Below are 57,671 nucleotides of genomic sequence, written 5' to 3' on the forward strand. Positions count from 1 at the left end.
TTATTCTACCTGCTCCTTAGCCTTATTGTTTGTGTAAAATGCTGATTTTTACCCGTTTAATTTCCGAGTTCACGTTACTTTAGCTAAAGCGATCGGTAAACTCAAATGCTATTCCTTTTATTTGTTATATCAGATGGCTGGTAGGAGTAGTTTTTATTAGTTGATAGTTGTGCAAATTATATAAGAATTGGCCACAGAACAGGTAAGAGAATTTTATAGACGATATGCCCCAAGTGTTGCTTATGTAGAAGTAAGAAACAAGCGAGGAGATATTGAAATCGGTTCTGCATTTCATATAGGAGAAGGTGTGTTTATTACTGCAAGACATGTGATTGATGTACCACAAGTTTTGAAAGTTGCGACTACTGTTAACCAATATTCGAAGTTTGACAATGGCATGCAAAGTCTATTAGATATAGCTTATGATTTGTCTATTGAAAAAGGCCCTTTCTATCACCCAAATGAAGACGTTGATGTAGCTTGTTTCATAGTTGATAAAAAAGATTTGCCAATCGTTCCACTAGGCTCACATCTTGATGACTGGATTGGTGATGAAATGGTTTTACATTCAACTTTGGTTCTAGGCTATCCCCCTATTCCATTTTCAGATAGGCCAGTACTATTCGCAACGAAAGCTGAGATCAATGCTGTTATTGAAAAATATACAGGAGGTCATCCACAATTCATTTTGTCTTGTATGGCTAGAGGAGGGTTTAGTGGCGGTTTATCTATTCATGAAAATGGGTTCTCGATGGGTATTATAGTTGAATCTTTGATAAAAGATAACGCTCCAGCAGAATTGGGATACTTATCTGTAATATCTGTAGAACCAATCTTTGTTATGCTTAGGCATCATGAGATTATGCCTGAATGTGTTAGAGCAGATTGGTACTATGATGATGGATCAAATGTGTGGGACAAGGATCAACCAAGTAATAATGCTGCTGAAGATAATGATGAACCTTTTTGATAAAGTATTTATAGGAATAATAATTAATTGCTATTAAAAAACAGTTATAACAGTGTTAGCTGCATAAGAAAAAAAGAAAATAAACTGTTTGGAAACCACGCTTTGAAAAGTTATCTTAAAAGATAACTTTGTCGGATGAGTAGACAAATCATCTTTCATGGGGAATACTTCCTGGACTTCTACAAAAACCTTGATGCTAAGGTAAAATCTAAGATTCAGTACGTGCTGGAATTAATTAAGCAGGTTGAGAGTACCAGTAAAATTCCTTGCTCCCATGAGCGGATACGAAGGGCTCTACGAGCTACGAATAGAGTACCAGTCGAACATCTATAGGATTTTCTGCTGCTTTGACGAAGGAAAGCTGGTCGTGCTGTTCAATGGCTTTCAGAAGAAGACACAGAAAACACCCAAAGAAGAAATAGAAAGGGCATTACGAATAAAGAACGAGTATTTTAAATTAAAAGGGAATAGCCATGACAGACTATAAAGGAATCAAAACATTCGACGAGCTAGTTGAAAGAGAGCACGGAAAGATTGGAACAGACAGCCGCAACAAATATGAAGAGAGTGCCCAGATGTTTATCGTGAGTGAGATGCTGAAGGAAGCCCGAAAAGAAGCTAAGATGACACAAGAGCAGTTAGCGGAAAAGGCAGGAACAAAAAAGAGCTATATCTCAAGAATCGAAAACGCGCGAGGCGATATTCAGCTCTCTACTTTAATAAGAATATTTGAAAAAGGACTCAATAAGAAAGTTGGCCTAACCTTTCTCTAAAATTATGCTCCCTAGTACAGTTCAGGCGTAGTCCTTGCTCCGGTGTGGACTTCGGCTGCGCTAACCCATCAACAATCATACATAGCGGCAACTCCATTATACTTACTCTCCTCTGTCCTGCCACTTTTAGCCCCAAAACTGTCGCAGGTGCACCCTGCATGACGGCGTATTCCTGGGTAAATTTGTATTAAATCAAACCCATTTTAAAGCGTTAATAAGAGGAGGTAAAGTAAGATGAGAAAGATTATAGTCATATCCATGATTACGTTAGATGGCGTGATGCAAGCACCGGGTGGACCGGAGGAGGATACTTCCGATGGTTTCAAGTATGGCGGTTGGGTGGCGCCTTATGCTGACGAAGAGTATGGGAAGGTAGCAGCAGAACAGATGAAACCAGCAGATCTGCTTTTGGGTAGAAAAACGTTTGAAATTTTTGCCTCTTACTGGCCTGAACATGCGGATCAGTGGCCAGGTATCAATGATGTCACGAAGTATGTGCTGTCCGGGACGGTGGAAAAGTCAGATTGGGGAAATACGGTTTTCCTGAATAGCTTGGCAGCTATCAAAGAACTCCAAAATTCAGCAGGTTCTGACATTAAAGTATGGGGCAGTAGCAAACTCGTCCAGCTTCTGCTGAAGCATGACTTAGTGGACGAACTCTGGCTTAAAATTCACCCGTTGACGCTTGGTGAAGGAAAGAAGCTGTTTGACAACGGCCCGTTTCCGGCAGCATTCACCTTAGTAGAAAGTACCGTTACACCAAGTGGCGTTATTACCGCTAATTACGAGCGGGCCGGCGAAGTCAGGACAGGTACTATCGGGGGTTAAGGAGAAGTACGAGCTTAAACAGGTAGTATAAGGACAGCGGCTTGTCTGCAATAGCTTAACTGAGTATCTTTTTAGTTCTTATGCAGGCGAAATTGAAGTGGCACGCATACCGCCGCTTCAGTTTCACCTTAACAGTTAGTCAGCAACTCAACCACTCAACCACAGAAATGAAAAAGATTATACTAGGTTTATTGGTTACCTTCTTCGCTGTAGTTGCCTGTACGCGAAGCAGCACATACCAGCCGCAAGGATTTCGGAAGCTAAGTGAGGCTGAGCTCGTAGAGCGGGCACGAGCCAGGAATCTGGTAACAGAGAAGACGGTCATCAAAGACAGCCTTGGAAATACAATACCAAGGGAGCAGCTTGAGAAAATGGATCCCGAAGCATTCTTTGGAGACCAGTATGTGAACGCTAACAATGAAGTTGCTGAAGTTGTGTTGAGAAGAGCAACTGCGCAGGACAGCGTACTGGTAAAGAAAATTGAACAGGCCTATGAAGAAGGCTATCCGATGGCGATTGTAAATGTGGACTGTTCCCAAGTTCGTGACATGCTGGAGCGTGTGTATGAGTCTGACCAGGCTAGCCGAAAGAATGGAGGGGTTGATGCAGCGGTAGATAAAGCAAATCAACAGATCGTAGCAAGTATCATCGAGCATTGCGGCTTTCCAAGTATGGAAGAGCATGGTCACAAAAGTGTAGAAGCAGCGTTCCTGGTTATCCAGCACGCAGACAAAAGACTCCGGGAGAAGTATTACCCCTTCATTAAAGCAAGTGCAGACCGGGGCGACATTCCATGGAGTGAAGTAGCTTTGATGGAGGACAGAGTGTTGACGGATAGGGGCGAGAAGCAAAAGTATGGCTCGCAGGTACACAAAGAAGATGGAAGTGATGCATGGATCTTGTATCCTATCCAGGACCCTGCGAATGTAGATAAAAGGCGGGCAGAAGTTAGTTTAGGTCCTTTAGCGGACTATCTGAAGCAGTTCGGCATTAAGTATAAAACACAAGAATAGCCGTAGGCCAACACCGCACATGAGCGAAGCTACGGCTGGTTTACCACACACCTGCGGCCGTTAAAGATTAGCCAGCACACCAAACGCCTACAAGACAAAGCCCAGCGCGAGGCCGGTAAGTATAATGGCCGGCGCAGGTATGCGGGTAAAGAGGAGCAAACAGAACGTAATAATTACAAGGCTAAAGTTCAGGGGCGTATTAGGTACAGGATGGTAGAGTTGGATAGCTGCTGCAGCCACCATGCCGGAGCTTACAGCGCTGATCCCCTCCAGTGAGGCCCGCACCACTCTATACTTCTTCAGCTCGTCCCAAAACCGGATAACAAAGAAGATGAGGAACGTGCCTGGCAGAAAGATGCCCAGTGTAGCGACCAAGGCGCCCAGCCACTGCCCGGCAACCCCAAACTGGCGCATCGACAAGCTTCCTACAAACGAGCAGAAGGAGAACGTTGGCCCCGGTAGCGCCTGCGAGATAGCATAACCCGAGAGGAATTCCTCGCCGGTAAGGTAATGCTTGAAGTTCACGAACTCGGTATACATGAGCGGCACCAGTACCTGTCCGCCGCCAAATACCAGGCTGCCGTTGCGGTAAAAGTTTTCGAATAGCCGCACGGGCAGCGACGAAGTATAGGCACCCACCACCGCCGCCGTTACCAACACCGCTACATAAAGTATAAAGTTGGCCCACTGCACGTGCAGCTTTTTGTCTTTTTCCTGGGGATGCTGCCGGAAGCGCAGGGCAGTAATAGCGCCACCAGACAGCAGCAACACCGGGTAGACCCAGGGCGAGTTAAAGAAGTATGCCAGGATGGACGAAACGACCAGCAGCAGGACGGCGGTTTTGGTGTGTACCACCTTCGAGCTGATCATGTAGGCCGCGTATGCTACAAAGCCCACCGCCATAGGATGTATAATGCGCAGGAATTGCAGGGAGACGCCCGCGTCCTCCAGGTACGAGATGCCCAGGGCCGCCACCGCCATCAGTGTGGTGGCGGGCAGTATCCAGACCAGCAGCGTAAGGTAGGCCAGGTTGGGGCCGCCAATTTTAAAGCCAATAGCAGTAATGGTTTGCGTGGAGGTAGGCCCTGGTAATATCTGGCAAAGGGCGTTCAGCTCTATCAGTTCCTGCTCTGTTACGTAGCGGCGCTTTTCTACCAGCAGCTTAAACATTAGGGCAATATGCGCCTGCGGGCCCCCAAAAGCAGTAAGGGCCAAAACAAGTATGTCTTTTAGAAAGAGATAGTAGCGCGGGCGCATGGCGGCATAAAAATAAAAAAAGAGAGGCAGCTTTGGGCTAACTCTCTTTTTTAGGTGCTGTTTTAATTTTACGCTTTTTTCAGGCCAAGTTCTACCAGGCGCTCGTTCAGGTACTCGCCTGCCGTGGCATCCGGGTATGCTTTGGGGTGTTGCGCATCAATGCAGCTCTCCAGGCAGGTAAGGTCCATTTCGGAGCGCGGATGCATGAAGAATGGTATCGAGTAGCGGGATGTGTGCATCAGCTCACGCGGCGGGTTTACCACACGGTGGATGGTAGACTTAAGTTTGTTGTTGGTAAGCCGGGCCAGCATGTCGCCTACGTTTACCACCACCTGCTCTGGCAGGGCCGTAATCGGGATCCATTTGCCATCGCGGCGCAATACCTGCAGGCCGTCGGCGCTGGCGCCCATCAGCAGCGTAATCAGGTTAATGTCGCCGTGCTCGGCAGCACGCACTGCATCAGCAGGTACGCTATCGGGGTTCTCGATTGGGAAGTAGTGGATGGGGCGCAGAATGCTGTTGCCGTTGTGCACCTTCTCATCAAAATAGTTCTCCTCCAGGCCCAGGTTTAGCGCAATGGCGCGTAGTACCTGCTTGCCGGCAGCTTCCAGTTTGCGGTAGGCCTCCAGCGTCACTTCCCGAAACTCAGGCACTTCTTCCGGAAAAATATTGTCGGGATACTCCTCTTTGATCGGGTCGTTATCTGTCACCTCCTGGCCCACATGGTAAAATTCCTTCAGATCGCCGGTATTGCGGCCCTTGGCGTGCTCCTTGCCTTTGCCTACATAGCCGCGCTGCCCCGCCAGTTCCGGCACTTCATAGCGCTGCTTCTCTTCGTCTGGTAAGGCAAAGAACTTCCGTGTGGCGGCGTATAACCTTTCTGTCAGGTCGTTGCTCAGGCCATGATTGCGCAGGGCAATAAAGCCGATGTTCTCGTAAGCATCTGCCAGCTGATGTACAAAGCGAGCCCTTCTTTCCGCGTCTCCTGAGGTGAAATCCGCCAGATCCAGCGAAGGAACCTCGTCAAACAAAATTTCGCTCATATAGTAATTGTTGTATACTTTTTTCTCTTCTATACGTAGTTCGCAATATACAAAAAAATAAAATCGCTAAATTAGCCTCATTGCTAACCTAATCCCAAATACATGAAAAAAATGTACTTGTTGCTGGCCGCTGCCGTTACGGTAGGCTTTACCGCCTGCGATACTGCCCGCCAGACACAGGAAGCCGACACAAAGACGCCTGCCGGAACTGTAAGCACTGGCGGTCCGGTGCCTGCAGGGGCTGTTATGACAAAGGGAGGCCTGCGGGTTTTTGCCTTTAATAACTCACAAAATTACCCCGAGTCGCAGTTGCGCCTCAACACACCGCCTGCAGGTGGGGTGGTAGCGCCAGGGCCTGTGCAGTTCGATTATACGCTATCAAACTACCAGCTGACCCGTATGACGCCGCACGCCAATGCCGACCATATGGCCAACTCGCAGAAGGGGCAGCACATTCACCTGATCGTGGATGATCAGCCGTACACAGCCCACTACGAAACGTCTTTTACCGAGGACATGGAGGAAGGCGACCACGTACTGCTTTCGTTCCTGTCGCGTTCCTACCACGAGAGCCTGAAGCACGAAGGGGCTTATGACCTGCGCATGATCACCGTCGGTAAACCGGCACAGCACCTGGACTTCGACCTGAAAGCACCGCATTTGTTCTACAGCCGCCCCAAAGGAGAGTATGTAGGCAAAGACACCGAGCAGGTGATGCTGGACTTTTACCTGGTTAACACCGACCTTTCGCCGAAGGGCAACAAGGTGCGTGCTACCATCAACGGCACCGAGTTTATGCTGGACCGCTGGCTGCCTTACGTCATGGAAGGCCTGCCAATGGGCGAGAACACTATTAAACTGGAGCTAGTAGATAACCAAGGCAACGTGCTACCTGGCCCTTACAACAGCGTAACCCGTACCTTTACACTGAAGCCTGCCGCGTAGTATAAAAGTATGACCTCAAGTATAAAGCGCCTGCTCTGGTTATCCGGGGCAGGCGCTTATACTTTATAGTATGGCGATTCCTGGGTGATGCAGATGGCACGGAAGCTCCGATGGATGTGAGGGAGAAAGTAAAGTAGTTGGAGGTGTAAGAGCTTCCGTATTGGTTTAAGTTAGATTATACTTAGAATCTATTCTGTTTGACATAACATTAGTTATAAGCCACACTATTTCAGCGATTGAGATATAGTTGATCTTATACTTTACTGCGGCTTATTTGGGTGGGCACGGTTAAAGGAAAGCCATAGTGCCTGATGCAACCGTTTTCGCCTTTTGCTGCTTAGTTACAACCTACATGAAGTATAAAGTACTTCATTTTGAGTTTGCTACTTGCTTCAAGTCTGTGATAGTAGTTTTATAAGTGAAAGAACCTTTTTCCACCTTGCCATCGAGCATTTTTCGGGTAAACTCGGTGGGGTAGCCATACTTGTTGTAGGTGTAGGAGCAGGTATAAGACAGATCTTTTCTAATAGCGCCTTGTGCTCCCCTTACGGTATAGCTGGTGAGGTTGTGCGCTCTGTAGGGCAGCTCCAACGGCAGGAACCTGGCTTCTAGCGGAATGTTGCTCAGGTAGCCCGGCATGTCATCGTACTTTAGCTCCAACTGCAGGTATGGCTTACCGGAACCGGGAGCAAAGTAGGCTGCCTTTGCCAGCTTGCCTTGGGCGTACGTATACGTCACGCGTTTGGAAATATACTGCGGGTCGTTTAACTGCCTTTCACTCCAGTACGAGGTGTCGTAGATGTAATGCGTACACTCCGTAAGCTGGCCCTCGGCATTATACTTGTTCCGGGCAAAATCATGTAAATTTCCGTTCTCAAAGTATTCGCCATGCTCCTCTCTCTCGATAAGGCCTGTATCTGAGCGTGTCAGCATGGTAGACTTATGCCTAATTGAATCACTCTTATCCCATCCGGTGGGTCCATTGTCGGGCGCGGAACGTATTTCGAATATCTTGTCCTTAAACGGGTGCTCCGGCTCATCAAAGTAATCATCATAGTAGAGATATTCTGCTGCTTCATAAAAGCTAGGGGCAGTAGTTGTTTCGCTATAAACCCTGCCGTTATTGTAGAAAAATTCATAGGTAGTATTCCCTGTCAGCATTTTGGAGGGATAAAGCGTTTTCTGCTCATAGTCTTTAGAACAGGCCACGAGGAGCGCGATACATACAAGCAGGAACAGATTGCCATTTTTCATAACCGCTTCTTTTAGTTAAAATATTTAACAATTCACTGAATTTATTGATTTTATCTTATAATTCAAAGTATAAGAGTTTCTCAACCAATTGCTTGTAAAGCATACGAACTTTCCCTAAATACAAACAGCGGCCATACTTCCTCAAGTATGGCCGCTGTTTAACTATAAACTTACCCTTGAATTATACTTTACTGCGGCTTGCTTGGGCCGCTCTGGCCAGGGTTGGCAATGGAGTTGCGCATATCGGTGTCCGACTGGATGTTCTGCATGCGGTAATAATCCATAATGCCGAGGTTGCCGCTGCGGAAAGAGGCTGCAATTGCCTGCGGAATGTCTACTTCTGCCTGAATTACGTTGGCCCGGGCCTCCTGTGCTTTTGCTTTCATCTCCTGTTCCACGGCTACAGCCATGGCGCGGCGCTCTTCTGCTTTCGCCTCTGCCACTTTCAGGTCGGCGTTGGCCTGGTCTATCTGCAGCTTGGCGCCAATGTTTTCGCCAATGTCCACGTCCGCAATATCGATCGACAGGATTTCGAACGCCGTACCCGCATCCAGGCCTTTTTGCAGCACCAGCTTCGAGATAATATCCGGGTTTTCCAGCACCACCTTATGCGAAACAGAGGAGCCGATAGAAGTTACAATGCCTTCGCCTACGCGGGCAAGTATGGTTTCTTCGCCGGCGCCACCTACCAGTTGCATAATGTTGGCACGCACCGTTACCCGCGCCTTTGCAATCAACTGAATGCCATCCTGCGCCACCGCGGCTACGTTGGGGGTATTGATCACTTTAGGATTTACAGATGTGGTAACCGCCTCAAACACATCGCGACCGGCCAGGTCAATGGCGGTGGCTTGCTTAAAGGAGAGCGGAATGTTGGCTTTGTCTGCCGAGATAAGGGCCTTGATCACCCGGGGGACGTTGCCGCCTGCCAGGTAGTGCGTTTCCAGCTCGGTGGTGGTGAGGTCGATGCCTGCCTTAGTGGCCGTAATCATGGAGTTGATGATCAGGCTGGGCGGTACCTTCCGGATGCGCATAAACACCAGTTCGGCTAGGCCTACCCGCACACCCGAAAACAGGGCGGTGATCCAGAGGCTGATCGGCACAAAGTATAAAAAGATCATGAGCAGGATAATTCCGCCTGCGATAATCAATAAAACAGAAATGTTTTCCATGGAGGTTGGGTTAGCTGATCGCTTCTACTATTATTTTATTGTGGTGTAATTTGATGATGCGGAGAGTAGCATTAGCGGCCACAAACTCGCCCTGTGTCTGTACTTCGTGGTGCCGGTCTGCAAACAAGGCCGTGCCCTGCGGGCGGAGGGCGGAAACAGCTTTCCCTTCTTCGCCTACCGCCAGGGTATGCGTGTATTCCTCGTTCACATGGCTCCGGTTCTGCTCCTTCAGCGCAAAGCGCGACCAGCTATCCGACCGGAAACTATAGAAGAAAGCGAGGCCGCCGGTTACGATGGAAGCTGCAAGTATGATGTGGCCAGTAGTGGTGCCTAGCGTGCTGTAGCCGATCCAGACGCCAACAGCGACCAGCACAAAGCCCAGTACGCCAACCACCGTGGTGCCCGGCACAAACATCAGCTCCACAACCAGGAGCAGCAGCCCGATGCCAATTAAAACGATAACTGTGATCCAATCTAACAGCATAGTATAGGTGGCTTATGAGTAAATATAGCGACTTTCGGATTGAAATGCGAATATTAAGCAAACATTGCCTGAGGTATAAAAAGCAGCGCAGGAACCATCTTGACTGCTGACGCTAGCGCAGGTGCAAGTATACAATAACCGCTCAAAGAGAAGCGCCACTCCGTTGCGGGAGTGGCGCTTCTGCTTATGTTACCGTTATTGTATACTTCCGTCCTGTAGCTTCTCTTTAGCCGTCTACCACAACAGGCCCATCAAGCAAACAGGCTAAGTGTAAGTGTAAGAGCAACTAACGGGAACGCTTAATAAGCTTTTGCGAAGTATACGCGCTGCTGACTGGGCTTGCCGGTCAGCATGTCCACGCCTGCTTCTGCCGGGGTATTCAAGGCAATACAGCGGATGGTCGCTTTAGTTTCTTCTTTAATGCGCTCCTCCGTTTCGGCAGTACCATCCCACGGGGCCAGTACAAAACCGCCTTTGGTTTCCAGCACCTCTTTGAACTCCTCGTAGGTATCTACCTTGGTGGTATGCTCCTCGCGGTAGGCCAGCGCTTTGTTGTAGATGTTCTCCTGTATCTCATCGAGCAGGGCCGGGATGTATGTGGCCAGGCTGGCGAATTGCTGCGTCGCTTTCTCTTTGGTATCGCGGCGTGCTACTTCAGCGGTGCCATTCTCCAGGTCGCGACCTCCGATAGCGATGCGCACCGGCACACCTTTCAGCTCCCACTCAGCAAACTTAAAGCCCGGACGCTCGGTATCCCTGTCGTCGAATTTCACGCTGATGCCTTTGGCCTCCAGTTCACGTTTCAGCTGATTGACCTTTTCTGCGATCTGGGCCAGTTGCTCTTCGCCTTTGTAGATCGGTACAATCACCACCTGAATCGGCGCCAGCTTTGGCGGTAACACAAGACCTTCGTCGTCGGAGTGGGCCATTACAAGGGCACCCATCAGGCGGGTGCTGACACCCCACGAGGTGCCCCATACATGCTCCAGGCCGCCGTCTTTGGTCGCAAACTTCACATCAAACGCTTTGGCAAAGTTCTGGCCCAGAAAGTGCGAGGTGCCTGCCTGCAGCGCTTTGCCATCCTGCATCAGCCCTTCGATGCAATACGTATCCAGGGCGCCGGCAAAGCGCTCGCTTGGGGTTTTTACGCCCCTGATAACGGGCAGCGCAATGTACTGCTCCGCGAACGTGGCGTATACTTCCATCATCTGCTTTGTTTCGGCAACGGCCTCGTCGGCGGTGGCGTGGGCTGTGTGACCTTCCTGCCACAGGAACTCGGCCGTACGCAGAAACAGGCGCGTCCGCATCTCCCAGCGCACCACGTTAGCCCATTGGTTAATCAGCAAGGGCAGGTCGCGGTAGCTTTGGATCCAGTTCTTGTAGGTGCTCCAGATAATAGCTTCGGATGTTGGACGAACAATCAGTTCTTCTTCCAGTTTGGCAGCCGGGTCTACGCGCAGTTTGCCTGGGTTCTCAGGGTCAGTTTGTAAGCGGTAGTGGGTTACTACGGCGCACTCCTTGGCAAATCCTTCGGCATTTTGCTCCTCGGCCTCAAACAAGCTTTTAGGCACGAACAAAGGGAAGTAGGCATTGGAGTGTCCCGTTGCTTTGAACATGTCGTCCAGCACCCGCTGCATTTTCTCCCAGATAGCGAAGCCATAAGGTTTGATCACCATGCAACCGCGCACAGCAGAGTTCTCCGCTAGCCCTGCTTTCTTCACCAGCTCGTTATACCATAAGGAGTAATCTTCGCTTCTTTTAGGTAGCCCTTTGCTCATTTTTACTGAAATTTATATATATAAGTACGTATTGGTAGTTCTGGAACGGATTTTGCTTAATTATACCTGAAAAGGAACATATCTATCCGGCCCAAAATTACGTTAATATATTATACTATTGATAAGGTTTTGCGCTATTGTGTGTTTATCTTTGATATAGAAGTATACTTTATCTCCAGAAAGTCATGAAAAAATATAAGATTCTCACCATAGCACCCGTGCTCGCATTGCTGGCGGCAGGCTGTAGCAGTCCTGTATCCATGCAATCTACGGAGTATGACGATATGTACTATAGCTCCTCTGATAAGACGGAGTATATACTACCAGAAGGTCAGCCGGAAGCGCAAAGCTACCAGGAGGGGGGCCAGTATGCAGAAGAGAGTTATGCTTCTGGTGATGCCGCTAACCCGGAATATTCGGGCAATGCAGCGGGTACGAGCAACTATGACGGCGACGAGTATTACGACGGGCGCACCTATGACCCGCGTGACAGCTGGTATCGCCCGAACTACTCTTTTGTAGACCCGGCCTGGGGCAGCGCCTATGTGCCACGCTACAACCCGTACAGCCTGTATGCTTATGATCCATACTATGCATCTGCTTATGCCTACGATCCATACTATAGCGATCCGTTCTGGGGAAGCCCTTATGGCAGTGGCCTGAGCATCAGCATTGGGTATAACATGGGCTTTGGCAACTACTGGCGCCGTCCGTTTTACAGCGCCATGTATCCTTACAACAGCATCTATAACTACTATGGCGGCGGTTATTACAACAGCTATGCCTATAACCCCTATTACGCTTACTACGAACGGCCTATCGTAATCGGTCAGAGCCGACGCCTACAGAATGCCCCCCGCAATTCACGTAGCGGTGTTGTTACACAGAGCGGCCGCCAGGGCCTAAGCAATGGCAACGGCAGACCAGAACGTGGCAGCGCGATTGATAAAGAAGGACAACGCGTAGGAAATCAGCAGCAGACGTACAGACAAACCCGCGGTGGCGCAACCAATGGTTCTGTGAGCCCGGCCAGCAACGAGCAGAAGCAAGTGCTGCCAACACGCCCAACCCGCGCGTCGCGTAGAGAAGCAGACTATAGTGGAAGCCAGCAGCAACAACAGCCTGCACGACAGCAGCAGCAGCAGCCGGCCCAGCAGCAACAACAGCAAAGGCCATCACGCAGCCGTGAGTATACCCCGGCTCCTGTTCGTACACAGCCGCAGCGCGAAATACGTTCTTCTGAGAGCAGCCGCCCAAGCCGTAGCTATGAGCAGCAGAGCCGCCCGGCTCCAACTCCTTCGTATCAACAATCCAGCCCCAGCTACCAACAGAGCAGCGGTAGCAACAGCAGTAGCGGCGGAGGCCGTCCAACACGGGGCAGAGGTAACTAAACCAACCTGATAAAAATGAAGATGTACAAAATACTTTCCGCCAGCCTGGCACTTTTGCTGGGCTGGAGCGGAACCGCTTTTGCCCAAAACGAGGTAGACGCCCTGCGCTACACCCGTCTCGGTTTATCCGGCACAGCCCGCATTCAGGGTATAGGAGGGGCACAGACTGCCCTTGGCGCCGATATATCGTCCATGACTGCTAACCCTGCCGGCCTGGGCATGTTCCGCCGGTCTGAGTTCAGTATCACGCCGGGGCTGCAGTTCAGTACCACTGAGGCCGGCATTAACGGAGCCACCACCTCCGACGCCCGCAACATCCTGGCTATTCCGCAGGCAGGCCTGGTGCTTAGCCGCCACAAAGGTGATGAGGAAGAAGGTGACTGGCGCGGCTCCAGCCTGGGCATCAGCTTTACCCGCCTGAATAACTTTAACCAGCAACTCAACTACCGCAATACCACACAACCGCCTAACACCATTGTCGATTATTTTTCTGATCGGGCTTTCGGGCGGACACAGTCTGACCTGGATGCGGAATATGGCAATTTTACAACTCTGGAAGGATTGGCTTATGGTAATTACCTGATCAACTTTCAGGATGAGAACGGAACGGTCACCCCAGATGCCCGGCCGCTTTATAGTTTAGGAGATATTGATCAGCAGGAGCAGATTCAGCGGATCGGGTCTCAGAGCCAGTTTGATATTGGCATAGGTACCAGCTATAAAGATAAAATTTACCTGGGAGCCTCTCTGGGTGTTATTACAACCAACTTCACACAAAAGAGCACATTCCTGGAGTCAGGCCACTACATCGATACTTTTAATGAGGATGGTAGCATCGCTTTAGAGGGTGATTACAACCTGGACTTGTATGATGAGTTCACTTCGGAGGCAGCCGGCGTTAACCTGAGAGTGGGCGTTATTGCCCGGCCGGTCGATGCGCTACGCATAGGCCTCAGCATCCAGACACCGACAGCTTATACGTTTACAGACCGGTACCAGACCACCCTCAACTCCACATCCGTTGATCCGGATACAAAATCGCCCGCTAACTATAGTTCTTCTATTGTGCCCGGCGAGTTTACGTACCAACTTACAACGCCTTTCCGGGCCAATGGTGGTGTAGCAGTGTTTCTGAACAAATATGGTTTTATCTCGGCTGATGTAGAGTTTGTGGATTACAGCAAAACTCGTTTTCATGAGCAGCAGGACGAATATGGAAACAGCGGCAACTACTTCAACGACGTGAACGATGTTATTGCTGTTACTTATAAGTCAGCAGTAAACTACAAGATTGGTGCAGAAGGCCGCTATGATGTGTTCCGTTTCCGGGCAGGTTATTCCGTAAGCGGAGATCCGTACCGCAACGCCAACTTTGATGGAAAAGTGAACACCTATAGCTTGGGTGCCGGCATTCGGTTAAAGAACTACTACCTGGATGCTGCCTACGTGAACAGCACCGGCGATAGCCGCTACTCGCCTTATACCTTCAGCTCAGGAGGAGGAGAGCCTGTAGTAGACTTGAATCAGAAACAAAGTTCAGTACTCGTTACCTTCGGTTATAATTTTTAATTGCCGGTTAACCTGCAGCTAAAATATAACGGCAGCTCCGCAAAGGGCTGCCGTTTTTTATGGTTGCGTAAAACAGGCACCAGTGCTGTAGCAGGCATGGTTTTAGCAGGCGGTCTATGGCTAAACAATATTATTCCGCTAACTTAGTGGAGCTAAACAAATCTAAAAAACGCATGCATAATAAATTAAAAACAAACCTTTTGGCAGCTATGCTGCTGTGCCTCACATTTGTAGCGCAGGCGCAGCAAAAGAAAGCCGTAACGCTGGAGGAAATTTATAAAGATGGGACCTTCCGGGCGCAGTCGGTGTACGGGGTAAACTGGATGAAAGACGGCCAGTACTACAGCTCTATGGTACCCGACGAGCAAAACCGCGTGTACGACATTGTGAAGTATGACGTGACCACCGGTAAGCCTGTCAGCACCATCATCGAAGGGGAGAGCCTGGTGCCTGAAGGCAGCAACCAGCCCATCCAGTATGACGATTATACGTTCAGCTCGGATGAGAAAAAGGTGCTGTTTGCTACTGAAAGCGAGCAGATCTACCGCCGCTCCTCCAAAGCCGATTATTATGTGTACGACATCACCTCCAAAAAACTGACCAAGCTGAGCAACGGCGGCAAGCAGTTCTATGCCACCTTCTCGCCCGATGCCAGCCGCGTTGCCTTTGCCCGCAACAACAACATGTTCTTCGTGGACCTAAGCAATATGAAGGAGACGCAGATCACCACCGACGGCAAGATGAACTCCATTATCAATGGGTATGCGGATTGGGTATACGAGGAGGAATTCTCGTTTGCGCAGGCATTTCACTGGGCACCCGACGGTTCTAAAATAGCTTTCTATACCTTTGATGAAAGCCAGGTGCCGGAGTATAACATGCAGCTGTGGGGCGAGCTTTATCCGCAGGACTACAAGTATAAGTACCCGAAAGCGGGTGAGCCAAACTCGGCTATCAAGATCTCGGTGTATAACGTGAAGAGCGGCAAAACCGTGAAGATGGACACTGGCGCCGAGACAGACATCTACATCCCGCGCATTAAGTGGACGCAGGACCCGAACTTGCTCTCGATACAACGTATGAACCGCCTGCAGAACACGCTGGAGATCCTGCACGCCAACGCCACCACCGGCCAGACCAACGTGGTGCTGAAAGAGACAGATAAAGCCTACATCGATATCACCGACGATCTGACTTACCTGCAGGATGGCAAGTACTTTATCCATTCGTCGGAGAAAGACGGCTACAATCATTTATACTTGTATAACATGAACGGCAAGCTGGTGCGCCAGATCACCAACGGCAACTGGGAAGTAAGCGAGTTCCTGGGCTACGACGAGAAGAACGACCGTTTATACTACATGTCCACGGAAGTATCGCCGCTGGAGCGCCACCTGTACAGCATCAGCAGTAAGGGCAAAAACAAGAAGCGCCTTACCGAAAAGCCCGGTACGCACAACATCAACATGAGCACCGACTATAAGTACTACCTCGATTACTATACCTCGACCACCACGCCAACCATCGTAAGCCTGCATACCGCTAAAGATGGTAAGCTGATTAAGGTGCTGGAAGATAACCAGGCATTGCAAAATAAGCTGGCGCAGTATAACCTGGCTCCTAAGGAGTTCTTCACCATGAAAACCGAAGACGGCACCCTGTTGAATGGCTGGATGATCAAACCAACCAATTTTGACCCGAACAAAAAATACCCGGTGCTCATGTTTGTGTATGGCGGTCCGGGCTCACAAACGGTTACCAACAGCTGGGGCGGCAACGACTACCTGTGGTACCAGGTGCTGGCCGACAAGGGGCTGATGATTGTAAGTATAGACAACCGTGGCACTGGCGCCCGCGGTGCGGAGTTTAAGAAAGTGACCTACGCTAACCTGGGCAAGTATGAGGTGGCCGATCAGGTGGAAGGCGCCAAGTGGCTGGCCAAACAGCCGTACGTGGACGCCAGCCGCATCGGCATCTGGGGCCACAGCTTTGGCGGCTACATGACGCTGCTGGCGCTCACCAAAGGGGATGGCATTTTCCGGGCCGGCATTTCTGTTGCTCCCGTTACTAACTGGCGCTTCTACGACAGCATCTACACTGAGCGCTACCTCAAAACGCCGCAGGAGAACCCCGAAGGCTATGACCAGAATTCGCCGCTCACTTTTGCCGATCAGCTGAAAGGCGACCTGCTCGAAATCCATGGCACCGGCGACGATAATGTGCACTTCGAGAACTCCGTGGAGATGGTGGATGCGCTCGTAGCAGCCAACAAACAGTTCGACAGCTTCTACTATCCGAACCGCAACCACGGCATTTACGGCGGCAACACGCTGCTGCACCGCTTCACCATGATGACCAACTTCCTGCAGGACCACCTGATCAGTCCGGAGAAGCCGGCGTTGAACCAGTAAGTATAAAGTATACCCTATACAAAAAGGCCCGGCATTTAGTCGGGCCTTTTTGTTTTATAGCAGTGTTAATTCTCGATCGGACAGGTCGCGACCTGTCCAATCGTGCACCGGCAATCGTTCCAGAAATCGTCTGAATCAGGATTTACAGGATGCAAGGATTAGTAGGATGGGGCGTGGCGGCTTCATCGGCTACGGCTTTGTTGTGCAGCCAATGCGCGGACAGGTCGCGACCTGTCCCTCGAGAGGCCGGTAGCTCCTGAAAAATAGGCGCTTAGCGGCATCAGCAATTGCAATGCCTGCTATATTTATACTTTAATTCCGCTACTTATCCACCCCTTAACCTATAAAACTATGAAGAAAGTAATTTTGCTGTTCCTGCCGCTGCTGCTGGGCGCGTTTCAGGCAAAAGACACCGCCCGCGATAAAGCCCTGGATAGCCTTGCCACAGCCGAACGCGGCTTCTCGGCGGCTGCCGTGCAATACGGTATCAAAGCCGCCTTTCTGGAGAACCTGTCGGATGATGCGATTGTGTTTCTGCCCCAGCCCGTGAACGGCAAAGAGGGTTATGGGAAGATGCCGGAGAGCCCCGCTAAGTTAGAGTGGTACCCGGCCTATGCCGACATCTCCAGCGGACTGGACTGGGGCTATACCACCGGGCCATATGAGCTGCGCCTGAAGCCGGAGGATGCTGAGCCTGCAGCCGCAGGCTTTTACCTGACTGTATGGAAGAAGCAGCCCAACGGGCAGTGGAAAGCGGCCATCGACATGGGCAATTCATTCCCTGTAGCGCAGCTAAAGCAAGAGCCGTACAAGCCGGCCAGGAAGAGCGCACAGCAAAAGACAAAGGGCACCAAAACCGACCTGCTGGCAAAGGATGTACAGGCGGTGCAGCCCTATGCTAACGAAACCCTCATCTATCGCCAGAACATGTACCCGTACCGCTACAGTGAGGCCGCCATTGAGCCGGCAGCCAACATCGCATACACCACCCTCGGCCACGACATAGCCCCGGCCGCCGACATGGCCTTTACCTACGGCAGCTATACTCGTGGTACTGACGAAACAGGCTATTACCTGAAAGTGTGGAAAGTGCTGGACGGCCAGTGGAAGCTGGCCGCCCATAACCTGGTGCCGGACCGGAAGCCTTAATGCTTCAGTTCCCTTATCCCCAGCTGCGCGTTGATCAGCGGCGTTTTAGGAGCCAGGAAAAAGCCGGTGAGGCTGGCAAACATAATCGGGATAAACTGATGAAAGCCCGTCATAGTGGCCAGCAGAATTGCCGTGCTGATAGGAGTGCGGGTCACACAAGCGTTAATGGCGGCCATGCAGCTCACCATAATTAGCGGCAGGTTCTGCCCCGGGAAAATGTTGTTGAGAACCAGCCCTATAGCGGCACCCAGGAAGAACAGCGGGATGATAAAGCCGCCGCGCCAGCCGGATGTAACCGTAAAAGCCGTAGACAGAATTTTAGCCACCACCAGCGTAAGGAGAAACTGAAGCGAGAAAGGCTCCTCCAGTAAAATGCTGAGCTGCTCATGCCCGAAATAGCGGGAGAGCGGCACAAAATAGGCAATAATGCCGATGGCCAATCCACCCACAGCCATCTTTATATAGATAGGCACCCTGGCATGTTCAAAAGCACCCCGGAGTTTACGTACCGTGAAGATGAAGATCCAGCCTGCCGCCGTGCCTGCCAGTGCATACAGCATGGCATAAAAAAAGTCGTTGAGATCGGGTGCAGAATATATCGGGAAGTCCCAGGTAGGGCCAATGCCGATGTGCGTGATCAGGATAAAGATAACATAGCCGGCGCAGCTCGCCACCAGCGCAGGCATCAGTGCCTGGTAATACTCGCTGATGTGCTTGTGGTGCTGAATCTCCAGCGCAAACAGGCTTCCGCCCAGCGGGGCACCAAAGAGCGCTGTAAAAGCTGCCGCCATGCCCGCTATACTTAAAGAGCGCAGGTCTTCGCCTTTCAGGCCAAGCTGGCGGGCAATAAAAGTCCCTGTGGAGCCAACCACCTGCACCAGCGGTGCCTCAGGGCCAGCACTGCCGCCACTGGCAATACACAGCAGCGACGACAAGACCATAGATGGGTTGTACTTGGGCTCCAGTCGCCCGCCTTTAAAGCGGATATTGTTTACAACAAGGTCCATTTCGCCGGGGTCGCCGAGGAAGTGGATAACCAGCCCGGCTACCAACCCGCCCAATGTCATCACCGGTATCACATACAACCCCTGGAAGTGCGCCAGAAAATGCACCAGGCCCTCCAGCGCCGTCCAGTAAAGTCCGGCAATGATGCCACCTACAATGCCAACAGCCACCCACAGCAGAAACATCTTACTAAATACAAAAGGATTAAACTGCAACGGATAGTTAAGTTGGTTGCGGAGCGTAACGGCTAGTCGTCTTCTTTTAAAGTCCATGCGGGCAAAGGTAAGTTTTTTAGCTGAAATACGGTTAGTCAGCTTTCTGTGGCTCATAAGGAAGGAACATGAAGATAATAACATAAAAACTTGATGCAGAGAGGTGATATTTACGCGTTCTGCCGGATTAACGTAAAAAGACTTATGCAAACATTCCCAACCCCTGTGATGGCGTCGGACCTGCGCGAGGCGCTGGTAAATGACCGGGAGCGGACCTTAGAGAAGCTTTACGGCAAAGCTTACCCGATGGTACTCCATTACGTGTATCAGCACCACGGCACTGCCGACGATGCTCAGGACCTGCTGCAGGAAGCCATCATCCTCTTCTATGAAAAGGTGGTGCACGGGCAGCTTACCTTAACAGCAGCGGCTACAACTTACCTGATGGCCGTATGCAAAAACCTGTGGCGACGGGAACTGGAGAAGCGCAGCCGGCAGCAGGAGTTATCACCTGAGATAGGGGAACAGCTAAAGGAGGAAGTCCAGGCCGAGCAGCCGGATTATGCGCTTGCACCCTTTGTGGCGCAGCTCGGCGAAAAGTGCCAGGCAATGCTGGTGGCGGTATACTACCTGGGGCAGCGCATGGAACAGGTGGCCCGGGAGCATCAGTACCGTACCGTGCGCTCGGCCACTGTGCAGAAGTACAAATGCCTGGAGCGCCTGCGCAAATCACTGGCTCACTATACCATCAACCATTTCAGATAAGCACATGCGCCCGGAACTGGAGGAAATACAACGAGTAGAGGCTTTTCTGCACGGCCAATTGCCCGAGCAGGAGGAACTGGATATCGAGATCCGGATGCTTTGGGACCAGCCCTGGAAGCAGCAGATAGCGCAGCAGCAACTGGCGTATACGGCAGTACGCGAAGCCGGGCGGCTGCAACTGCGGCAGGAGCTTCAGGCTATCCATCAGCGGCTGTTCGGATAGCTGCAGGCGCCTGCTCTTGTACTTTGATTTAGCGGTTATACTACTTTCTAAAGCTTCGCCATCCGGTTTTCCGGAAGGAGGAAATGCTATTGCCTATACTTTTCAACCATACTCATAAAACCTACGCAAACCCATGTATACTTCTGCCTACACAAATGAATTCCGCAAGTTTGCTGTGCACAGCCAGGGCCTGAACGGCCTGCTGGTTGACCAGTACATGAACCACCTGCAAAGCATGCCGCACCTGCACCGCATCGATAACATGACGCGTTCGGTGATAGAAGAGCGCCCGACGAACTTCCGGGAAATTGACGTGTTCTCGCGCCTGATGATGGACCGCATTATCTTTTTAGGGATGCCGGTGGACGATGCCGTGGCCAATGTGATCACTGCGCAGCTGCTTTTCCTGGAATCGGCGGACGCGAAAAAAGACATCCTGCTCTACATCAATAGTCCCGGCGGCTCGGTGTATGCCGGCCTCGGTATTTACGACACGATGCAATATGTAAGCCCCGATGTGGCCACGATATGTACCGGCCTGGCAGCCTCCTTTGGCGCGGTACTGCTGGCGGGGGGCGCAAAAGAGAAACGTTCTGCCCTGCCACATGCCCGTATCATGATTCACCAGCCGTTGGGAGGTGCCCAGGGGCAGGCATCCGACATTGAGATCACCGCCCGCGAGATCCTGAAGCTGAAGAAAGAGCTCTATGAGATTCTCGCCTTGCACAGTGGCAAAACATACCAGGAGATCCACGACAGCTCCGACCGCGATTATTGGCTCCGAGCTGATGAAGCCAAGGAATTCGGGCTGATAGATGAGGTGTTGGAGCGGGGAGAACTGGAGCGGCTGAGTAGGCCGTAAGGCGGCAGGAGCCGTTAAAGCAAACAGTTTACTAGCTTGTGGAAGAATAAATGCAAATATTCATTCAAGTAAATCCCCTTTCTTTATAACTATTCCTCATAGTATGACTGTATAAAGTTCAAAAGTTCTTTTCCAACAGATGTTACCCTTAAAGAAGCATCTTTATGTGACTCTAAAACCCTAAAAGCTCTCTGGTCGTCAGAGTTTGTTAAGCCACCTCCAGTGCTAATTAAAGCTTTGTTCTCCATATCACTACAAAAGAGCTTAAATTCATCGCTTGTCACTATTAAATGCGGATTATCTTTAGTGTAAAGATTGTATAAGCTAGAGTAGCTGCCAATTTCTTTAAATGCATCTTCTTTGCTGTTAAAGTACAGCAGCATTTTTATTTGAAAGGGCTTTAAGCTATCAACATAGTTGATGAAAACATCCAGTAGACTTTCATCTATATCTATAGTATAGTTAATAGAGTCAACAAGTATTTGAGCCAGCATTTGATGCTTCAACTTTGACTTAGTCTTTAGTGCTTTGTCAAGTACCTCCTTAGTGATATCGTAGAAGTTTTCACTTTGAAGATAGCCACTGTTGAGTTTCGTTTGATCAAGTGTATGAATTTGTAATGAAAGATGCTCTATAAATCTTTCAAGGCGAGCAGACTTTATTCGGTTACCGTATTCAAAGAAAATTTCATTGAGTGCTGTACCTACTACTGGTACCATTCCAAAAGTAGACTTTATAGTGCTAATCAAAGCCTCCTTTGATGCTATTCTGACTTGGGTGGATAATCTTTCTTTTTGCATAGCTACTATTATAACTTCACACAAACATTTTGCGGTTCAGTAAAGAAGCGCAGTGCCTCAAAGCCGCCTTCTCTGCCAACGCCGGAGTTCTTCATACCACCGAAAGGCGTGCGCAGGTCGCGGAGGAGCCAGGTATTGATCCAGATGATGCCGGAATGCAGCTGGTGTGCTACTCGGTGGGCGCGGGGCAGGTTTTGCGTCCAGATAGTGGCGGAGAGGCCGTAGTCGGTGCAGTTGGCGTAGCGGAGCACTTCTTCTTCGGTATCAAACGGCATGAGCGTCACCACTGGGCCAAAAATCTCCTCGGTGTTGGTGCGGCAGTCGGAGGGGAGCCCTTCAATCACGGTGGGCGCAATGAACCAGCCTTTGGCGCAGCACCCTTCTACCTGAACCTGATGGCCGCCGGTCAGGATGGTGCCGCCTTCCTGCCTGGCCAGTTCGATGTACGAAAGTACCTTCTGCATGTGCTGCTCCGACACTACAGCTCCTTGTTTCGTTCTTTCCTCCAGTGGGTCACCGATCGTCAGGGCCTTTACCTTTTCCACAAAAGCATCCCGGAACTGCGCATACAATGGGCGTTCAATAAAAATGCGGGAGCCGCAGAGGCAGATCTGCCCCTGGTTGGCAAAAGAGGACTGGATAGAAGTATGGAGGGCGTTGTTGAATTCGCAGTCGGCAAAAATGATGTTCGGGTTCTTGCCACCCAGCTCCAGCGACAGCTTTTTAAACATAGGCGCTGCGGTGGCGGCAATAGAGCGGCCGGTTATGGTGCCGCCGGTAAAAGAGATCACCGGCACCCTCGGGTGCGCCACCAGCGCTGCGCCTACTTTGTGCCCATAGCCATGCACGATGTTGAGCACACCGGCTGGCAGCCCTGCCTGTATGCAGAGTTCCGAGAGCAGGTAAGCCGTCATGGGCGTTACTTCAGAAGGCTTGGCAACCACACAGTTTCCGGCCGCCAGGGCAGGGGCAATTTTCCAGGTGAACAAGTAGAGCGGCAGGTTCCAGGGCGAGATGCAGCCGGCTACCCCATGCGGATGCCGCACGGTATAGTTGATGGCCTCGGTGCCTTCCATGTAATGCGCTTCCGAGGCAAAGTGCTGGATGGCCGTGCCGTAAAACCGCATGTTGCTGCTGGCCCGCGGAATATCTACCGTTTTCGCCAGCTTTAGCGGTTTGCCGTTATCTACAGATTCCGCCTCGGCCAGCCGGTCCAGGTTTTGGTCGATCAGGTCGGCAATCTTCATCAGCAGCCGGCCCCGCTTTTCGGCAGACGTTTTGGCCCAGGCCGGAAACGCCGCTTGTGCCGCCTGCACTGCCTGCTCCACGTCCTGTGCGTCCGAATCCGGAATTTGCACATATACTTCCCCCGTGGCCGGGTTATAGTTGTCGAGGTACTGCCCCGCCGCAGGTGCCACTAGCTGCCCGTTGATGTAGTTCTGAATCTGCTGCACTGCGAGAGTAATTAGAAATGTGTTTTCCTGTACCGGGCCCAACCACCCCTACCCCTCCTTGGATAAGGAGGGGTAGGGGTGGTTGGATAACTCCTGCCTAGATGCTTCCCGTTCTGCCGCCATCCACAGCCAGGCTCACGCCATTGATATACGCTGCCGCAGGAGTAGCTAAAAAGGCAGCGGCGGCGGCTACTTCTTCCGGCTCGGCAAAGCGGCGGGCGGGTATGGCGGCTTCCATCTCCTGCTGTACGTCCTCTTTGCTGCGCCCCGACTTCTCGGCCCGGCTCTCCACAAGCGAGTAAATGCGGCCGGTTTTGGTGGAACCCGGAAGCACATTGTTGACGGTAATGCCATACTGCCCCAGTTCATTCGCCATAGTTTTAGCCCAACTGGCTACAGCGCCGCGCGTGGTATTCGACACTCCTAAACCTGCGATCGGCTCTTTTACCGAAGTGCTGATGATGTTGATGATGCGCCCATAGCCGGCTCTTTTCATGAGCGGCACCACTGCCTGCACCAGCTGGTGGTTATTGATCAGGTGCATGTTAAACGCTTTGAGGAACTCCTCCGGCTTTGCCTCTGTGATGGGACCGCCGGGAGGGCCGCCGGTGTTGTTCACCAGTACATGCACGGTTTCCTGTTGCTGCACATACTTCTGTATCTTCTGCGCCACCTCGTCCGGGTTGGCGAAATCGGCCACCAGGTAGTTGTGTTGCTGCCCCTGTGTGCTGTCCAGTTCCTTGGCTATTTCCTGCAGCTTGTCCTCGTTGCGGGCCACCAGCGTAATGCTGGCCCCAAGCTGCGCCAACTCAAGAGCAATGGCCCTGCCGATGCCTTGGGTGCTGCCGCACACGATCGCGCGTTTGTCTTTCAGGTTTAAGTTCATAGGTTAAATGTACGCAAATCCGATGAAAAGATGTGCCCCTGCGCTGTTGCCTGCGCATCAGTTGCAACAGCAAACCAGCCGCCCCGGGGAGTTGGAAATTGCCATTTATGCTTCCTTTTTCGTACTTTCAACTGTTCATCTAATGCAACTAGAAAATGGCTATACTACGACCTTTTAATTTTAAGAAGTGGATTGACGAAAACCGCCACCTGCTCAAGCCACCTGTAGGCAACCAGGTAGTATACAAAGGCAACGAAGACTTCATCATCATGGTAGTGGGTGGTCCCAACTCCCGCAAGGACTACCACGACGATGCTGGCGAGGAATTTTTTTATCAACTGGAAGGTGACATTGTGCTGAAGATCATTGAAGATGGCAAGCCGGTGGATGTGCCGATTAAAGAAGGGGAGATCTTTCTGGTGCCGCCCCATGTGCCGCACTCACCCCGCCGCCCCGCCAACACAGTTGGGCTGGTAGTGGAGCGCTACCGCAAACCCGGCGAGCAGGATGGCTTTCTGTGGTTTTGCGAGAATTGCGGCCACAAACTCTATGAGGAGTTTGCCGATGTTACTGACATTGTGGAGCAGCTACCCGTGATCATGAACAACTTCTGGGAGAGCGTGGAGCACCGCACCTGCAGCAACTGCGGCGAAGTGATGGCGCCGCCAGCCAAACCGATGTAAAGGACACAGGACGTAAGACACAAGACCTTCGTTTTGTAAGCTACACCACCAGGCAAGTGGGCCAAGCGCTAGTTAGAAGTTGGCTTTAAGTTCACTACAAGTTGCTACTTTGCTCAAACTTGCGGTAGCGAAGTTTTGTAGGAAGTCGTAAGGTTAGCCGTGCAGGCACCGACACGACCATTCATCAGCAAACAACTCATGGTGTGAAGGACACGGGCTGCAAGCCCGCGCCCGTGAGTGCTAAAAGAGAAGGGTCTTGTGTCTTACGTCCTGTGTCTTGTATCCTAAAAAGGAGTAAAGGCCGTTTCAGTTGCCCTTACCAAACCCTGTGCGTATAGCCTTATACTTACCCATTGCCTATGCCAGAAAATATGCCTATACATCCTGTTGATGACCTGCTGAAAGTGGACATCCACACGCACATTCTGCCGGCTACCTGGCCGAACCTGCGGGATCAGTACGGGTATGGCGGCTTTATCCGGCTGGAGCACCACAAGCCCTGCTGTGCCCGCATGATGATGGACGACAAATTCTTCCGCGAAATACAGGACAACTGCTGGGACCCCAAGGTGCGCATGCACGAGTGCAGCCAGTTTGGCGTAGGCGTGCAGGTGCTGAGTACGGTGCCGGTGATGTTCAGCTATTGGGCCAAGCCGGAGCACACCTATGATTTGTCGCGGCTGCTGAACGACCACATTGCCGGCATTGTAGCCGATTACCCCGACCGCTTTGTAGGCCTGGGCACCTTGCCGATGCAGGCCCCGGAGCTGGCAGTAAAGGAACTGGAGCGGTGCGTAAAAGAGCTGGGGATGGCGGGGGTACAGATTGGCACCCACATCAACGAGTGGAACTTAGAAGCGCCCGAGCTTTTTCCTGTCTTCGAAGCTGCCGAGACATTGGGCGCTGCCATTTTCGTGCATCCCTGGGACATGTATGGCAAAAAGAAGATGAGCAAATACTGGCTGCCGTGGCTGGTGGGCATGCCCGCCGAAACAAGTATGGCCATCTGTTCGCTCATCTTTGGCGGTGTACTGGAACGGCTGCCGAAACTGCGGGTGGCATTTGCGCATGGTGGCGGTTCTTTCCCGGCCACCATTGGCCGCATCGCGCACGGCTTTGAAGTGCGCCCCGACCTTTGCGCCGTGGACAACAACGTAAACCCGCGCGACTACCTGGGCAAGTTTTACCTCGACTCGCTGGTGCACGACCCCGCCGCTCTGGATTACCTGGTGAACCTGGTGGGCGCTAACAGCATTGCCCTCGGCTCCGACTATCCCTTTCCGCTTGGCGAACTGGAGCCCGGCAAATTAATCTCCTCCATGCCTTACGACCTGCACACCAAAGAGCGCCTGCTGAGTGGTTCTGCCCTGGAATGGCTTGGCCTGCAGAAAGCGCAGTTTGTACAGGAGGGGGTAATATCTGCAACGAAGACATAAAAGAGCATAACAAGTACTACATTTTGAGCGAGGTATTAGGGCGAGAATCCATAATTTAGCTGCGAGTTTTGTATGAAAGCATGAAGAGAACTAAATAATTTAGCTATGTTTAGCTACTCTAAGGCAATCACTTAAAGCGATCCCATTTACCTTGTTTAATTATTTATGAAATTTAAACTTTTACTCATTTTAATACTATCCTCAACTGCTGCATTTGCGCAAATACAAACGGAGAAAGGCAGTATGACCCTCGCAAGCGGGGACGTTTTAACAGGTGCCATCACGTACTTCTATGATAGCCCTTCCGAGGTTATTCTTTACGATGAGATGGGGGTAAAGAAGGTGTATGAACCGAAGCAGGTACAAACTATTAAACTTGATAACGGGGAAAAATTTATAACAAAATACTATCGAGTAAATAACGATAGCTCTGCGCTGCTCCTGCAATCGTTAATTGAGTCTCCCGGAATTAGTTTAATGATGATGGAGAATAATGCCACCGTGTATTATTATGTATCGAAGGGCAACACCTTGTATAGGCTTGAGAACAATGATGTAGAGGTAAGACAAGGCGGAACAGTATACAAACGAAAGGATAATAAGTATATTGGGACGCTCAGTTCGCTGATGGCTAACCGGTTTGACCTGCTTGAAGGAATAACGAAAACCAGCCTGAATGAAAAAGACCTGACCAAACTGGTTTTAGATTATAACAAAGGGAATATCTCTTATTCCTGGAGGTCTGATAATGCATCAGCAAAAGAACACAACTGGGTCTTCTTTGCCCAATACAGTCACTACGGCTCTTCACCGGACAATCCTGTAACAAGTCGCTCATCTGGTCAAATGCTAGGGCTGCAGTACTATTTCTCAAAGCATAGCCGCCATTCCCTAAAAGTTTCCTTCGATCACTCTTATCATAGACTGGGAGGCGATCGCATAGAGGCAACAGGGTTAGGCTTCAGGTACGAATACGCCTTCAAAAAAGCAGAAACTTATGGCGTATACCTGCTGGTACAATTAGCGGATGTAGCATATTTAGTCGAGACAGAAGAGGGAGAGCAGCAAACGTACAGCCACTTAGCGCTCCTGCCTGGATTTAGCCCTGGTTTAGGATTTGAGGTAAAGCCCTGGTCTAAGCTGGCTTTTTATGCTGAAATCAATTACCTGCTGCGATTAGATGAAATTCCTAAATCATTTAGCGTTGGCCTGAAGTATGATTTTGGGAAAACATCCTGGTAAACTGTAACAGCCATTCACAAAGGAGGCAGGAAAAGCAAGATGCATTAGCAAAGTGTTCCATTTTCCCCAGGTATCAGTGCAGGAATTGTCGGTATTGCTTCTGATTATATCTTATCTTCGCATAGCTAACAGCTTATGTATAAAACATTCCGCACTACATGAACTATCAGAATACCCTTGCCTTTGCGCAGGAGCAAGACCAGAACGACCCCTTACGCCACTTTAAAGACAAGTTTTATTTTCCGCAGGTAAATAAGCAGGACGCTATCTACTTCTGCGGCAACTCGTTGGGGCTGCAGCCAAAGTCGGCGCAGATGTACATCGACAACGAGATGTATAAATGGGCTAATCTGGCGGTAGAAGGCCACTTTAAGGGTGAAGAACCGTGGATCAACTACCATGAATTGCTCGCTCCTGCCGCTGCCCGCGTGGTGGGCGCCAAAGAAAACGAGGTGGTGATCATGAACCAGCTCACCGTGAATCTGCACCTGCTGCTGGTATCGTTTTACCGGCCGCAGGGCAAGCGCTTTAAGGTGATGATGGAAGGCGGGGCGTTCCCATCCGATCAGTATGCGCTGGAAACGCAGACGAAATTACATGGCTATACTCCCGAGGACGCGATCATTGAGCTGTTTCCGCGGAAGGGAGAGTATACTTTGCGCACCGAAGACATCCTGCAAAAGATACAGGAGCATGGCGAGGAACTAGCGTTGGTGATGATGGGCGGCATCAACTACTATACCGGGCAGGTGTTTGACATGGAAGCCATTACCAAGGCAGGCCACGAAGCAGGCGCTGTGGTGGGTTTCGACTTGGCGCATGCGGCTGGCAACGTCCCGCTCCAACTGCACGACTGGAACGTAGATTTTGCAGCCTGGTGTACCTATAAATACTTGAACTCTGGTCCGGGTGGCACCTCCGGTATTTTTGTGCACGAGCGCCATGGCAACAACCCCGACATTCCGCGTTTTGCCGGCTGGTGGGGGCATGATGCGGCGTCACGTTTTCAGATGAAAAAAGGCTTTATTCCGATGGAAGGGGCGGCCGGCTGGCAGGTAAGCAACGGCCAGATCCTGCCGATGGCGGTGCACCGCGCTTCGCTGGAGCTGTTCGACGAAGCGGGTATGGACAATCTGCGCGCCAAAAGTGAGAAGCTCACCGGTTACCTGGAATTCCTGATCAACGATGTGCATGCCGGCCAGGAGGTGCTGGAGATGATCACGCCCAGCAACCCCAAGGCCCGGGGAGCCCAGATTTCGTTGCTGGTAAAGCAAAACGCCCGCCAGCTGTTTGATATGCTGATGGCGGCGAAGATCATTGTAGATTACCGGGAGCCAAACGTGATCCGGGTAGCCCCGGCACCGCTTTACAACAGCTTCGAAGAAGTATACCGCTTCTCTGAGATTCTGCACCAGTGTCTGCAGGATTAAAATAGTTAGAAGTGGCGGTGCAAGAAAAATAAAGCTATAAATACTATTCTGGGTTTGATGTTGTATTCGGTAGTCCAGTTATGGCTAACTGTAATCTTTGGTAGCATGTTAGAATAACATCAGCCAACAGAGTTAAGCCTTCATCCTTGGCTACGCCTCGTTCATAGGCTTACGACTAACATTGCTAATTAGAACAAACCTGATGGCCTCATACAAATCATTTGAAACAGAAAGGTTGATCTTAAAGCCTACTTCTGAGGAAGATGCCCCTTTCATATACGAGTTGCTAAATGCTCCCAAGTGGATACAGTATATAGGGGATAGAAACGTCAGGTCTGTAGAGGAAGCAAAGGAGTATATTAGAAATAAGATGCAGCCCCAGTTAGAAAAGCATGGGTATGGGAACTATACGCTCATCAGGAAATCGGATAATGTAAAGTTGGGAATCTGCGGTCTTTACGACAGGGATGGGCTGGAAGGGATAGACATTGGATTTGCGTTTCTTCCGGAACATGAACAGAAGGGATATGCTTTTGAAGCTGCCAAGGAGGTTAAACGAGCCGGAATAGAAGAGTTTAGCATATCCCGGATAAGAGCAATTACTACCAAAGACAATGTGGCATCTCAAAAGCTTCTAGAGAAATTAGGGTTGAAGTTTAAAGGCATGGTGCAACTGCCAGATGATGATGAAGAACTTTTACTCTATGAGTTTGTAAATAAGCCATCGTAAAACCTGCTACATTATCTTCTATCTTTAAACAAATAATTCAGGGAAACACCGCTACTTATACCTCCATTACTTCCCGCTTAAACTGCTTCATTCTCCTGAAATAATCCCGGGCAGCCGCCATCACCTTCGGCGAGAGCAGCAGGGCAGAGGTCATCGTAGGAATAGCCATCATCGCATACATGCCGTCGATTAAGCTGATAACGGCAGTAATAGAAGCGGTAGCGCCCAGCAGAATCGTGAACACATAAAAGTAGTTATAGTAGTTTTTATACTTTGCCCCGAAAAGAAAGCCGAAGCATTTGGTGCCATAGTAGGAGTAGGAAAAGAGCGAGGTGAATGCGAAGATCAGCACGCACACCACCAGTATATAGCTTCCGAAGCCAGGCATGGCGCTATCGAATGCCTCCGCTGTTACGGATACACCGTTGGTTTGCGAATCTTTCCAGGTACCCGTCACGATGATGGCCAACCCTGTAAGAGTACACACCACCAGCGTGTCGATGAGCGGACCCAGCATTGCCACTAAGCCCTCGCGAATCGGTTCGTCCGTTTTGGCGGCACCGTGCATCATCGAGGCGGTGCCGATGCCGGCTTCGTTGGAGAAGGCGGCCCTTCGTGCTCCTGCTATGATGATGGCCCCAATGGCTCCACCCAACATGGCCTTTGCCGTAAAAGCATCTTCCAGAATGAGTGCAAAAGCGCCGGGTATACTGGTATAGTTAGATGCCATGATGTAAAAAACGGCCAGCATGTAGAGCACCACCATACCCGGAACCATTTTACTGGCCACCTGCCCGATGCGTTTTATGCCACCAAAAATCACCAGCGACGTGATCAGAACCAAGACGATTCCCGTAGTGAGGTTGGCGTAAAAAGGATTGGTCAAGCCCAGCCCGTTGGGTACCAGCACCACTTCGCGGAGTACTTGGGTGAGTTGGTTGGCTTGAAAAATAGGCAGGGCGCCAAATAAGCCTGCCACGGCAAAGAACACAGATAGCGGCCGCCATTTCCTTCCCAACCCTTCGATGATCACATACATGGGCCCTCCCTGCGGATCGCCGTTGCTGTCCTTGCCGCGGTACATCACCGATAAGGAGCAGGTAAAAAACTTGGTGGCCATGCCTACAAAGGCGCTCACCCACATCCAGAACAGCACGCCCGGACCACCGGTAGCAATGGCTACCGCCACCCCGCTGATGTTGCCCATTCCTACGGTAGCTGCCAGCGCGCTGGAGAGCGCTTCAAAATGGCTGATATCGCCCGGATCATCGGGATCATCATACTTGCCCCGCAGCACGTTGATGGCATGCCCGAGGTAGCGGAACGGCAAGAATCGGGAGTATAACATAAAGAAAAAGCCACCGCCCATAAGCAGGAGCAACAGAGGCAGGCCCCAGGCTGCATTGCTAAAATTTACTAAAAACTGCTCTAATACTTTCAAATTGTTCTATAGCTGATGTATAAGTATAAAGATAGGCAACAAAGACCGAAGTACATAGGTAAGCCTACTACGCAAATAGGGCGGGGCAGGGGCGAGAGGATATCGGGCTAAGAACGGAATACAGAAATGAACGATTATATAGTGGCGCTCACAGTGATAGGTATAGCGGCGCTTTCGATGACTTGGGTACCGCACATCATGGAGCGCACGCTGGTCTCATACCCGATCATCTTCCTGCTGCTGGGGATGGTGATCTACCTGCTGCCTTTAGGACTGCCTTCTCCGGACCCGATCTGGCGTGAAGATTATGTTGTGCGCCTGACGGAGCTTAGCGTGATCATTTCGCTGATGGGCACCGGCTTAAAGATTAGGCGGCGGTTCGGTATAAAAAGATGGCGCATCCCGCTCCGGCTGATCAGTATCACCATGCTGTTAAGTATCGGAGCGCTGGCCTGGCTGGGGTGGAGCGTGCTGGGGTTCTCGGTGGCGGCGGCTGTGTTGCTGGGGGCTGTTTTAGCTCCTACCGACCCGGTGCTGGCTGAGCAGGTGCAGGTAGGGCCACCCAACGACAAGGAGGAAGATGTGGTGCGCTTTTCTTTGACGGCCGAAGCCGGGCTGAACGACGGATCGGCCTTTCCCTTCACCTGGCTGGCAGTAGTGCTGGCTATTGCCGCCAGCACTAAAGGCGATTGGCTAGGCGACTGGCTGCTGCGCGATGTACTCTACAAAGTAGTGGCAGGTGTGGGGGCCGGCTACCTGATCGGGCGCGGGCTGGCTTACCTCATTTTTATACTTCCTAAAAAAACGAATTTTCCGAAGGCACAGGACGGCCTGCTGGCACTCTCAGCTACCCTGGTAACTTATGGCATAACCGAGATGCTGCACGGGTATGGCTTTATTGCCGTGTTTGTGATGTCGCTTACCATGAGCAGCTACGAAGCGGAGAGCAAGTACCACACCGAGATGCATGATTTCATTAACCAAGTAGAGCGCATCCTGATGGTGATCTTGCTTACTTTATTTGGGGGCGGCCTTGTAACCGGAATTCTGGACCACCTGACCTGGAAAGGAGCTTTGATCGGCCTGGTTTTCCTGTTTATCATCCGGCCGATTACCGCTTATCCAAGTATGCTGGGAACGTACTCTACCACCAAAGAGCGGCTGGCGGTAAGTTTCTTTGGCATTCGGGGAATCGGGTCGTTCTACTACTTGTCTTTTGCGCTGGACAGGGTAGGCTTTGAGGAGGCAGATGCCTTATGGTCTATTGTAGCTTTTATTGTGATGATCTCCATTATTCTGCATGGGGTTACGGCGACCGGCGCCATACGCAAAATAGACCGCGAGCGAAAAAAAAGCGGCCGCCCCATTCCGGCATCTGATCAAACACCCGACGAGATATAGCCTGTGTACCGTTGAAGTATGGCTGACGAACGTACAAACACACCGCTTTTGCAACAGCTTCCCCTGCCGGAGGCTGACGTATACTTTGCATCGCACTTCTTGCCCCCGGAGCAGGCAACTGCGTATTTTGACCGTTTACTGGAGCAGGTAGACTGGCAGCAGGAAAATATAAAATTGTTTGGCAAGTTGCTGCCGATGCCGCGCCTCACAGCCTGGTATGGCGATAAAAGCTATACTTACTCCGGCCTCCGAAATGAGCCGCAGCCCTGGCTGCCGGTGTTGCTGGAACTGAAGGCGCAGGTTGAGAAAGTTAGCGGTACCAAGTATAACAGCGTGCTGCTAAACCTCTACCGCAATGGGCAGGACAGCATGGGTTGGCACGCCGATAATGAACCGGAACTAGGGCCGCAGCCAAGTATAGCTAGCCTTAGTTTGGGTGGCGAGCGCCGCTTTGCCCTGAAGCACCGCGCCCGCAAAGACTTGAAACCGATACGTTTAACCCTTACGCATGGCAGCCTGTTGCTGATGCAGGGCGGCACCCAGCACCACTGGCTGCACCACATCCCTAAAACCTCGCGCGCCGTACAACCACGCATCAACCTCACCTTCCGGCACGTGAAAGTATAGCCAGCTTGCCATTGCCGTCCGGAAAGGTGTAAATTGCGCCCCAAGAGGCGGTAGCCCCGCTACAACTATGAAAGAAAGAAAGAACATTGCCATTATGGGAGCTGGTTTAGTCGGCTCGCTGCTGTCTTTGTACCTGGCCAAGCGCGGCCATAAAGTCGACCTCTACGAGCGCCGCCCTGACCTGCGCAAAACAATGGTAGACGGTGGCCGCTCGATTAATTTGGCTCTCAGTGACCGCGGCTGGCGTGCCTTGAAAGGCATTGGTATAGAAGAGGAGGTGCGCAAAGTAGCCATCCCCATGCATGGCCGCATGATGCACGACGAGCAGGGCAACCTGTCGTTTCTGCCTTACAACAAAGAGGGACAGGCCATATACTCGGTTTCCAGGGGCGGCCTGAATGTGGCTCTGATGAATCTCTCGGAGCCGAACCCCAACATCACCTACCACTTCAACCGCCAGGCGCTGGACGTGAACCTGCGCGAAAATAAAGTGCAGCTGCGCAATGTGGCATCCGGCGAAACTGAAACCATACATCCCGATCTGCTCTTCGGGGCCGACGGCGCTTTTTCGGTAGTGCGTGGGGCAATGCAGAAGATCGAGCGGTTTAACTATGAGCAGCATTACCTGGAGTACGGCTACAAAGAACTGACCATACCAGCCACTGCCGACGGCGGCTGGGCACTCGAGAAAAATGCCCTCCACATCTGGCCGCGCGGCAACTACATGATGATTGCCCTGCCCAACATCGATGGTAGCTTCACCTGCACGCTGTTCTTCCCGTATGATGGCGAACATTCTTTTAAGGCCATTAAGAGCGAGGAAGACCTGCTCGCCTTTTTTAAAATGGACTTCCCGGATGCCGTGCCGCTGATGCCGGAACTGGCGCAGGAGTATTTCGAAAACCCGGTGGGCTCGCTGGTTACCATCAAGTGCTTCCCGTGGAGCTACGAAGGTAAATCGCTGCTGATAGGGGATGCCAGCCATGCCGTAGTGCCGTTTTACGGACAGGGGATGAACGCCGGCTTCGAGGATATTACCGTGCTGGACCAAATGCTGGAGCAGTTTGACGACGATTGGGAAACACTTTTCGACCAGTTTGAGCAGCGCCGCAAACCCAATGCCGATGCCATCGCTGACCTGGCAGTGGAGAACTTCGTAGAGATGCGCGACAAAGTAGCCGACCCGCGTTTCCTGCTGCGCAAGCAGATCGAGAACAAGATCAGCGAGCGCTACCCCAACACTTGGATTCCGCTCTACACCATGGTTACCTTCACCGACCTGCCCTACTCCTACGCGCTGGAAACCGGCCAAAAGCAGGACAAGATCATGAAGAAGGTGATGAAGCACATCCAGTCCGTAGAAGATTTCAATAAACCGGAAGTACAGCAACTACTTGAAAAACAGCTGGTGCAAAAAGGAAAGCTGAAGCAGTATAAGCGGGAGAAGTAACGCTTTTGTCTATGCGACAAGTCAAAAAAGTATAGAATAGCAGCGGCCTGAAAATCTTCTGCTATTTTGCTTTTAAAGTAGGATTGCTGAGCCGAACCCGACCACCCCTGCCCCTCCTTAACTAAGGAAGTTCTGTAGTTGCTTTGGAGAAGTATAAGTTGTATAGCAGGAGCTTCGCTTCGTGGAACTGCTTTATCCCTTCGGTTCAGAGAAGTCAAAGACTTTACCTTTACTCCACGTCACGAATCTGGAGATTCGCGCCAACTCATTAATTTAAACTTCAATCTATACTTGAGCCCAAGTATAAGCTGTAGCTATGAGAAAGATTCCAGTCCTTGGGTTGAGCGCCTCGAGAGTTTCCGGTGCCGAGCTTTTTAGCGAGGTAGCCCGAGGCACGAGGGCAGGAAACGAAAGCAGCGCGATGCCCGAGGACGAGCCCTCGCGGGCTTAGAGCGCACCAAAGCTAAAGATGCAACAAGACAAGTATAAAACTGCGCATCAAACAGCCACTAGTAAGGATAGCCTGCCTGTTAAAGTATAAACCACAGCTAGCAAGCATAGCTTAGATAGTTTAGCCAGTGTGTTGGCCTCATTGTTGCTCTAAATCAAACCAAATACCCCTATAGAAGATCTTGAACTAAACCAAAAGCCATTGCTGTTGCTCTCTGAAAAGGTAGCCCGCTGTTTATAAGTAATTTATACTTGTAAAAAGTATAGCTTTAGTGCTTTTTTACGTTAAACAGGTTACAGCTTTCCCGCAGGGATTCAAGATCATCTACTCAGCTTAAAACAGATAAATGAAGAAATTTTTTTGGTGGTGCGCCGGCGCTGACGACACCATTCTCGAGAAGTGCTCCAAATCAGAGCACATCAAGTATGCCGGTGTGGGCGCTACGGTGTTGTTTACAGGGCTGCTGGCTAGTATTTCGGGCGGCTATGCGCTCTACACCGTTTTTGATTCGGTGCTGCTGGCCATTGTCTTCGGCCTGTTCTGGGGGGCTGTCATCTTCAACCTCGACCGCTTTATTGTGTCCACGCTGCGCAAAGAGGGTAAGTTCTGGAAAGAACTGCTGCTGGTAACGCCGCGTATTCTGCTGGCATTGGTGCTGGCCGTGGTGATCTCCAAGCCCTTGGAACTGAAGATATTCGACAAAGAGATTCAGGCAATTCTGAAGGACAAGCAGGCGGAACTAGCTATTCAGCACAAAGCGCTGGTTTCAAAGCAATTCTCTGAAGTAGATTCTGTGAAAAGCGAAATTGCCGGTATACAGCAGGACGTAGCGGCTAAAGTGCAGGAACGTAACAAGTTGTACGATGCCCTGGCTGCTGAAGCGGACGGCACCGGTGGCACGGGCAAAGTAGGTAAAGGGCCGATTTTTGAAGAGAAAAAGCGGCAGTATGACAAGGTAGACGAAGAACTGAAGCTGCTGCAGGCCGGCGCTCAGCAGCAAATAAACCTGCGGGAGCAGCGCATCGCCGCCCTGATGAAGCAGTATGATGAGACGGTAGCAAAGGGGCAGGAGAGTTTTACGCATTACGATGGCTTAATGGCCCGCGTAAATGCGCTGGATAAGCTGCCCTGGTTGCCCGTGTTCTTCATTACGCTGCTGTTCATCTGCCTCGAAACCGCCCCGATCTTTACCAAGCTGATCTCCGGCAGAGGCCCTTACGATGACATCCTGAAAGGCATAGAGCACGAGCGCACCACACAGGAGATGCAGCGCGTAGCCGAGCGCCAGCAGCAGTACGATACACGTTCCACCGTAGCCAACGCTAAGTTTGCGGCCCGCACCGATTTTGAGGTGGACGCCAAACGCGAGGAAGAGCGCCTGAAGTCAGATGCACACCTGGAGGTGGTACGCGAGTCGGCTGCTGTTTGGAAAGAGCGCAAGCTAAAAGATATTCACCGCAGCCCCGACACGGCGGCCGACATCCTGAACGACAACGAGGAGAACGGCTATTATAAATGGTAACACGCCGGAAGCTATAAAACCACGCAATAAGTATAAAAAGTCCGGTGGAGAGGCCCTGTTTGGATACCTCTTCACCGGACTTTCAGCGTATAGGGGAACAACTACTTTTTACCGCCGGCTGTGCGTTCCGTTCATGGAAATCGTACCTTTGGCAGAACTTAAACAGAAGCTACATGACCGTTTCTAAAATGGCCCAGAACCTGATCGGCTCCGAAATTATACGGGTAGCCGGCGAGGTAAACGCGATGATAGCCCGTGGCGAACCAATTTGCAACCTCACCATCGGCGACTTCAATCCAACGATCTTCCCGATACCGGAAGAGCTAAAAAAGCAGATTAAACTGGCATATGACCAGGGCCAAACCAATTATCCGCCTGCCAATGGGGTGGCGGTGTTGCGCAATGCCGTGGCTGCTTTTACTAAAGAGAAGCTGGGACTTTCATATCCTGAAAACGATATCCTGGTGGCCGGTGGCTCCCGGCCGCTCATTTATGCTACCTACCTGACGCTGGTCGATCCGGGTGATAAAGTGGTATTCCCGACGCCATCATGGAACAACAACCACTACTGTCACCTTTCGGGTGCTACGCCAGTGATGGTAGAAACCCGGCCCGAAAATAACTTTATGCCCACGGCTGCTGACGTAAAGCCGCACCTGAAAGGAGCTACGCTGCTGGCGCTGTGCTCGCCGCTGAACCCGACAGGTACCATGTTCACTAAAAAAGATCTGGAGGAGATCTGCGACCTGGTGCTGGAAGAGAACCGTAGCCGCGGTGAAGGAGAAAAGCCACTCTACATCCTCTATGACCAGATCTACTGGATGCTGACCTTTGGCACAGCCGAGCATTACGATCCGGTAAGCCTGCGCCCGGAGCTAAAAGAGTACGTGGTATACATCGATGGTACTTCCAAGTGCTTTGCCGCCACAGGGGTGCGTGTAGGCTACGCTTTCGGACCTGCCAACGTCATGGACCGCATGAAAGCCATACTGGGCCACATCGGCGCCTGGGCTCCGAAAGCCGAGCAGATGGCTACCGCTGCATTTATGAGCCAGCCGGAAGCAGTAGAAAACTTTATGCAGGAGTTTAAGCCGAAGGTGCAGCACAGTCTGGATGTGCTTTATGATGGATTTCAGCAGCTGAAGGCCGAAGGCTTTGCCGTAGATGCCATAGTGCCGATGGGAGCGATCTACCTGTCCGTGAAAATAGATGTGGCCGGCAAAACCACGCCAGAAGGCCAGGTGCTGCAGACCAGCCAGGATATAACCTTTTATGTGCTGCAGGAGGCTAAACTGGCTGTTGTGCCGTTCTCGGCCTTTGGTTCCAGCCGCGACCTTAACTGGTTCAGGTTGTCCGTAGGAGGGGCTTCGCTGGAGGATATTGAAGCATCAGTTGGAAGGCTGCGCGAGGCGCTGCAAAAGTTAAGCTAAGTATAAGCCGAACGTTCCTGTTAGCAGGAGACGGTACAAAAAAGAGCCATTGCATTTCTATTGCAATGGCTCTTTTTTATTCTGTTATTCTATCGTGATCTGCCGGCTTATACTTTCTTCGAGCGATATAAGGGTTTCGGTACGCTGTACGCCTTCTATGGCCTGCAACTTTTCGTTCAGTACCTCCCGCAGGTGCTTGGTGTCGCGGCAGATGATTTTGGCGAACATGCTATAAGAGCCGGTTGTATAGTGTAGTTCCACAATTTCAGGTATCTGGCGCATCTGTTCCACCGCATCTTTATACTCAGAGCCTTTCTCCAGGTATACCCCAATAAACGCGCAGATATCAAACCCAACAGCAGAAGGGTTTACCAGCAGCTGCGCCCCTTTCACGACACCCATCTCATTGAGCTTTTTCATGCGCACATGTATGGTGCCGCCAGATACATTCAACTCCTTCGCAATGTCAGTATAGGCGCGGGTAACATCCTGCATTAATAATTGCAGAATTTGCTTATCTAAATTATCAATTTCGTAATGCATACCTTTCTATACTTGGTCTTTTTAACAAAGTTGTTATTATCGCTGTTATCTATTTAAATATCCTTAACGCTGGAGCAACTATATTGACTGCAAAATGCGTTTTGCAGCTTATGAACGGTTTTTGCCAATTTTAAAAACAAATATCGCTTTTTTTTATTGAATTGTAGCTTAAAGCAGCTAAAATTTATCTTTGATTGCCAAAATAACAGCAAAATAGGAGCTATACCTGTTTTTTAACCCTGTTGATGAAGGTGTCAATAAGAACCGGCTGCACCAGGTAAGCACAAAAAAGCAAAGTGGCCTGCAGGTACTACCTGCAGGCCACTTTATGTGTTAAGATTGCCGCTCCTTCCAGAGCTGGTTGAACGACTTCTTGGGCACGTGCAGCGGCTCGCGGCGTTTGCTCCAGGTATCTTTCAGCACCTGCTTCAGCACAAAGTTCTTGACGCCGGCGGGGGCCAGGTTCAGCAGCGTGCGGCTTTTCATGGCTTTGAGCCAGAACTTAAAGGCGGTGGTTTCCTGCTTGTCGGCCAGGCCCTCGTCCACGCTTTGCTTGCGGTTGAGGAGCAACAGGTTGTGGATGTTGATCTTGACAGGACACACCGAGGTGCAGGCGCCGCACAGCGAGCTGGCAAAGCTCAGGTGCTTGTTTTCGGCCATGCCGTTGTAGTGCGGCGTGATTACCGAGCCGATGGGGCCGCTGTAGGTGCTCTCATAGGTATGGCCACCGATGTTTTTGTAGACCGGGCACACGTTGAGGCAGGCGCCGCAGCGGATGCAGTTGAGCGCCTCCCGCTTCTCGGGCAGCGCCAGCAGGTCGGTGCGGCCGTTGTCGAGTAAGATCACGTACATCTCCTCCGGGCCGTCCTTCTCGTGGGGCTGGCGCGGGCCGGAAAGGATGGTGTTGTACACGGTCACGTTCTGGCCGGTGCCGCTGGTGCTCAGCAGAGGCCAGAACAGGTCCAGGTCCATCACCGAAGGCAGCATCTTCTCGATGCCCACGATGGCGATGTGCGTTTTAGGGAAGGTGGTGGAGAGGCGGGCATTGCCCTCGTTCTCCGTTACGGCGATGCCGCCGATGTCGGCCAGCAGGAAGTTGCCGCCCGTGATGCCCACCTCGGCCGCCGTATACTTGTCGCGGAGCAGCTTACGGGCCGTGAGTACCAGCTCCTGCGCGTCGTCGGTAGGTTGTATGCCCAGCTTGCGCATAAACAGGTCGGCAATGTCCTTTTTCGACATGTGCATGGCCGGCGTTACGATGTGGTACGGGCGCTGCTCGGCCAGTTGCACAATGTACTCGCCCAGGTCCGTCTCCACCACGTCGATGCCGTTCTTCTCCAGGTAGTCGTTCAGGTGAATCTCCTCCGTGCTCATGGATTTTGACTTGACCACCGAGCGGGCGCGCTTGCGCTTCATGATCTCGCCCACTTCCTTCAGCGCCTCCTGCGCATCCCGCGCCCAGATCACCTTGCCGCCCCGCGCCGTAAAGTTCGACTCAAACTCCATCAGGTACTTGTCTAAGTTGTTGATGGTGTTGGTCTTGATATAGGAAGCCCGCTCCCGGGCCAGCTCGTGGTCGGTATACTGGGTGAGGCCCCGCTGCACCGCGGCGTTATACTTGCCGATGTTGAACTTGATGGTGGACCGGTGCCCCTGGTCAAATGCCTTGGTCTCCGCGTCCTGCAGAAACTGTTTTAACTTACTCATACTGTCATTCCCTACGGTTACAGGGTGTAAAGGCTACACCTGCAGGTGCTTCCTAAAAAAAAGAAAACACCCTTAAAGTTAGGGTGTTTTCCTGGAAAGCTATTCGTGCTAAACTTTAATTTAAGTATAACGGCTGTTGTGGCTGGTGTAGTATACTACTTTTTGTTGCTGTCTACCACAATGCGGTTGTCGCGGTTGGCCAGCTCCCAGGCAGTATGGAAGGCCAGTCGGGCCACGGTCTGCGCGCTCTGGAAGTTGATCTTCTCCACCTCATCGCTGGGCTTGTGGTAGTCTTCGTGCACGCCGTTGAAGAAGAACACGATCGGAATACCGTGCTTGGCGAAGTTGTAGTGGTCGGAGCGGTAGTAGAAGCGGTTCGGGTCGTTCTCGTCATTGTAAGTATAGTCCAGCTTCAGGTGCGTATACTTCTCGTTCATGCGCTGGTCTATCTCGTGCAGCTCCGAGGAGAGCTTGTCATCGCCGATGAGGTAGATGTAGTTGCTGTCGTTGGTCTTCTCGTGGTCGTAGTCCATGCGGCCCACCATGTCGATGTTCACGTCAGCCACGGTGTTCTCGAGCGGGAAGATTGGGTTCTCGGAATAGTACTCGGAGCCCAGCAGGCCTTTCTCCTCGCCGGTCACGGTCATAAACAGCATACTGCGGCGCGGGCCGTAGCCGTCTTTCTTCGCCTTGGCAAAGGCCTGGGCAATTTCCAGCACCGATACTGTGCCGGAGCCGTCGTCGTTGGCGCCGTTAAAGATCTTGTCGCCCTCTAAGGATGGGTCCATGCCCACGTGGTCGTAGTGCGCGGTCACCACCACTACTTCGTCTTTCTTGTCGGTGCCCTCGATAAAGCCCAGCACGTTTTCGGTAGACAGCGGCTCTGCCAAGCGCTCGGTCTTCACCTTCACGTCACGCGCCACGGCGAATTTATCTGGGGTTGGCTTGCCTGCTTTGGCTACCATCGTAGGGTAGTCGAACAGCTGATCGGTAGTAGTCCCCAACAAGGCAGCACCCGCTACCGGCGAGATGAACATAGTGGCGGCGTTTGCCTGCGCACCGGTGCTCTTCATGCCGATGGATGGACGCGTGGCATAGGCTTTGTAGCGCTGCGTGAGGCTGTTGAACTCGCCGGGGTTAGTGCCCGTGATGATCAGCACAGACTTGGCGCCGTGGTCGGTGGCGGCTTTGCGCTTGCTGCGGTAGTCGTTGCCCCAGTCCGAGGCCTTGTCGGTGCTGCTGATGATGTAGTTGCCGTTGGCGTCTTTTGGCTCGCCGGCCAGCACTACCACCATCTTGCCCGTCACGTCCTTGCCCGCATAGTCGTTAAACTTCGGGTCGTCGATGCCATAGCCGGCAAACACCACGTCGGCCGCCTGCTCCTGCTGGTATGGCGAGCCGCCCAGCACAAAGAAGTCCTGCATCATCAAAAACTTCTTGTTGCCTACCAGAATGTAGCCGCCGCCCCACTGCGTTTTCTCGAGGTCGAAAGTTTGGTAGTAGGGGTTGGTGCCGGTCTTTACCGGACCCGCCAGGCCTTCCTGTTTAAAGTGGTTGGAGATGTACTCGGCCGCCATCTTCTGGCCTTTGGAGCCGGTATCACGCCCCTCCATGGAGTCGGAGGCGATGATGTGCAGGTGCTTTGAGAGGTCGTCGGCGGTGATGGTTTCGGCATACTTCTCAGAGACTTCCTCGAGTTTGGCCGCGTCGGTTACCGGTTGTTTGGGCGTTTTGCTGGCCGTGGCGCAGCCGGCCGTCATGGCGGCGAGCAGGGCGTAGGCATACAGGTGGTGATGCTTCATTTAGTTTTAAGGTTAGTATAGGTTAGGTTAAGTATGTTGCTCATTTTAAATGCCTTAGGCAACTTTCGTGCCTTTTGGTGCTTTGCTGGCTTTCGCCTCGCCGGCGGGGCCCTACTTTTCTCCTTGATGAGAAAAGTAGGCAAAAGAATCAAGACCCTCCAAACTCGAGGAACGCTCGAACAGTGGAGTGTCAAAGCGTGCACTTGGCAGAGGCTATACTTTCAAACGAAGTATAAACTCACCCATTTGCGGCAAGTTACTCCCCTGTACTGGCGCGAATCTACAGATTCGTGACTTTGTGTAAAGGCGAAGTCTCTGACTTCACTGGCCCGCAGGGCCAAAACAGGACCACAAGGGAAACGCTGCTATACTGCTTATACTTCTCCTCCTCCTACAGCCGAATTTCCTCCTTGAGGAGGGCAGGGAGGTGTTCCTGATCAGCCAATCTACAACGCCTATACTTAAGAAAGTAGTCTGCTTCCCCGCGCGGCCTCTTTACAGCTTCTGAATCAGCACGGTGGCGAAAGCGGCGATGCCTTCTTTTTTGCCTACAAAGCCCAGGTGTTCTGTTGTTGTTGCTTTAATAGAGATGTCGTTTTCGGGGATGCCCATTACCTCAGCCAGGCAGGTTTTCATAGCGGGGATGTGCGGGTTCACCTTGGGCTCCTGCAGGCAAATGGTGGAGTCGATGTTGCCGATCTCGTAGCCTTCGCGGCTCAGCAGGTGCACCACCTCCTTTAGCAGGATCTTGCTGTCGATGCCTTTGTACTTGGAATCTTTGTCGGAGAAGTGGAAACCGATGTCGCGCAGGTTGGCGGCGCCCAGCAGGGCATCGCAGATCACGTGGATCAGCACGTCGGCGTCGGAGTGGCCCAGTGCGCCGTGCGTGTGCGGAATCTTAATGCCGCCGAGCCAGAAATCCAGCCCCTCCTGCAGTTGGTGCACATCGTAGCCGAAGCCGGTTCTTATCTTTAGTTTATGGCTCAAAATAACAGACGGTTTTACTTCTGCAAGTTAGCGCTTTTTCATAAAAGAACATTTCCGCCGCCACATTCCAGTCTTAAAATCAATACGGCCATCCTAAAGTACTGGTATTATGGGTCGGTGAAACGTGTCGGTCCTAACAGGATGAGGCCTGATGTCAGCTAACCTATAAAATATATAACAAAAGATGTATTACTGAGGCTGGTTATGAAATAGAAAAGCAAGTATGTTTTATTTTGTTATGTTCGCAACATATTGGCTGCTATAGCGAAAGCCTGGTATTTTTAGTTGCAGTACCTGCTTCTGCCACAGCAGCCTTAAAGTGAAGAATATGTTATTTAAAAACGAAAGATACTTAGCACAGGTAACTGCAAGTATAATTTTCACCATTGTTGCGCTGGCAACCACCCCTTTCAAAGCGCATGGCCAGTCGCCCCGGTCGGTTTCAGCAATCATTACGGATTACAATGGCTTCTGGCAAAGTTCAGCCTCAGCGATAAGCACCACAAAACCTGACAACAGTCATAACCTGCTGAGCTTTACTTACCAGGGCACGCGCTACTCTACAGGCGTGGACGATGACAACCTGACCAGCCATGGCCTAGCCTTTACCAAGGGCCTGTACAAATCGCTGCCGCAGTTTAACGTAACCGGCACCATCACAAGCAACACCAAAGTGGCTCTGGGCGAACGGTACGACAGCGTAACGAACGGTAAAAGCACACCATCCCCGGACAGAAACATTAACCTGTACTTAGTTGACGGAAAGCAGGGGCTCGACTTAGGAACTGGCGTGGCCAACCTTCCCGCCGGCAGCCTGACGTTTGATATGACCAACATTCTGGCGGATGCGGTGGGCGATGGCGTGCCGGATATCTTAGTGACGCAGATAGCAGATCCTGCCCAATCAAGCGACACGTATGCCTTTTTAGATGAGAGCGGTAAACAAGTAGGCAATTCAGTCTCCATTACTTTTTATAATATTATTGCTCCCGTAGGCAATTGGGTGGCCGACTTTTACGAGGCAAGCCAGAGCCCGATGACGCTGGGTTCTACCTTCACTAAAACAGAGCGCCCCCTCCGGTTGTGGGCCGGTGATTTTAGTGATTTCGGCTTAACGCCAACCGATGTGGCTCGCATCAGAAAGTTTAAGATAACGCTGAGCGGCAACAGTGATGTGGCTTTTGTGGCCTACAACGCCAATGCGTTTTTAAACAAAACCGCTGTAATGCCGGTGACGTTGCTCAGCTTTAAGGCGAAGCAAAACCGGGGCGAGGTGGTGCTGAACTGGGCCACGGCCTCAGAAGAGCATAGCAGCCATTTTGATGTGGAGGTTAGCCGCGATGGCAAAGCATTTGGAAGTATAGGCACTGTGGCGGCGGCCGGTAACTCTAACACTAGGCTAAACTATACTTACAAGTATGTTCCACCGGCTGCAGGAACTTATTACTTCCGGCTAAAGCAGGTAGATGTGGACGGCACCTTTGAGTATAGCAAGGTGGTGGTGGCTCCGGTTCTTACAAACCAGCAGGTATACTTGTACCCGAACCCAGCGGGCGGCGAGGTGATGCAGCTGCGGCACCCGGTTGCTGCAGGCGCTGAGAAAGTAACGCTGTGGAACGCGGCAGGGAAGAAGTTGCTGGAACAGCCGGTAGCAAAGGGCAGCACAGAAACCAGCTTAAATGTGGAAGGTTTTCCGGCAGGAGTGTACCAGGTAAGTTGGCAGACTGCAACAGGGAAAACTACCTTGAAACTGCTGCTGAAGTAGCCGCTTATACTATATCCACGCATCAAAAAAGAAGGCCTGCTAAAACCAACAGGCCTTCTTTGTGAACTATATATTGAAAAGCGCCTTTGGCTTAGGCCTCTACCTCCGCAAGCGAAGGGTAATCGATGTAGCCTTTGGCACCAGGAGTGTAAAACGTGTTTTTGTCGGGCTGCTGCAGCTCGGCGTTCTGGGCGAAGCGCTCCGGCAGGTCGGGGTTGGCGATGAATGGCACGCCGAAAGCCACCATGTCGGCGTCTCCGGCTTCGATCACCTCGTTGCCTGATTCCTGCGTAAAGCCGCCGTTGATGATGAGGTTGCCCTGATACTTGGGGCGGTAGCGCTTGGCAATGTTGGGCTCGGCGTGCGGCAGGTCGCTCACATCCGTAAACGGCTCCGACAGGTGCAGGTACGCCAGGTTGTAATCGTTGAGCTTCTCTATAATGTAGTCGAAGGTCGGGATGGTGTCCTCGTTCAGCGACATGCCGAAGATGCCGTTCAGGCTCGGGTTCAGGCGCGCGCCCACTTTCTCCATCGGCATCACCTCTTTGATAGCGTCCAGCACCTCAAACAAAATACGGGCACGGTTCTCTTTGGAGCCGCCGTACTCATCGGTGCGGGTGTTGGACGTAGAGGCGAAGAACTGGTGGAACAGGTAGCCGTTAGAGGAGTGCACCTCCACGCCGTCGAAACCGGCTTCCATGGCGTTCTTGGCCGCGTTCTTAAAGTCCTGCACTATCTGTTTGATCTCCGGCACGGTCAGCTCGCGCGGCGTTACGGTGTCTTTAAAGCCTTCGGGCGTAAACGATTTGTCGTTCGGGTTAATGGCCGACGGGGCTACCGGTAGTTCGCCGTTGTGGAAGTCGGGGTGCGACATGCGGCCCACGTGCCACAGCTGGATGAAAATTTTGCCGCCTTCGTCGTGCACGGCTTTGGTAATCTTCTTCCAGCCTTCTACCTGCTCAGAGCTATAGATGCCAGGCGTGTTGATGTAGCCCACCGCTTGCTTGGATACCTGCGATCCCTCGGTGATGATGAGGCCGGCGCCGGCGCGCTGGGTATAGTAGGTCACCATCAGGTCGTTGGGTACGTTGCCCTCGTTGTTGGCGCGGCTGCGCGTCATGGGGGCCATCACTACCCGGTTCTTCAGCTCCAGGTCGTACAGTTTTATCGGTTTTAAAAGTGCTTGCTTTGTCATTGGTCAATTATCATTTAACATTTATCAGAGGAGCAGTACAGCCTTTGCCACGACTCCCCCTCATTCAAAATTCAATTAATCACTCATTCACTCATTCACTCATTCATTCAAAATTACCCTAGTCCCAGTCGGGAGCCCAGCCGGGGTTGATGAGGCGGTTGTTTTGCTGCGTGAGCTGGTGAATCTGCTGCATCTCATCCGCCGTCAGCTCAAAGTCGAAGATGGCGAAGTTGGCCTGCATGTGCTTTTCGCTAGAGCTGCGCGGAATCGCCAGCACGTCGTCCTGCTGCACCAGCCAGCGCAGCGTCACCTGTATCTCGTTCTTGCCATACTTGTCGCCGATGCTTTTGAGCGTGCCGTTGCCCAGCACTTTGCCGTGGGCGATGGGACTGTAGGCGGTGAGGGAGAGATGATGCTTGCGCAGGTAAGTATACAGCGTATCCTGGTTCAGGAAGGGGTGATACTCCACCTGGTTGGTGATGATGTCGGCGCCAGTAGCCAGCACTTTATCGAGCAGGGCCGTGGTATGGTTGCTCACGCCGATGTGCTTGGTATAGCCTTTCTCCTGCGCCTTCATCAGCTCGCCCATATACTCCTCCACCGGCACGTCCTTGTTCGGCCAGTGAATCAGCAGCAGGTCTACCGCGTCGGTCTTCAGCTTTTTCAGGCTCTCCTCCACCGAGGGCAGAAAGGACTTTTTGCCCAAATTAGCAGGCAGTACTTTGGTTGTCAGGAACACCTCCTCGCGCGGCACCTCCGACTCCTGAATGGCGCGGCCCACGCTTTCCTCGTTCTGGTACATCTGCGCCGTATCGATGTGGCGGTAGCCGGTGCTGAGGGCGGCCTGCACCATGTGGTGCGCAGTGTTGCCGTCTAGCTGAAACGTCCCGAACCCGAGGGCAGGTATGGTTACTCCTTTTATGTTTACTGCTTTCATAGTTTCTGTTTTAGGTTTATACATTAGTTGTGTATACAAGTATAGAGATAAAAAAATAGCCTTAGCCGCGCAGCTTGTCCAGCATTTTGCTCATGAGCACCGCCTCTTCCTGGCTCAGGTTGTGGAAGCGTTTATAAAGCTCCTGCGCGTCCTGGTCTATCTCCTGCATTTTCTGTAGCCCCTTTTCCGTGAGGCGTACTTCAATCATGCGGCGGTTGGCCTGGCAGATGTCGCGGGTCACGTAGCCTTTCTCTATCAGCTTATCGATGAGGCGGGTGACGTTGGAGCTGCGGTCCACCATGCGGCACTGGATGTCGCCGAAGCACACCGGCTCGGGGTGCTGCCCGCGCAGGATGCCCATCACATTGTGCTGCTGCAGCGTCAGGCCGTGCTGGCGAAAGAAGGGCATCGTCTGCTGGCTCACCCAGTTGTTGGTAAACAACAGGTTCACGAGCAGGCGACGGTAATCGTCCTTGAACTCCTTTTGCTGTATTTCGTCTTCTATCCGCATACTGAATCTGGCACAAAGGTACGAAACAATAGTTGTATATACAAGTGTTTGGTCGATTAGGTTGTGCGCGGCGGGAGAAATTGGCTGGCAAGCAAGTATGAATGAGCAGTAGGAAAAGCTTGCGTGAAGTATAAAGTATTTCTCTATTCCCTTACGAGGCTCATCTGGTAGGGAAGATTCTAATACAGAACCGATGGAATGAGGTAGTGGAGGTATCAAAGTTTGCGGCTATTAGCCAGCTTTTCGCCTCGCCGGCGGGGCCCTACTTTTCTCCTTGATGAGAAAAGTAGACAAAAGAATCAAGACCCTCCAAACTCGCTGAACGCTCGAACAGTGGAGTGTCAAATCATGCACCTGGCTAAGGTTGTATACTTCGTAGCTCCTCAGAAACATAAATCTCTACTTCGGAGGGGCAAGGGGTGGGTTAAGGTAAGTATAAATGCTACGGCCACTATAAGCATCAACTGTTCCGGAATTCAATCCCCAGAACAGCTAATACTTTTATATCCAATGCCAAAACGTCTTTTGTCCTTTGTCTACGCCTCCGCCTCCGCCTCTACCGCTGCTTCCTTCTTCTCCGCCTTGTACAGCAGCGAAGAGCAGTTGTTGGGGTTGAGCACTTGGCGGGCGCAGCGCTGGATATCGGCGGGGGTGACGGCCTGAATCTTGGCGCCTTCGGTGTTTACGAAGTTGGCGTCGCCGAGGAGCTTGCCGTAGGCCAGGTTCATGGCGCGGTTCAGCAGCTCGATCTCCGAGAACACGAGGCTCGTCTCGGCCTGGTTCTTCACCTTGTTCAGTTCTTCCTCGTCTACCAGCTGGTCCATCAGCTCCTGGTTGATGGCCTCGATGGCGGCATTGGCTTCCTGCAGGTCCGTGCCCTCGCTCAGCTTGCCCTGAATGATGAGCAGGCCCGGCTCTATACTTCCCGACACGGAGGCCGAAATAGAGTTAAACAGCTTCTGCTCTTTCACCAGCCGTTCGTACAGCCGGCTCGACTTGCCGCGGCCCAGGATATCGGAGATGAGATCCACAGCGTAATAATCCTGTTCGGTGCGGGCGGGCATGTGGTAGGCCTTGTAGATGGCGCTCAGCGGCACGTCGGCCGAGGTCTCCAGCACGCGCGGCGCTGTTTGTTGCGGCTCCCGCGGGATGTGGCGCGTATACTTCTCGCCGGCCGGAATCGGGCCGAACCATTTTTCCGCCAGCTCCTTTGCCTTTTCAAACGTCACGTTGCCGGCCACTACAAGTATGGCGTTGCTCGGCGCGTAGTGCTTTTTGAAAAAGGCCTTTACAATATCCATCGTGGCGTCCTCGATGTGTGCGATTTCCTTGCCGATGGTCGCCCATTTGTAGGGGTGCTCTTTGTAAGCCAGCGGGCGCAGCTTCAGCCACACGTCGCCGTAGGGCTGGTTCAGGTAGTTTTGCTTAAATTCCTCTACCACCACCTTGCGCTGCACCTCCAGCCCGTTCTTGCTGAAGGCCAGGTTCAGCATGCGGTCCGACTCCAGCCAAAAGCCCGTCTCGATGTTCTGCGCCGGTAGCGAGAGGTAATAGTTGGTGATGTCGGGGCTGGTGAAGGCGTTGTTCTCGCCACCCACCCGCTGCAGCGGCTCGTCGTACACAGGGATGTTCAAGGAGCCGCTGAACATCAGATGCTCAAACAAATGTGCAAAGCCGGTGTGGCTTTCCTCTTCGTCGCGGGAGCCCACGTTGTAGAGCACGTTCAGCACCGCCATTGGCGTGGTCGGGTCCTCGTGCACAATCACCTGCAGGCCGTTATCTAAGGTAAATTCTTTGAATTCTATCATATTTTTGGGGACATAAGATTGATAGACAAAGGACAAAAGACTTTTTCAGGAAATCTATAGTTTAATCGTTCAGTTCTAACACTTCCTAAGTGTACCTCCTATGTCTTTTGTCAAATAGTCCTTTGTCAAAGTATAAGACAAAAGTAAAAATTTAAGGGATAAATTTCAGCACAACCGCTAATACATTAACTTGCCAGACTATAACGAGGTTTTCTTTTTTAGAGATGAATTACAACCGCAAAGACTATACAGACGACGAGCTTTTAACTTTATACAAGGCCCTGCTGAAGCCGCGCATGATCGAGGAGCGCATGCTGGTGCTGCTGCGCCAGGGAAAAGTGAGCAAGTGGTTCTCCGGCATCGGCCAGGAGGCCATCTCGGTGGGCGCGGCCATGGCGCTGGAGCCCGACGAGTATATTTTGCCGCTGCACCGCAACCTGGGCGTGTTCACGAGCCGCGATATTCCGCTGGGCCGCCTGTTTGCGCAGTTCCAGGGCAAAACCACCGGCTTCACCAAAGGCCGCGACCGCTCCTTTCACTTTGGCACGAAAGAGCACCATATCGTGGGTATGATCTCGCACCTGGGGCCGCAGCTGGCTGTGGCCGACGGCATCGCGCTGGCCGATTTGCTGGAGCAGAAGGAAAAGGTGACGCTGGTGTTCAGCGGCGACGGCGGCGCCTCAGAGGGTGATTTCCACGAGGCGCTGAACGTGGCGGCGGTGTGGGGGCTGCCGGTGATTTTCCTGGTGGAGAACAACGGCTATGGCCTCTCCACGCCTAATAACGAGCAGTTTAAGTTCCGTCACTTCATCGACAAAGGGCCCGCCTACGGCATCGACGCGCTGCAGATAGATGGCAACAACGTGCTGGAAGTGTACGACACCATCCGGCAGACGGCGGCCAGTATGCGCAAGCACCCACGCCCGATGCTTATCGAGGCCATCACTTTCCGGATGCGCGGCCATGAGGAGGCCAGCGGCACCAAGTACGTACCGCAGGAGCTGTTTGAGAAATGGGCCAAGAAAGACCCGGTGGAGAACTTCGAGAAGTTCCTGCTCGACGAGCTGGTGCTCACACAGAAGACGATGGAAAGTATAAAGGAGGAGCTGCGTACCGAGATAGAGAACGGCTTGCAGGAGGCCTTTGCCGAACCCATGCCGGAGGCAAATCGGCAGGAGGAGCTGGCCGACATGTACCAGCCCTTTGCGCAGCAGGTGGTGCATCCTGCCTCAGACGCGGGTTCGGAGAAGCGCTTCGTGGACGCCATCTCCGACGCCATCCGCCAAAGTATGGAGCGCTACCCGGAGTTGGTGCTGATGGGGCAGGACGTGGCCGAGTATGGCGGCGTGTTTAAAGTGACGGAGGGCCTTGTGGAGAAGTTCGGCAAAGGCCGCATCCGCAACACGCCACTCTGCGAGTCGGCTATACTTGGCGCGGGGCTGGGCATGTCCATCCGCGGCAAAAAGAGCATCGTGGAGATGCAATTCGCCGACTTCGTGACCAGCGGCTTTAACCAGATCGTGAACAACCTGGCCAAGAGCCACTACCGCTGGGGCCAGAACGCCGACGTGGTGGTGCGCATGCCCACCGGCGCGGGCACGGCTGCCGGGCCTTTCCATTCGCAGAGCAACGAAGCCTGGTTTTTCCACACGCCGGGCCTGAAGGTGGTCTACCCGTCCTCGCCTTACGATGCCAAAGGCCTGCTGAACGCAGCCATCGAAGACCCGAACCCGGTGCTATACTTCGAGCACAAGCTGCTCTACCGCTCCATCTCCCAGGAGATCCCGGACGATTACTATACGATAGAAATAGGCAAGGCGCGCACCGTGCAGGAGGGCGAGGACCTGACCATCATCACCTACGGCATAGGCGTGCATTGGGCCAGGCAGCTGCAGCAGGAGCTGCCAGAGGCCAGCCTGCACATCCTGGACCTGCGCACGCTGCTGCCTTGGGACCAGGAGGCTGTGCGCGCTGCCGTGGAGAAAACAGGCCGTGTGATCATCCTGCACGAAGACACGCTGACCGGGGGTATTGGCGGGGAAATCGCTGCCTGGATCAGCGAGCACTGCTTTGAATTGCTCGATGCCCCGGTTGCTCGTGTGGCCAGCCTGGATACGGCCGTTCCGTTTGCGCCACCGCTGGAGCAGGAGTTCCTGCCAAAGCAGCGCCTGCGCGAGAAGGCCGAGCGGATGTTAAACTACTAGTATAAACAAGTATAAAATAGCGCCAGCGGGTAGCAGGCTTTGCAGAAAAGCATTGCTGTCCGCTGGTGGGCCTGATAAACTTTTAACCTGACTTGCTATGCGCCCGCTCCGTTACCTGCTTTTACCCTTTGTCTCTCTGCTGCTGCTATGTGCGGGCTGTCAGCACAAAGGAATTCCATGCCCTACGCAAAACGGCAGAACAACAACCATTAAGTCGCAAGGGTCGGCTGGGCTCGAAGCTATCAGTGTGCCAACAGATAAAAACGGACGCGTAAAGCGGCGAAAGAAACTCCTGCATTTATTTTAAGTATACCCATTAAATAAAATGCCGATGGTGCGCAAAAAAGATGCTTTCGCGCAGGCGCTTCACTGCCTGTTAATCCTGCCCCTGTTGCTGGCAGCTGCCCCGGCTTTTGCCCAGATCAGCCATACTACCGAAGAACAGCAACGGAAAGAGCAGAAGCAGTTTTTAAAGGAGGCGGATAAAACAGAATCGGTTTACAAGGAGACGCACCTGAACACGGCTGTATACACGTTTAAAAAAGGAGAAGCAGCACGCAAGCGCGCCAAGGCAAAAGGCAACAACACTGCTTTGAACGACAAGGGCGAACCTTTAACGCGGTGGAAGCTGTTTCAGAAGAAGGGCAAACGCCTGAAAAAGAAAAGATCGAACTAAAAGAAAACTATATGAACTGGCTTCCGCTAACGAGTACTGAACAGTTGGACGAGATTTTAGAAGAGTCGAAGAGCACGCCGGTGGTGATTTTTAAGCATAGCACCTCCTGCTCCATCAGCGCCACAGCCAAAAGCCGCCTGGAGCGGCAGTGGGATAGCGCTGGACTGGATGATGTAAAGTTATACTACCTTGACCTGCTGCGTTACCGTCCTGTAAGCAAAGAGGTGGCAGATACCCTGCAGGTACGCCACGAGTCGCCACAACTGCTGCTGGTGCAGGATGGTGTTTGCACCTATGATGTGTCGCATATGAGCATCGGCGTAGACGCACTGAAGAAACAACTGGCAGCATAAGCTGGTTTATAGCAGTAGCTACGCCGCCCGTATACTTAGTACCGGAAGGAAACCGTTTGCTTGATGTCCGGGTGAAGGCTCAGCGCGACGGGGCAGGTGCGGGCAGCATGCTCCAGCATTGCTTTTTCTTTGTCTGAATAGGTTTTGCCTGCGGGCATAGTGAAGTTAAGTACTACTTCGGCAATGCGGCGTGGCTCTGCGGCCATAATTTTAGTGATCTCGACCTCTATGCCGGTAATATCAATAGCAGCGCGGTTAGCAACAATGCCCATGATGGTCATCATGCAGGAGCCGAGGGCAGCGCTGACAAGGTCTGTGGGAGAGAATGCTTCTCCTTTGCCGTTGTTATCTACAGGGGCATCGGTGATGATGGTGTTGCCGGAAGCCAGGTGCTGGGCAGAGGTGCGGAGGTTGCCCTGGTATGTACTTTTGATCGTTGCCATAGACGTAGTTTTGGTTTTGTAATACGTGTAAAATTAGTTACTTTTATTTAATCTCTAACTCAAAGAAGGGTGGTAAAAAACCTTGCACTTATACTTGCAGTTGCGCTGGGCCTGGCGCTGCCGGCAGCTGCTCAATCCAACGAAGACGAGTCGTTCCATAACGAGCTAAGCTATGGTATAAACTTTAATTCAAATGGCGGCCTGATCGGAGGCGCGTTCATCCGTTCTTCGTTTTTTATGAACGAGCGCATGTACCAGTTTGGAGAAATAGAGGTTGTAGAAGTAAAGCATCCGAAAGAAAACCGCCTATACAGTCCTCTGACCGGCGACTTTTTTATTGCCGGCAAGCAAAACTACCTGTTTGTGGTGCGGCCGCATTATGGCCGTGAGTTGGTGCTGTTCCGGAAAGCTTCTGAATCAGGGGTGCAGGTAAATGCTGTCGGTGCTATTGGTCCTTCTCTGGGCTTTCTGGTGCCATACTACATCCGCTACAACTATGGCGGCCAAAACCTGGATGATGTGCGGGTAGAGCAGTATGATCCGAAGAAGCACCCCAACATGGACCAGATACAAGGCAATGCCAATTTTTTGCAGGGGCTGGGCGAAGCCAAGCTAAACGTGGGCGCGCATGTAAAAGCAGGTCTCAGCTTTGAGTATGGCCGCTATAAAGAAAGTATAACTGGCATTGAGGTGGGCTTTGCCCTGGAAGCTTATCCCAAAGAGCTCGTCATTATTCCGCAGGCGGATAACAGTAAAGTGTATTCTTCGGTTTACCTGAACCTGTATTACGGTCGACGCAAATAAAACCTTTGCTGGTGCCTTTTTGCGCAGTTGTGCTATACAGGCCGAATCAATTACAAGTGCAAGTATAGCCTGCAGCCCTGGCCTTCCCGCCATCCTGTTGTTGCTTTCCAGTTAGCGCTACTCCTTCAACATAAAGGCGTCGGAGTTGTATCATACTAGCAATTGCGCCGGGCTGAAAACTTAGCCAAAGGCCAATGTCTTAACTCATAACTTCCTATCTTTGCATCATGGACGAATTATTGACACTTCCGGTTATACAGCCCAATGCTACGCCCGAGGGGCTGAATGCGCTGGGCCAGCCACGCAAGCCTAACTGGCTGCGCGTAAAGCTGCCGGTGGGGAAAGAATACGCGAAAGTACGAAGCATCGTAGACGAATATAAGCTGCACACCATCTGCGAAAGCGGCAACTGCCCGAACATGGGCGAGTGCTGGGGCGCAGGCACGGCAACCTTCATGATTCTGGGGAACGTGTGTACCCGTAGCTGCTCTTTTTGTGCTGTGGCCACGGGCCGCCCGAATGAGTACGACGAGGACGAGCCGCGCCGCGTAGCAGAAGCTATTCAGCTGATGGGTGTAAAGCATGCCGTGATCACTTCCGTAAACCGTGATGAACTGAAAGACCGTGGCGCTGCCATCTGGCACGAGACGGTAAAGCAGGTGAAACTACTCTCGCCTTCCACCACCATCGAAACCCTGATTCCTGATGTGAAAGCTAACTGGGATGCGTTGATCACGATGATCTCGCCGGGCCAGGAGGTGGTATCGCACAACATGGAGACGGTAAAAGAACTCTACCGCCGTGTGCGCCCGCAGGCCAAGTATGAGCGAAGCCTGGAGCAGATCCGCCGCACCAAGGAGTATGGGCAGCGTACCAAAACCGGCATTATGCTGGGCGTTGGCGAAACACGTGAGCAGGTATACCAGGCCATGGATGACCTGGCTGCGAACGGCTGCGATATCCTGACTTTAGGCCAGTACCTGCAGCCTACCAAAATGCACCTGGAAGTAGCCGAATTTATACATCCGGACCTGTTTGCCCACTACCGCGAAGAGGGCCTGAACCGCGGCCTGAAGTATGTGGAATCGGGCCCGCTGGTACGCTCATCATACCACGCCGAGCGCCACGTGCACGTATAAAAACGCCTGCATTTTAGCACCCGAAAAGCCCTGCTGCCTTACCTGCTGCAGGGCTTTTTTATTGGACTGTTTTAACGCAAAAGAAATTTTAGCAAAAGAGTGTTGTGCCACCGGAGTAGCTAAGGCGTTGCTGGAAAGGCTTAAGTATGAAGTAGTATAATGCAAGCAAATTTGCAGGTAAGTAGGTAATAACCGATATAAAGTTGGACTGCCTGATTTGTTTTAAGCAGAAATATTAAGGTTAGTTTATATTCTAAAAACTGCATTCATAGCTAATATTAGCTATATTTGATATATATTAATATTATTTTTTGAATTTAGTACAACTTATTTAAGTATTTAGAGTAAATTCAATTGTTTAATATATATAGGCCTATCTATGTATATTTTAGCGAGCAAATACTTTATTCCCTTATACCTTTATGAGACGAATTCTACTCTTAATTTGTCTGCTTCTGGTTGCCAGCACCACCCTTTTGCTGGCGCAGTCAGATCCACTGCTGGGCCAAGCCAGCAGCTATGCGGTGCTAGCTACAAACAGTGTAAGTAATACCGGCACAACCGGCGTTACGGGCAGGCTAGGTACCTCACCAGGAAACACATTGACGGACAACGGTACCCTGCTGGTATCTAACCAGCCGCTGCAACTGGGAACAGATGCCGCCATACTGGCACAGCAGGACGCGCACACCGCCTATAATACGCTGGTGGGCAAAACGGCTTCCGGTACGCTTCCCCGTAACATGGGAGGCTTTCTTGTTGGTCCGGGCGTATACCGGTTCACCGGCGATGCCTCGCTAAGCGGTATTTTGCGCCTGGATGGTGCCGGAGACGTAACCGCTACCTTTATCTTTATCATTCCCGGCAGGCTTACGAGCTCGCTTCCTTTGCCGCCAGCCCCAAGCACAGGCCTTTTGCTGCAAAATGGCGCACAGGCAAAAAATATATTCTGGGTGGTTGAGAAGGATGTGGACCTGGGCGGTTCAACACTTTTTCAGGGTACTATACTTGCGAAAGGAAACATTAACCTGGGCATGGGCGTGGGGCTGATTGGCCGCGCCCTGTCGCTGGACGGTAATGTGAGCCTGAACACGAACAACATCTTTCTGCCAACAGTCGTGATCAATGACCTGGGCGTAACGAAAGAAGCGCAGGCAGGCGATTACACCCTTGGGACCAACATTACCTATATCATCAAAGCGCACAACAGCGGTCCGAACGATGCCACTAATGTGGTGGTAACAGAAGATTTTCCGGAAGATGCCCTAGCCTTTGTGAGCTCAAGTGATCAGACCGGCGCCTTCAGAAAAGACAGCGATGGCAAGTATAGATGGTATATCGGCGACCTGAAGAACGGAGAAGAAGTAACCCTGACGGTGGTGTTCAAAATCCTAAGCATCGGTAACATCAACAACCGGGTAACTGTAATCGGAAAAGACCCGGACCCAAACCCGGGCGACAACGAAGGCGAAGCACCAGTAGACGTGCCCGACCCGTCGTATGACCTGAGCGTAACAAAAGACGTAAGCGCCGGCCCATACTTTGTAGGCGATGCAGTAACATATACGATCGTTGCTAAAAACGCTGGCCCCGGCGTTGCAACCAATGTTTTTGTAAAAGAACAATTGCCCGATGGCTTGGCTTATGTCAGCCACTCGGCAACACAAGGTACATTTGATCCGACCACCGGTACATTCTTGGTAGGAACACTGGCGAAAGATGGTACGGCTACTTTAACAGTAGTTGTTCGCCTTACCAAGCCAGGCACTGTCAGCAACATTGTTGTAATTTCACGGCAGGACAGTCCAAGCGACCCTTCTAACCCGACGGACCCGAACAATCCGGGAGATAATACCAATCCTGGCGGAGATACGGACCCTGGCAACGATGGCGACACGGTAGATATACCAGTAGATTGCCCGCCGCTGGATATAAAGCTGACCGGTGACGCAAGTCTTTGCCTTAACACACAAAACGTAACCTACACTGCCACCGCTGTAGAAGGAGCCAGCTATACCTATGAGCTGCCGCTTGGCTGGACAAAAGTATCACAGCAGGAGAATAAGATAGTAGTTAACACAGGAGCAAGTCTGCAACCTGGTGTGCTGAAGGTAACTGTAAAAGACCAGTGCGGCGTGCAAGCAATTGCTACCTTAACGGTTCAGCCAATCGGACCGCCAGCACAGCCAACCATTTCGGGCGGTGATGCTCCGGTATGTGCCAATGGCTCTACTTATACTTACTGGGCCTCAACTCCCGGAGACGACATCACCTACGAGTGGGCGGTAACGTCCGGACTGGAGATCGTAAGCGGGCAGGGAACAGCAACAGTTAGCGTGAAAGTGCCGGAGAATAGCACGGGTGGTACTCTGTCTGTAAAGGCGAAAAACAGCTGTGCGTTGTTTGGAGAAGCTGCTACTAAAGTGATTACCATTACGCCGAAGCCTGATGCGCCAGCCTCCATAACCGGTAACACGGATGTATGCGCAGGCACTGAAGCTACCTTTATCGCTGACGCGGTAGCCGACGCTGCTGCTTATACCTGGACTGTGCCAGCTGGCTGGACTATTGTAAGCGGTCAGGATACCCGCACAGTTGTCGTGAAGGCGGGCGATGCCGGGGGCAACTTATCTGTAACTGTAAACAATGGCTGCAGCAACAGTGAAGCCGCCGTACTGCCAGTAACCGTAGCAACCAAACCTGCCAAGCC

General features: G+C 51.9%; 50 protein-coding genes (1 of these 50 running past the window's edge). 30 read left to right on the forward strand and 20 right to left on the reverse strand.

Annotated features, from left to right (window positions below; translation table 11 throughout):
* Window positions 1–187 precede the first annotated feature (187 nt).
* From ABDW72_RS19220 to ABDW72_RS19240, 5 genes are all read left to right on the forward strand, one after another.
* On the forward strand, window positions 188–970 hold the full coding sequence (locus ABDW72_RS19220) for a S1 family peptidase (protein WP_347160231.1): 783 nt from the start codon (window positions 188–190) through the stop codon (window positions 968–970).
* Between the two features lie 274 nt (window positions 971–1,244).
* Window positions 1,245–1,457: a type II toxin-antitoxin system RelE/ParE family toxin gene (locus ABDW72_RS19225; RefSeq protein WP_347160232.1), complete on the forward strand. Its 213-nt coding sequence runs from the start codon at window positions 1,245–1,247 to the stop codon at window positions 1,455–1,457.
* Window positions 1,444–1,743: a helix-turn-helix domain-containing protein gene (locus ABDW72_RS19230; RefSeq protein WP_347160233.1), complete on the forward strand. Its 300-nt coding sequence runs from the start codon at window positions 1,444–1,446 to the stop codon at window positions 1,741–1,743. Before ABDW72_RS19225 ends, ABDW72_RS19230 begins: the two co-directional genes overlap by 14 nt.
* 234 nt (window positions 1,744–1,977) lie before the next feature.
* A complete protein-coding gene (locus ABDW72_RS19235) occupies window positions 1,978–2,571 on the forward strand; it encodes a dihydrofolate reductase family protein (RefSeq protein ID WP_347160234.1) in 594 nt (197 codons plus the stop codon).
* 167 nt (window positions 2,572–2,738) lie between these two features.
* On the forward strand, window positions 2,739–3,584 hold the full coding sequence (locus ABDW72_RS19240) for a DUF6624 domain-containing protein (RefSeq protein WP_347160235.1): 846 nt from the start codon (window positions 2,739–2,741) through the stop codon (window positions 3,582–3,584).
* An 87-nt stretch (window positions 3,585–3,671) separates the two neighbouring features.
* On the opposite strand, the gene chrA is transcribed toward ABDW72_RS19240, so the two are convergent.
* On the reverse strand, window positions 3,672–4,841 hold the full coding sequence (chrA, locus tag ABDW72_RS19245; RefSeq protein ID WP_347160236.1) for a chromate efflux transporter: 1,170 nt from the start codon (window positions 4,839–4,841) through the stop codon (window positions 3,672–3,674).
* Between the two features lie 68 nt (window positions 4,842–4,909).
* Complete coding sequence (locus tag ABDW72_RS19250) at window positions 4,910–5,884, reverse strand: isopenicillin N synthase family dioxygenase (RefSeq protein WP_347160237.1); 975 nt, start codon at window positions 5,882–5,884, stop codon at window positions 4,910–4,912.
* A gap of 102 nt (window positions 5,885–5,986) precedes the next feature.
* On the opposite strand from ABDW72_RS19250, the gene ABDW72_RS19255 reads away from it, so the two are divergent.
* Window positions 5,987–6,829 carry a hypothetical protein gene (locus tag ABDW72_RS19255; protein WP_347160238.1) on the forward strand — a complete coding sequence of 281 codons (843 nt, stop codon included), beginning with the start codon at window positions 5,987–5,989 and terminating at the stop codon, window positions 6,827–6,829.
* Window positions 6,830–7,198: 369 nt separating this feature from the next.
* Here the strand turns inward: ABDW72_RS19255 and ABDW72_RS19260 are convergent, their stop codons facing one another.
* The 4 genes from ABDW72_RS19260 to proS form a co-directional block, all read right to left on the reverse strand.
* A complete protein-coding gene (locus ABDW72_RS19260; RefSeq protein ID WP_347160239.1) occupies window positions 7,199–8,083 on the reverse strand; it encodes a hypothetical protein in 885 nt (294 codons plus the stop codon).
* A gap of 188 nt (window positions 8,084–8,271) precedes the next feature.
* A complete protein-coding gene (floA, locus tag ABDW72_RS19265; protein WP_347160240.1) occupies window positions 8,272–9,255 on the reverse strand; it encodes a flotillin-like protein FloA in 984 nt (327 codons plus the stop codon).
* Between the two features lie 10 nt (window positions 9,256–9,265).
* On the reverse strand, window positions 9,266–9,739 hold the full coding sequence (locus ABDW72_RS19270) for an NfeD family protein (RefSeq protein ID WP_347160241.1): 474 nt from the start codon (window positions 9,737–9,739) through the stop codon (window positions 9,266–9,268).
* 299 nt (window positions 9,740–10,038) lie between these two features.
* On the reverse strand, window positions 10,039–11,517 hold the full coding sequence (proS, locus tag ABDW72_RS19275; RefSeq protein ID WP_347160242.1) for a proline--tRNA ligase: 1,479 nt from the start codon (window positions 11,515–11,517) through the stop codon (window positions 10,039–10,041).
* A 185-nt stretch (window positions 11,518–11,702) separates the two neighbouring features.
* On the opposite strand from proS, the gene ABDW72_RS19280 reads away from it, so the two are divergent.
* The 4 genes from ABDW72_RS19280 (at window position 11,703) to ABDW72_RS19295 (ending at window position 18,037) form a co-directional block, all read left to right on the forward strand.
* Complete coding sequence (locus ABDW72_RS19280; RefSeq protein WP_347160243.1) at window positions 11,703–12,908, forward strand: hypothetical protein; 1,206 nt, start codon at window positions 11,703–11,705, stop codon at window positions 12,906–12,908.
* Window positions 12,909–12,923: 15 nt separating this feature from the next.
* Window positions 12,924–14,477, forward strand: coding sequence for an OmpP1/FadL family transporter (locus ABDW72_RS19285; protein ID WP_347160244.1), 1,554 nt, complete (start codon window positions 12,924–12,926; stop codon window positions 14,475–14,477).
* Window positions 14,478–14,650: 173 nt separating this feature from the next.
* Complete coding sequence (locus tag ABDW72_RS19290) at window positions 14,651–16,888, forward strand: S9 family peptidase (RefSeq protein ID WP_347160245.1); 2,238 nt, start codon at window positions 14,651–14,653, stop codon at window positions 16,886–16,888.
* Between the two features lie 351 nt (window positions 16,889–17,239).
* Complete coding sequence (locus tag ABDW72_RS19295) at window positions 17,240–18,037, forward strand: YybH family protein (RefSeq protein ID WP_347160246.1); 798 nt, start codon at window positions 17,240–17,242, stop codon at window positions 18,035–18,037.
* On the opposite strand, the gene ABDW72_RS19300 is transcribed toward ABDW72_RS19295, so the two are convergent.
* Window positions 18,034–19,314 carry a chloride channel protein gene (locus ABDW72_RS19300; protein ID WP_430438169.1) on the reverse strand — a complete coding sequence of 427 codons (1,281 nt, stop codon included), beginning with the start codon at window positions 19,312–19,314 and terminating at the stop codon, window positions 18,034–18,036. The genes ABDW72_RS19295 and ABDW72_RS19300 overlap by 4 nt on opposite strands.
* Window positions 19,315–19,458: 144 nt before the next feature.
* Here ABDW72_RS19300 and ABDW72_RS19305 point away from each other — a divergent pair, with 144 nt between their 5' ends.
* The 3 genes from ABDW72_RS19305 to ABDW72_RS19315 all read left to right on the forward strand — a co-directional run bounded on the left by ABDW72_RS19305 (window position 19,459) and on the right by ABDW72_RS19315 (window position 21,104).
* Window positions 19,459–20,019, forward strand: a complete 561-nt coding sequence (locus tag ABDW72_RS19305) for an RNA polymerase sigma factor (protein WP_347160248.1) — start codon at window positions 19,459–19,461, stop codon at window positions 20,017–20,019.
* A gap of 4 nt (window positions 20,020–20,023) precedes the next feature.
* Window positions 20,024–20,242, forward strand: coding sequence for a hypothetical protein (locus ABDW72_RS19310; RefSeq protein ID WP_347160249.1), 219 nt, complete (start codon window positions 20,024–20,026; stop codon window positions 20,240–20,242).
* A 133-nt stretch (window positions 20,243–20,375) separates the two neighbouring features.
* Window positions 20,376–21,104, forward strand: coding sequence for a ClpP family protease (locus ABDW72_RS19315; RefSeq protein WP_347160250.1), 729 nt, complete (start codon window positions 20,376–20,378; stop codon window positions 21,102–21,104).
* A gap of 89 nt (window positions 21,105–21,193) precedes the next feature.
* Here the strand turns inward: ABDW72_RS19315 and ABDW72_RS19320 are convergent, their stop codons facing one another.
* The 3 genes from ABDW72_RS19320 to ABDW72_RS19330 all read right to left on the reverse strand — a co-directional run bounded on the left by ABDW72_RS19320 (window position 21,194) and on the right by ABDW72_RS19330 (window position 24,244).
* Window positions 21,194–21,904 carry a hypothetical protein gene (locus ABDW72_RS19320; RefSeq protein ID WP_347160251.1) on the reverse strand — a complete coding sequence of 237 codons (711 nt, stop codon included), beginning with the start codon at window positions 21,902–21,904 and terminating at the stop codon, window positions 21,194–21,196.
* 8 nt (window positions 21,905–21,912) lie between these two features.
* Window positions 21,913–23,358 carry an aldehyde dehydrogenase gene (locus ABDW72_RS19325; RefSeq protein ID WP_347160252.1) on the reverse strand — a complete coding sequence of 482 codons (1,446 nt, stop codon included), beginning with the start codon at window positions 23,356–23,358 and terminating at the stop codon, window positions 21,913–21,915.
* A gap of 97 nt (window positions 23,359–23,455) precedes the next feature.
* Window positions 23,456–24,244: an SDR family oxidoreductase gene (locus ABDW72_RS19330; RefSeq protein WP_347160253.1), complete on the reverse strand. Its 789-nt coding sequence runs from the start codon at window positions 24,242–24,244 to the stop codon at window positions 23,456–23,458.
* A gap of 155 nt (window positions 24,245–24,399) precedes the next feature.
* On the opposite strand from ABDW72_RS19330, the gene ABDW72_RS19335 reads away from it, so the two are divergent.
* From ABDW72_RS19335 to ABDW72_RS19355, 5 genes are all read left to right on the forward strand, one after another.
* Complete coding sequence (locus tag ABDW72_RS19335) at window positions 24,400–24,927, forward strand: 3-hydroxyanthranilate 3,4-dioxygenase (protein WP_347160254.1); 528 nt, start codon at window positions 24,400–24,402, stop codon at window positions 24,925–24,927.
* 359 nt (window positions 24,928–25,286) lie between these two features.
* Window positions 25,287–26,363, forward strand: coding sequence for an amidohydrolase family protein (locus ABDW72_RS19340; RefSeq protein WP_347160255.1), 1,077 nt, complete (start codon window positions 25,287–25,289; stop codon window positions 26,361–26,363).
* A gap of 165 nt (window positions 26,364–26,528) precedes the next feature.
* Complete coding sequence (locus tag ABDW72_RS19345) at window positions 26,529–27,605, forward strand: hypothetical protein (protein ID WP_347160256.1); 1,077 nt, start codon at window positions 26,529–26,531, stop codon at window positions 27,603–27,605.
* 158 nt (window positions 27,606–27,763) lie between these two features.
* A complete protein-coding gene (gene kynU / locus ABDW72_RS19350; protein WP_347160257.1) occupies window positions 27,764–29,035 on the forward strand; it encodes a kynureninase in 1,272 nt (423 codons plus the stop codon).
* Window positions 29,036–29,237: 202 nt separating this feature from the next.
* Window positions 29,238–29,765: a GNAT family N-acetyltransferase gene (locus ABDW72_RS19355; RefSeq protein ID WP_347160258.1), complete on the forward strand. Its 528-nt coding sequence runs from the start codon at window positions 29,238–29,240 to the stop codon at window positions 29,763–29,765.
* A 55-nt stretch (window positions 29,766–29,820) separates the two neighbouring features.
* Here ABDW72_RS19355 and ABDW72_RS19360 read toward each other — a convergent pair whose 3' ends face one another.
* Complete coding sequence (locus ABDW72_RS19360; protein ID WP_347160259.1) at window positions 29,821–31,206, reverse strand: alanine/glycine:cation symporter family protein; 1,386 nt, start codon at window positions 31,204–31,206, stop codon at window positions 29,821–29,823.
* A 126-nt stretch (window positions 31,207–31,332) separates the two neighbouring features.
* On the opposite strand from ABDW72_RS19360, the gene ABDW72_RS19365 reads away from it, so the two are divergent.
* From ABDW72_RS19365 to ABDW72_RS19385, 5 genes are all read left to right on the forward strand, one after another.
* Window positions 31,333–32,607 carry a cation:proton antiporter gene (locus ABDW72_RS19365; protein WP_347160260.1) on the forward strand — a complete coding sequence of 425 codons (1,275 nt, stop codon included), beginning with the start codon at window positions 31,333–31,335 and terminating at the stop codon, window positions 32,605–32,607.
* Between the two features lie 18 nt (window positions 32,608–32,625).
* Window positions 32,626–33,234: an alpha-ketoglutarate-dependent dioxygenase AlkB family protein gene (locus ABDW72_RS19370; protein WP_347160261.1), complete on the forward strand. Its 609-nt coding sequence runs from the start codon at window positions 32,626–32,628 to the stop codon at window positions 33,232–33,234.
* A gap of 67 nt (window positions 33,235–33,301) precedes the next feature.
* Complete coding sequence (locus ABDW72_RS19375; protein ID WP_347160262.1) at window positions 33,302–34,684, forward strand: FAD-dependent oxidoreductase; 1,383 nt, start codon at window positions 33,302–33,304, stop codon at window positions 34,682–34,684.
* A gap of 797 nt (window positions 34,685–35,481) precedes the next feature.
* On the forward strand, window positions 35,482–36,657 hold the full coding sequence (locus ABDW72_RS19380; protein WP_347160263.1) for a DUF4407 domain-containing protein: 1,176 nt from the start codon (window positions 35,482–35,484) through the stop codon (window positions 36,655–36,657).
* Window positions 36,658–36,830: 173 nt separating this feature from the next.
* Complete coding sequence (locus ABDW72_RS19385) at window positions 36,831–38,087, forward strand: pyridoxal phosphate-dependent aminotransferase (RefSeq protein ID WP_347160264.1); 1,257 nt, start codon at window positions 36,831–36,833, stop codon at window positions 38,085–38,087.
* Between the two features lie 84 nt (window positions 38,088–38,171).
* Here the strand turns inward: ABDW72_RS19385 and ABDW72_RS19390 are convergent, their stop codons facing one another.
* The 4 genes from ABDW72_RS19390 to ispF all read right to left on the reverse strand — a co-directional run bounded on the left by ABDW72_RS19390 (window position 38,172) and on the right by ispF (window position 43,126).
* Window positions 38,172–38,630: an Lrp/AsnC ligand binding domain-containing protein gene (locus ABDW72_RS19390; protein WP_347160265.1), complete on the reverse strand. Its 459-nt coding sequence runs from the start codon at window positions 38,628–38,630 to the stop codon at window positions 38,172–38,174.
* A 333-nt stretch (window positions 38,631–38,963) separates the two neighbouring features.
* Window positions 38,964–40,337, reverse strand: coding sequence for a LutB/LldF family L-lactate oxidation iron-sulfur protein (locus ABDW72_RS19395; RefSeq protein WP_347160266.1), 1,374 nt, complete (start codon window positions 40,335–40,337; stop codon window positions 38,964–38,966).
* Window positions 40,338–40,492: 155 nt separating this feature from the next.
* Window positions 40,493–42,139 carry a M28 family peptidase gene (locus ABDW72_RS19400; RefSeq protein ID WP_347160267.1) on the reverse strand — a complete coding sequence of 549 codons (1,647 nt, stop codon included), beginning with the start codon at window positions 42,137–42,139 and terminating at the stop codon, window positions 40,493–40,495.
* A 495-nt stretch (window positions 42,140–42,634) separates the two neighbouring features.
* Window positions 42,635–43,126 carry a 2-C-methyl-D-erythritol 2,4-cyclodiphosphate synthase gene (gene ispF / locus ABDW72_RS19405; RefSeq protein ID WP_347160268.1) on the reverse strand — a complete coding sequence of 164 codons (492 nt, stop codon included), beginning with the start codon at window positions 43,124–43,126 and terminating at the stop codon, window positions 42,635–42,637.
* A gap of 328 nt (window positions 43,127–43,454) precedes the next feature.
* Here ispF and ABDW72_RS19410 point away from each other — a divergent pair, with 328 nt between their 5' ends.
* On the forward strand, window positions 43,455–44,891 hold the full coding sequence (locus ABDW72_RS19410) for a T9SS type A sorting domain-containing protein (RefSeq protein WP_347160269.1): 1,437 nt from the start codon (window positions 43,455–43,457) through the stop codon (window positions 44,889–44,891).
* A 91-nt stretch (window positions 44,892–44,982) separates the two neighbouring features.
* Here ABDW72_RS19410 and ABDW72_RS19415 read toward each other — a convergent pair whose 3' ends face one another.
* The 4 genes from ABDW72_RS19415 to ABDW72_RS19430 form a co-directional block, all read right to left on the reverse strand.
* Complete coding sequence (locus tag ABDW72_RS19415; RefSeq protein WP_347160270.1) at window positions 44,983–46,086, reverse strand: alkene reductase; 1,104 nt, start codon at window positions 46,084–46,086, stop codon at window positions 44,983–44,985.
* 118 nt (window positions 46,087–46,204) lie between these two features.
* Window positions 46,205–47,023, reverse strand: a complete 819-nt coding sequence (locus tag ABDW72_RS19420) for an aldo/keto reductase (protein ID WP_347160271.1) — start codon at window positions 47,021–47,023, stop codon at window positions 46,205–46,207.
* A 61-nt stretch (window positions 47,024–47,084) separates the two neighbouring features.
* Window positions 47,085–47,534 carry a MarR family winged helix-turn-helix transcriptional regulator gene (locus ABDW72_RS19425; protein ID WP_347160272.1) on the reverse strand — a complete coding sequence of 150 codons (450 nt, stop codon included), beginning with the start codon at window positions 47,532–47,534 and terminating at the stop codon, window positions 47,085–47,087.
* A 536-nt stretch (window positions 47,535–48,070) separates the two neighbouring features.
* Window positions 48,071–49,342, reverse strand: a complete 1,272-nt coding sequence (locus ABDW72_RS19430) for a M16 family metallopeptidase (protein WP_347160273.1) — start codon at window positions 49,340–49,342, stop codon at window positions 48,071–48,073.
* 224 nt (window positions 49,343–49,566) lie between these two features.
* On the opposite strand from ABDW72_RS19430, the gene ABDW72_RS19435 reads away from it, so the two are divergent.
* The 3 genes from ABDW72_RS19435 to ytxJ all read left to right on the forward strand — a co-directional run bounded on the left by ABDW72_RS19435 (window position 49,567) and on the right by ytxJ (window position 52,575).
* Window positions 49,567–51,546 (forward strand): alpha-ketoacid dehydrogenase subunit alpha/beta, encoded by a 1,980-nt coding sequence (locus ABDW72_RS19435; protein WP_347160274.1) that lies wholly within the window; start codon window positions 49,567–49,569, stop codon window positions 51,544–51,546.
* A 331-nt stretch (window positions 51,547–51,877) separates the two neighbouring features.
* Complete coding sequence (locus tag ABDW72_RS19440) at window positions 51,878–52,222, forward strand: hypothetical protein (protein ID WP_347160275.1); 345 nt, start codon at window positions 51,878–51,880, stop codon at window positions 52,220–52,222.
* A gap of 11 nt (window positions 52,223–52,233) precedes the next feature.
* Window positions 52,234–52,575 carry a bacillithiol system redox-active protein YtxJ gene (ytxJ, locus tag ABDW72_RS19445; RefSeq protein ID WP_347160276.1) on the forward strand — a complete coding sequence of 114 codons (342 nt, stop codon included), beginning with the start codon at window positions 52,234–52,236 and terminating at the stop codon, window positions 52,573–52,575.
* Between the two features lie 35 nt (window positions 52,576–52,610).
* On the opposite strand, the gene ABDW72_RS19450 is transcribed toward ytxJ, so the two are convergent.
* Window positions 52,611–53,018, reverse strand: coding sequence for an OsmC family protein (locus ABDW72_RS19450; RefSeq protein ID WP_347160277.1), 408 nt, complete (start codon window positions 53,016–53,018; stop codon window positions 52,611–52,613).
* Between the two features lie 69 nt (window positions 53,019–53,087).
* On the opposite strand from ABDW72_RS19450, the gene ABDW72_RS19455 reads away from it, so the two are divergent.
* From ABDW72_RS19455 to ABDW72_RS19465, 3 genes are all read left to right on the forward strand, one after another.
* Window positions 53,088–53,822, forward strand: coding sequence for a hypothetical protein (locus ABDW72_RS19455; RefSeq protein WP_347160278.1), 735 nt, complete (start codon window positions 53,088–53,090; stop codon window positions 53,820–53,822).
* 227 nt (window positions 53,823–54,049) lie between these two features.
* Window positions 54,050–54,961 carry a lipoyl synthase gene (gene lipA / locus ABDW72_RS19460; protein ID WP_347160280.1) on the forward strand — a complete coding sequence of 304 codons (912 nt, stop codon included), beginning with the start codon at window positions 54,050–54,052 and terminating at the stop codon, window positions 54,959–54,961.
* A 422-nt stretch (window positions 54,962–55,383) separates the two neighbouring features.
* Window positions 55,384–57,671 carry the 5' portion of an ice-binding family protein gene (locus ABDW72_RS19465; protein ID WP_347160281.1) on the forward strand. 1,027 nt of this gene lie beyond the right edge of the window, so 2,288 of the gene's 3,315 nt are visible here — the first part of the coding sequence; it begins with the start codon at window positions 55,384–55,386; the stop codon falls past the right edge of the window.

Origin of the sequence: Pontibacter chitinilyticus (assembly GCF_039748935.1) — a bacterium.
Taxonomy (GTDB): Bacteria; Bacteroidota; Bacteroidia; order Cytophagales; family Hymenobacteraceae; genus Pontibacter; species Pontibacter chitinilyticus.

What these genes read in the sequence shown, in the direction of transcription:
- ABDW72_RS19320 (WP_347160251.1), bottom strand. Translation starts at nt 21,904, where the DNA reads ATGCAAAAAGAAAGATTATCCACCCAAGTCAGAATAGCATCAAAGGAG.
- ABDW72_RS19310 (WP_347160249.1), top strand. Translation starts at nt 20,024, where the DNA reads ATGCGCCCGGAACTGGAGGAAATACAACGAGTAGAGGCTTTTCTGCAC.
- ABDW72_RS19345 (WP_347160256.1), top strand. Translation starts at nt 26,529, where the DNA reads ATGAAATTTAAACTTTTACTCATTTTAATACTATCCTCAACTGCTGCA.
- ABDW72_RS19340 (WP_347160255.1), top strand. Translation starts at nt 25,287, where the DNA reads ATGCCAGAAAATATGCCTATACATCCTGTTGATGACCTGCTGAAAGTG.
- ABDW72_RS19380 (WP_347160263.1), top strand. Translation starts at nt 35,482, where the DNA reads ATGAAGAAATTTTTTTGGTGGTGCGCCGGCGCTGACGACACCATTCTC.
- ABDW72_RS19240 (WP_347160235.1), top strand. Translation starts at nt 2,739, where the DNA reads ATGAAAAAGATTATACTAGGTTTATTGGTTACCTTCTTCGCTGTAGTT.
- ABDW72_RS19440 (WP_347160275.1), top strand. Translation starts at nt 51,878, where the DNA reads ATGGTGCGCAAAAAAGATGCTTTCGCGCAGGCGCTTCACTGCCTGTTA.
- ABDW72_RS19425 (WP_347160272.1), bottom strand. Translation starts at nt 47,534, where the DNA reads ATGCGGATAGAAGACGAAATACAGCAAAAGGAGTTCAAGGACGATTAC.
- lipA (WP_347160280.1), top strand. Translation starts at nt 54,050, where the DNA reads ATGGACGAATTATTGACACTTCCGGTTATACAGCCCAATGCTACGCCC.
- ABDW72_RS19270 (WP_347160241.1), bottom strand. Translation starts at nt 9,739, where the DNA reads ATGCTGTTAGATTGGATCACAGTTATCGTTTTAATTGGCATCGGGCTG.
- ABDW72_RS19290 (WP_347160245.1), top strand. Translation starts at nt 14,651, where the DNA reads ATGCATAATAAATTAAAAACAAACCTTTTGGCAGCTATGCTGCTGTGC.
- ABDW72_RS19420 (WP_347160271.1), bottom strand. Translation starts at nt 47,023, where the DNA reads ATGAAAGCAGTAAACATAAAAGGAGTAACCATACCTGCCCTCGGGTTC.
- ABDW72_RS19430 (WP_347160273.1), bottom strand. Translation starts at nt 49,342, where the DNA reads ATGATAGAATTCAAAGAATTTACCTTAGATAACGGCCTGCAGGTGATT.
- ABDW72_RS19225 (WP_347160232.1), top strand. Translation starts at nt 1,245, where the DNA reads ATGAGCGGATACGAAGGGCTCTACGAGCTACGAATAGAGTACCAGTCG.
- ABDW72_RS19255 (WP_347160238.1), top strand. Translation starts at nt 5,987, where the DNA reads ATGAAAAAAATGTACTTGTTGCTGGCCGCTGCCGTTACGGTAGGCTTT.
- ABDW72_RS19375 (WP_347160262.1), top strand. Translation starts at nt 33,302, where the DNA reads ATGAAAGAAAGAAAGAACATTGCCATTATGGGAGCTGGTTTAGTCGGC.
- ABDW72_RS19450 (WP_347160277.1), bottom strand. Translation starts at nt 53,018, where the DNA reads ATGGCAACGATCAAAAGTACATACCAGGGCAACCTCCGCACCTCTGCC.
- ABDW72_RS19335 (WP_347160254.1), top strand. Translation starts at nt 24,400, where the DNA reads ATGGCTATACTACGACCTTTTAATTTTAAGAAGTGGATTGACGAAAAC.
- ABDW72_RS19415 (WP_347160270.1), bottom strand. Translation starts at nt 46,086, where the DNA reads ATGACAAAGCAAGCACTTTTAAAACCGATAAAACTGTACGACCTGGAG.
- floA (WP_347160240.1), bottom strand. Translation starts at nt 9,255, where the DNA reads ATGGAAAACATTTCTGTTTTATTGATTATCGCAGGCGGAATTATCCTG.
- ABDW72_RS19365 (WP_347160260.1), top strand. Translation starts at nt 31,333, where the DNA reads ATGAACGATTATATAGTGGCGCTCACAGTGATAGGTATAGCGGCGCTT.
- ABDW72_RS19280 (WP_347160243.1), top strand. Translation starts at nt 11,703, where the DNA reads ATGAAAAAATATAAGATTCTCACCATAGCACCCGTGCTCGCATTGCTG.
- ABDW72_RS19330 (WP_347160253.1), bottom strand. Translation starts at nt 24,244, where the DNA reads ATGAACTTAAACCTGAAAGACAAACGCGCGATCGTGTGCGGCAGCACC.
- ABDW72_RS19250 (WP_347160237.1), bottom strand. Translation starts at nt 5,884, where the DNA reads ATGAGCGAAATTTTGTTTGACGAGGTTCCTTCGCTGGATCTGGCGGAT.
- ABDW72_RS19260 (WP_347160239.1), bottom strand. Translation starts at nt 8,083, where the DNA reads ATGAAAAATGGCAATCTGTTCCTGCTTGTATGTATCGCGCTCCTCGTG.
- ABDW72_RS19410 (WP_347160269.1), top strand. Translation starts at nt 43,455, where the DNA reads ATGTTATTTAAAAACGAAAGATACTTAGCACAGGTAACTGCAAGTATA.
- ABDW72_RS19305 (WP_347160248.1), top strand. Translation starts at nt 19,459, where the DNA reads ATGCAAACATTCCCAACCCCTGTGATGGCGTCGGACCTGCGCGAGGCG.
- ABDW72_RS19390 (WP_347160265.1), bottom strand. Translation starts at nt 38,630, where the DNA reads ATGCATTACGAAATTGATAATTTAGATAAGCAAATTCTGCAATTATTA.
- chrA (WP_347160236.1), bottom strand. Translation starts at nt 4,841, where the DNA reads ATGCGCCCGCGCTACTATCTCTTTCTAAAAGACATACTTGTTTTGGCC.
- ABDW72_RS19235 (WP_347160234.1), top strand. Translation starts at nt 1,978, where the DNA reads ATGAGAAAGATTATAGTCATATCCATGATTACGTTAGATGGCGTGATG.
- kynU (WP_347160257.1), top strand. Translation starts at nt 27,764, where the DNA reads ATGAACTATCAGAATACCCTTGCCTTTGCGCAGGAGCAAGACCAGAAC.
- ABDW72_RS19395 (WP_347160266.1), bottom strand. Translation starts at nt 40,337, where the DNA reads ATGAGTAAGTTAAAACAGTTTCTGCAGGACGCGGAGACCAAGGCATTT.
- ABDW72_RS19295 (WP_347160246.1), top strand. Translation starts at nt 17,240, where the DNA reads ATGAAGAAAGTAATTTTGCTGTTCCTGCCGCTGCTGCTGGGCGCGTTT.
- ABDW72_RS19400 (WP_347160267.1), bottom strand. Translation starts at nt 42,139, where the DNA reads ATGAAGCATCACCACCTGTATGCCTACGCCCTGCTCGCCGCCATGACG.
- ytxJ (WP_347160276.1), top strand. Translation starts at nt 52,234, where the DNA reads ATGAACTGGCTTCCGCTAACGAGTACTGAACAGTTGGACGAGATTTTA.
- ABDW72_RS19300 (WP_430438169.1), bottom strand. Translation starts at nt 19,314, where the DNA reads ATGGACTTTAAAAGAAGACGACTAGCCGTTACGCTCCGCAACCAACTT.
- ABDW72_RS19435 (WP_347160274.1), top strand. Translation starts at nt 49,567, where the DNA reads ATGAATTACAACCGCAAAGACTATACAGACGACGAGCTTTTAACTTTA.
- ABDW72_RS19230 (WP_347160233.1), top strand. Translation starts at nt 1,444, where the DNA reads ATGACAGACTATAAAGGAATCAAAACATTCGACGAGCTAGTTGAAAGA.
- proS (WP_347160242.1), bottom strand. Translation starts at nt 11,517, where the DNA reads ATGAGCAAAGGGCTACCTAAAAGAAGCGAAGATTACTCCTTATGGTAT.
- ABDW72_RS19285 (WP_347160244.1), top strand. Translation starts at nt 12,924, where the DNA reads ATGAAGATGTACAAAATACTTTCCGCCAGCCTGGCACTTTTGCTGGGC.
- ABDW72_RS19370 (WP_347160261.1), top strand. Translation starts at nt 32,626, where the DNA reads ATGGCTGACGAACGTACAAACACACCGCTTTTGCAACAGCTTCCCCTG.
- ABDW72_RS19315 (WP_347160250.1), top strand. Translation starts at nt 20,376, where the DNA reads ATGTATACTTCTGCCTACACAAATGAATTCCGCAAGTTTGCTGTGCAC.
- ABDW72_RS19355 (WP_347160258.1), top strand. Translation starts at nt 29,238, where the DNA reads ATGGCCTCATACAAATCATTTGAAACAGAAAGGTTGATCTTAAAGCCT.
- ABDW72_RS19385 (WP_347160264.1), top strand. Translation starts at nt 36,831, where the DNA reads ATGACCGTTTCTAAAATGGCCCAGAACCTGATCGGCTCCGAAATTATA.